This window comes from Streptomyces sp. NBC_00075 (assembly GCF_045041225.1).
Classification (GTDB): Bacteria; Actinomycetota; Actinomycetes; order Streptomycetales; family Streptomycetaceae; genus Streptomyces; species Streptomyces adonidis.
Window position 1 is genome coordinate 3,625,646 of record NZ_CP108243.1, and the last position, 57,671, is coordinate 3,683,316.

The 57,671-nt window shown below is 69.8% G+C and carries 48 protein-coding genes and 1 pseudogene (2 of these 49 running past the window's edge); 20 read left to right on the top strand and 29 right to left on the bottom strand.

The annotated features are described in order from the left end of the window. From OG787_RS15475 to OG787_RS15495, 5 genes and pseudogenes are all read right to left on the bottom strand, one after another. A protein-coding gene (locus tag OG787_RS15475; protein ID WP_369034916.1) for a hypothetical protein crosses the window boundary here: on the bottom strand, positions 1-105 show its start. 2,367 nt of this gene lie to the left of the window's left edge; only the first 105 of its 2,472 coding nucleotides appear in the window; it begins with the start codon at positions 103-105; its stop codon lies off the left edge, out of view. 156 nt (positions 106-261) lie between these two features. Beyond that, positions 262-729, bottom strand: coding sequence for a DUF6113 family protein (locus tag OG787_RS15480; protein ID WP_405535507.1), 468 nt, complete (start codon positions 727-729; stop codon positions 262-264). Continuing rightward, a complete protein-coding gene (mshB, locus tag OG787_RS15485; RefSeq protein WP_369034917.1) occupies positions 726-1,616 on the bottom strand; it encodes an N-acetyl-1-D-myo-inositol-2-amino-2-deoxy-alpha-D-glucopyranoside deacetylase in 891 nt (296 codons plus the stop codon). The genes OG787_RS15480 and mshB overlap by 4 nt, the downstream gene beginning before the upstream one ends. A gap of 44 nt (positions 1,617-1,660) precedes the next feature. Beyond that, complete coding sequence (locus tag OG787_RS15490) at positions 1,661-2,263, bottom strand: Uma2 family endonuclease (protein WP_405535508.1); 603 nt, start codon at positions 2,261-2,263, stop codon at positions 1,661-1,663. 47 nt (positions 2,264-2,310) lie between these two features. Beyond that, a pseudogene (locus tag OG787_RS15495) lies at positions 2,311-3,085 on the bottom strand (helix-turn-helix domain-containing protein). A 107-nt stretch (positions 3,086-3,192) separates the two neighbouring features. On the opposite strand from OG787_RS15495, the gene OG787_RS15500 reads away from it, so the two are divergent. Then, a complete protein-coding gene (locus tag OG787_RS15500) occupies positions 3,193-3,828 on the top strand; it encodes a hypothetical protein (protein WP_405535509.1) in 636 nt (211 codons plus the stop codon). A gap of 62 nt (positions 3,829-3,890) precedes the next feature. Here the strand turns inward: OG787_RS15500 and OG787_RS15505 are convergent, their stop codons facing one another. After that, complete coding sequence (locus OG787_RS15505; protein WP_006375723.1) at positions 3,891-4,085, bottom strand: hypothetical protein; 195 nt, start codon at positions 4,083-4,085, stop codon at positions 3,891-3,893. Between the two features lie 176 nt (positions 4,086-4,261). Here OG787_RS15505 and OG787_RS15510 point away from each other — a divergent pair, with 176 nt between their 5' ends. Beyond that, positions 4,262-6,388 carry a prolyl oligopeptidase family serine peptidase gene (locus OG787_RS15510; RefSeq protein WP_405535510.1) on the top strand — a complete coding sequence of 709 codons (2,127 nt, stop codon included), beginning with the start codon at positions 4,262-4,264 and terminating at the stop codon, positions 6,386-6,388. 161 nt (positions 6,389-6,549) lie between these two features. Here OG787_RS15510 and OG787_RS15515 read toward each other — a convergent pair whose 3' ends face one another. From OG787_RS15515 to OG787_RS15535, 5 genes are read right to left on the bottom strand one after another with little or no spacing between them, the layout of a single operon-like run. Then, positions 6,550-7,623, bottom strand: a complete 1,074-nt coding sequence (locus OG787_RS15515) for an ABC transporter ATP-binding protein (protein ID WP_369034921.1) — start codon at positions 7,621-7,623, stop codon at positions 6,550-6,552. After that, entirely contained in the window at positions 7,616-8,590 is a 975-nt protein-coding gene (locus OG787_RS15520) for an ABC transporter ATP-binding protein (protein WP_369034922.1), read from the bottom strand. Before OG787_RS15520 ends, OG787_RS15515 begins: the two co-directional genes overlap by 8 nt. Positions 8,591-8,598: 8 nt before the next feature. Continuing rightward, complete coding sequence (locus tag OG787_RS15525) at positions 8,599-9,588, bottom strand: ABC transporter permease (RefSeq protein ID WP_369034923.1); 990 nt, start codon at positions 9,586-9,588, stop codon at positions 8,599-8,601. Then, positions 9,581-10,504, bottom strand: a complete 924-nt coding sequence (locus OG787_RS15530) for an ABC transporter permease (RefSeq protein ID WP_369034924.1) — start codon at positions 10,502-10,504, stop codon at positions 9,581-9,583. The genes OG787_RS15525 and OG787_RS15530 overlap by 8 nt, the downstream gene beginning before the upstream one ends. A gap of 54 nt (positions 10,505-10,558) precedes the next feature. Next, positions 10,559-12,202 (bottom strand): ABC transporter substrate-binding protein, encoded by a 1,644-nt coding sequence (locus OG787_RS15535; RefSeq protein ID WP_369034925.1) that lies wholly within the window; start codon positions 12,200-12,202, stop codon positions 10,559-10,561. Between the two features lie 226 nt (positions 12,203-12,428). Between OG787_RS15535 and OG787_RS15540 the strand changes: the two genes are divergently transcribed. From OG787_RS15540 to OG787_RS15555, 4 genes are all read left to right on the top strand, one after another. After that, positions 12,429-13,457, top strand: coding sequence for an ABC transporter permease (locus OG787_RS15540; protein WP_405535511.1), 1,029 nt, complete (start codon positions 12,429-12,431; stop codon positions 13,455-13,457). Positions 13,458-13,531: 74 nt separating this feature from the next. Next, entirely contained in the window at positions 13,532-15,316 is a 1,785-nt protein-coding gene (locus OG787_RS15545; RefSeq protein ID WP_369034926.1) for an ABC transporter substrate-binding protein, read from the top strand. 190 nt (positions 15,317-15,506) lie between these two features. Continuing rightward, positions 15,507-16,490 carry an ABC transporter permease gene (locus OG787_RS15550; protein WP_405535512.1) on the top strand — a complete coding sequence of 328 codons (984 nt, stop codon included), beginning with the start codon at positions 15,507-15,509 and terminating at the stop codon, positions 16,488-16,490. A gap of 19 nt (positions 16,491-16,509) precedes the next feature. After that, positions 16,510-17,547, top strand: coding sequence for an ABC transporter ATP-binding protein (locus OG787_RS15555; protein WP_405535513.1), 1,038 nt, complete (start codon positions 16,510-16,512; stop codon positions 17,545-17,547). A 6-nt stretch (positions 17,548-17,553) separates the two neighbouring features. On the opposite strand, the gene OG787_RS15560 is transcribed toward OG787_RS15555, so the two are convergent. The 8 genes from OG787_RS15560 to OG787_RS15595 all read right to left on the bottom strand — a co-directional run bounded on the left by OG787_RS15560 (position 17,554) and on the right by OG787_RS15595 (position 29,468). Next, positions 17,554-17,931 (bottom strand): VOC family protein, encoded by a 378-nt coding sequence (locus OG787_RS15560; protein WP_369034928.1) that lies wholly within the window; start codon positions 17,929-17,931, stop codon positions 17,554-17,556. A 613-nt stretch (positions 17,932-18,544) separates the two neighbouring features. Beyond that, on the bottom strand, positions 18,545-19,666 hold the full coding sequence (locus tag OG787_RS15565) for an ABC transporter ATP-binding protein (protein ID WP_369034929.1): 1,122 nt from the start codon (positions 19,664-19,666) through the stop codon (positions 18,545-18,547). A gap of 13 nt (positions 19,667-19,679) precedes the next feature. Continuing rightward, the gene (locus tag OG787_RS15570) at positions 19,680-20,741 is read right to left on the bottom strand and encodes an ABC transporter ATP-binding protein (protein WP_369034930.1); all 1,062 of its coding nucleotides are present in this window, start codon (positions 20,739-20,741) and stop codon (positions 19,680-19,682) included. A 16-nt stretch (positions 20,742-20,757) separates the two neighbouring features. Further along, a complete protein-coding gene (locus OG787_RS15575) occupies positions 20,758-21,735 on the bottom strand; it encodes an ABC transporter permease (protein WP_405535514.1) in 978 nt (325 codons plus the stop codon). Positions 21,736-21,846: 111 nt separating this feature from the next. After that, positions 21,847-23,640 carry an ABC transporter substrate-binding protein gene (locus OG787_RS15580; protein WP_369034932.1) on the bottom strand — a complete coding sequence of 598 codons (1,794 nt, stop codon included), beginning with the start codon at positions 23,638-23,640 and terminating at the stop codon, positions 21,847-21,849. A gap of 100 nt (positions 23,641-23,740) precedes the next feature. Then, a complete protein-coding gene (locus tag OG787_RS15585) occupies positions 23,741-24,790 on the bottom strand; it encodes an ABC transporter permease (RefSeq protein WP_369034933.1) in 1,050 nt (349 codons plus the stop codon). 396 nt (positions 24,791-25,186) lie between these two features. Further along, on the bottom strand, positions 25,187-27,094 hold the full coding sequence (gene typA, locus OG787_RS15590) for a translational GTPase TypA (RefSeq protein WP_389348557.1): 1,908 nt from the start codon (positions 27,092-27,094) through the stop codon (positions 25,187-25,189). A gap of 148 nt (positions 27,095-27,242) precedes the next feature. Further along, positions 27,243-29,468, bottom strand: a complete 2,226-nt coding sequence (locus tag OG787_RS15595) for an ABC transporter family substrate-binding protein (protein ID WP_405535515.1) — start codon at positions 29,466-29,468, stop codon at positions 27,243-27,245. Positions 29,469-29,754: 286 nt separating this feature from the next. Here OG787_RS15595 and OG787_RS15600 point away from each other — a divergent pair, with 286 nt between their 5' ends. From OG787_RS15600 to OG787_RS15615, 4 genes are read left to right on the top strand one after another with little or no spacing between them, the layout of a single operon-like run. Further along, entirely contained in the window at positions 29,755-30,045 is a 291-nt protein-coding gene (locus OG787_RS15600) for a hypothetical protein (protein WP_369034935.1), read from the top strand. A gap of 20 nt (positions 30,046-30,065) precedes the next feature. Next, positions 30,066-30,887, top strand: coding sequence for a hypothetical protein (locus OG787_RS15605; RefSeq protein WP_405535516.1), 822 nt, complete (start codon positions 30,066-30,068; stop codon positions 30,885-30,887). Continuing rightward, a complete protein-coding gene (locus tag OG787_RS15610; RefSeq protein ID WP_405535517.1) occupies positions 30,887-32,827 on the top strand; it encodes a fumarate reductase/succinate dehydrogenase flavoprotein subunit in 1,941 nt (646 codons plus the stop codon). Before OG787_RS15605 ends, OG787_RS15610 begins: the two co-directional genes overlap by 1 nt. Next, on the top strand, positions 32,824-33,618 hold the full coding sequence (locus OG787_RS15615; protein WP_369034938.1) for a succinate dehydrogenase/fumarate reductase iron-sulfur subunit: 795 nt from the start codon (positions 32,824-32,826) through the stop codon (positions 33,616-33,618). The genes OG787_RS15610 and OG787_RS15615 overlap by 4 nt, the downstream gene beginning before the upstream one ends. Here OG787_RS15615 and OG787_RS15620 read toward each other — a convergent pair. Both OG787_RS15620 and OG787_RS15625 read right to left on the bottom strand, forming a co-directional pair. Then, a complete protein-coding gene (locus OG787_RS15620) occupies positions 33,613-34,635 on the bottom strand; it encodes a phosphotransferase family protein (RefSeq protein ID WP_369034939.1) in 1,023 nt (340 codons plus the stop codon). The genes OG787_RS15615 and OG787_RS15620 overlap by 6 nt on opposite strands. Then, the gene (locus tag OG787_RS15625) at positions 34,632-34,937 is read right to left on the bottom strand and encodes a hypothetical protein (protein ID WP_369034940.1); all 306 of its coding nucleotides are present in this window, start codon (positions 34,935-34,937) and stop codon (positions 34,632-34,634) included. Before OG787_RS15625 ends, OG787_RS15620 begins: the two co-directional genes overlap by 4 nt. 163 nt (positions 34,938-35,100) lie before the next feature. Between OG787_RS15625 and OG787_RS15630 the strand changes: the two genes are divergently transcribed. After that, on the top strand, positions 35,101-36,597 hold the full coding sequence (locus OG787_RS15630) for a hypothetical protein (RefSeq protein WP_405535518.1): 1,497 nt from the start codon (positions 35,101-35,103) through the stop codon (positions 36,595-36,597). Between the two features lie 174 nt (positions 36,598-36,771). Here OG787_RS15630 and OG787_RS15635 read toward each other — a convergent pair whose 3' ends face one another. From OG787_RS15635 to OG787_RS15660, 6 genes are all read right to left on the bottom strand, one after another. Continuing rightward, positions 36,772-39,510, bottom strand: a complete 2,739-nt coding sequence (locus tag OG787_RS15635; RefSeq protein ID WP_405535519.1) for a SpoIIE family protein phosphatase — start codon at positions 39,508-39,510, stop codon at positions 36,772-36,774. 306 nt (positions 39,511-39,816) lie between these two features. Further along, on the bottom strand, positions 39,817-40,248 hold the full coding sequence (locus OG787_RS15640) for an ATP-binding protein (protein WP_369034943.1): 432 nt from the start codon (positions 40,246-40,248) through the stop codon (positions 39,817-39,819). A 157-nt stretch (positions 40,249-40,405) separates the two neighbouring features. Continuing rightward, a complete protein-coding gene (locus tag OG787_RS15645; protein ID WP_369034944.1) occupies positions 40,406-40,822 on the bottom strand; it encodes a (deoxy)nucleoside triphosphate pyrophosphohydrolase in 417 nt (138 codons plus the stop codon). A gap of 24 nt (positions 40,823-40,846) precedes the next feature. Further along, positions 40,847-41,029 carry an SPOR domain-containing protein gene (locus tag OG787_RS15650; RefSeq protein WP_105968232.1) on the bottom strand — a complete coding sequence of 61 codons (183 nt, stop codon included), beginning with the start codon at positions 41,027-41,029 and terminating at the stop codon, positions 40,847-40,849. A gap of 422 nt (positions 41,030-41,451) precedes the next feature. Beyond that, the gene (locus tag OG787_RS15655; RefSeq protein ID WP_369034945.1) at positions 41,452-42,204 is read right to left on the bottom strand and encodes a GntR family transcriptional regulator; all 753 of its coding nucleotides are present in this window, start codon (positions 42,202-42,204) and stop codon (positions 41,452-41,454) included. Between the two features lie 183 nt (positions 42,205-42,387). Beyond that, entirely contained in the window at positions 42,388-43,560 is a 1,173-nt protein-coding gene (locus tag OG787_RS15660; RefSeq protein WP_405535520.1) for a DUF4190 domain-containing protein, read from the bottom strand. Positions 43,561-43,938: 378 nt separating this feature from the next. Here OG787_RS15660 and OG787_RS15665 point away from each other — a divergent pair, with 378 nt between their 5' ends. Further along, the gene (locus tag OG787_RS15665) at positions 43,939-45,051 is read left to right on the top strand and encodes a pyridoxal-phosphate dependent enzyme (protein ID WP_369036681.1); all 1,113 of its coding nucleotides are present in this window, start codon (positions 43,939-43,941) and stop codon (positions 45,049-45,051) included. A gap of 26 nt (positions 45,052-45,077) precedes the next feature. Here OG787_RS15665 and OG787_RS15670 read toward each other — a convergent pair whose 3' ends face one another. Further along, positions 45,078-45,914 carry an oxidoreductase gene (locus OG787_RS15670; RefSeq protein WP_369036680.1) on the bottom strand — a complete coding sequence of 279 codons (837 nt, stop codon included), beginning with the start codon at positions 45,912-45,914 and terminating at the stop codon, positions 45,078-45,080. A 151-nt stretch (positions 45,915-46,065) separates the two neighbouring features. Continuing rightward, positions 46,066-46,920, bottom strand: a complete 855-nt coding sequence (locus OG787_RS15675; RefSeq protein WP_369036679.1) for a helix-turn-helix domain-containing protein — start codon at positions 46,918-46,920, stop codon at positions 46,066-46,068. Positions 46,921-47,020: 100 nt separating this feature from the next. Here OG787_RS15675 and OG787_RS15680 point away from each other — a divergent pair, with 100 nt between their 5' ends. From OG787_RS15680 to OG787_RS15715, 8 genes are all read left to right on the top strand, one after another. Further along, entirely contained in the window at positions 47,021-47,629 is a 609-nt protein-coding gene (locus tag OG787_RS15680; protein WP_405535521.1) for a YceI family protein, read from the top strand. A gap of 86 nt (positions 47,630-47,715) precedes the next feature. Beyond that, positions 47,716-48,681 carry a hypothetical protein gene (locus OG787_RS15685; protein ID WP_369036677.1) on the top strand — a complete coding sequence of 322 codons (966 nt, stop codon included), beginning with the start codon at positions 47,716-47,718 and terminating at the stop codon, positions 48,679-48,681. Between the two features lie 5 nt (positions 48,682-48,686). Continuing rightward, positions 48,687-49,646, top strand: coding sequence for a squalene/phytoene synthase family protein (locus tag OG787_RS15690; RefSeq protein WP_405535522.1), 960 nt, complete (start codon positions 48,687-48,689; stop codon positions 49,644-49,646). A 223-nt stretch (positions 49,647-49,869) separates the two neighbouring features. Beyond that, positions 49,870-52,260, top strand: a complete 2,391-nt coding sequence (locus OG787_RS15695) for an ATP-binding protein (protein WP_405535523.1) — start codon at positions 49,870-49,872, stop codon at positions 52,258-52,260. A gap of 371 nt (positions 52,261-52,631) precedes the next feature. Continuing rightward, positions 52,632-52,772 carry a hypothetical protein gene (locus OG787_RS15700; RefSeq protein WP_369036674.1) on the top strand — a complete coding sequence of 47 codons (141 nt, stop codon included), beginning with the start codon at positions 52,632-52,634 and terminating at the stop codon, positions 52,770-52,772. Positions 52,773-52,896: 124 nt separating this feature from the next. Next, entirely contained in the window at positions 52,897-53,703 is an 807-nt protein-coding gene (locus OG787_RS15705; RefSeq protein WP_369036673.1) for an HlyD family efflux transporter periplasmic adaptor subunit, read from the top strand. Next, complete coding sequence (locus tag OG787_RS15710) at positions 53,700-55,997, top strand: NHLP family bacteriocin export ABC transporter peptidase/permease/ATPase subunit (RefSeq protein ID WP_405535524.1); 2,298 nt, start codon at positions 53,700-53,702, stop codon at positions 55,995-55,997. Before OG787_RS15705 ends, OG787_RS15710 begins: the two co-directional genes overlap by 4 nt. Position 55,998: 1 nt before the next feature. Further along, positions 55,999-57,671, top strand: the 5' portion of a protein-coding gene (locus OG787_RS15715) for an NHLP bacteriocin export ABC transporter permease/ATPase subunit (protein ID WP_405535525.1). It continues 1,477 nt past the right edge of the window; 1,673 of the gene's 3,150 nt are visible here — the first part of the coding sequence; its start codon is at positions 55,999-56,001; the stop codon falls past the right edge of the window.

Below are 57,671 nucleotides of genomic sequence, written 5' to 3' on the forward strand. Positions count from 1 at the left end.
GCCGTCGGACGCCATGGGCGTGCCGTACGGCGGTGTCCCCGAGGGGTAGGCGGCACCCCCGCGCCCGTTGGGCCCGGAGGACGGACTGTCAGTTTCACGACTCAAGGCAGGTTCTCCCGGTTGGCTCCGCCGCCCGACGCGACCTCACGCGGGCAGCTCGGCGGCGCGCACCACCATACTGGCCACTCCTGGCGCGTATCCCACGACCGCCGGGGAAACCATCACGGGACCCCCACGCGGTTGCGGCGGCGAAGTAGTACGTCACTTGCCAAGTCGGACGGCGGAGCCGTCCGGTTGCCGCCCCTGACCGAGGGTGGCGCACATCACAGCGACAGCCATCCCTCCGAGGAGGAAGAGGTACGAGCCGACTCCCGCGGCGAACAGGAAGTCCCCCTCCGGACGGCTCGCGGTGAGCAGGATGACGGAGACCATCCACCCGGCCGCCGGCGCGACCGCCCCGGCGCGACTCCCCAGGGCACGCGCCCCGCCGAGGAACAACCCGGCCGCTCCACCGAGGGCGAGCAGCAGCCCACCCGGGAACCAGGCGGCCTGCACAAGCCCGCCCGCGGCCCCTACCACGGCCCCGAGGACGAAGAGCCCCAGACAGGCCACCGAACGGCCGAGAGAGGGCCCGACAAGCGGCTGAGCCAACAGACTCCCACCGCCCGCCACCCCGGTTGCCGCCTTCCCGCGCGCTCCGCCCGCGGGTGACTTCCCGTTCGCACTCATCGCGCACCACCCTCCGCAGTCACGGCGATCCCGTCGAACAGATCGGTCTCACGCACAGAAGTACGCTCACCACCCCCACCGCGCTCACCACGCACCAACTCGTAGTACTCATCGGTGAAGAGCGGCTGGGCCTGCTGGTTGGAGAGGGCGAACCAGGGCTCGGCCACCTCGATCTGGGTGGCGTGGGCACGCATGGCGGCGGCCTTGGCGGAGGCGTAGGCGGTGCCGTCGATGAAGGTGGTGATGCGCTCGTCGCCCACGACCCCCGGTACGTCGTCGACGGCACCGGCCTTGGGGAACGGCAACCCGGGCAGCGCCTCCCGCAACCGCGCGAAGCCCTCCTCGGCGACCGGCCGGGGCACGCGGTTCCAGTAGACCTTGGGAACGCTCCAGCCGGCCTCGTCGGCCAGCTCCACGGCGCGCGTGGCGACGCGGTGGGCCTGGATGTGATCGGGGTGCCCGTACCCCCCGTCAGGGTCGTACGTCACCACAACCTGGGGCCGGACTTCGAGGATCACCTCGACGAGGTACCCGGCGGCCTCGTCGAGATCCGCCTGCCAGAAACAACCAGCATCGTCGTTGTCGGCAAGCCCCATCATCCCGGAGTCCCCGAACCGCCCGACTCCGCCGAGCAACCGGTGATCGTCAACACCGAGGGCACGCATGGCAGCGCCCAGCTCCCCGAGCCGGTACTCCCCCAGCTCGGCGCCACCAAGATGGGCAAGCTCGGGCGGAATGACCTCACCACGCTCACCGAGAGTGCAGGTGACCAGCGTCACCAGGGCGCCCTCGGCCGCATACCTGGCCATGGTCGCGCCATTGTTGATCGACTCGTCGTCCGGATGCGCATGCACCAGAAGCAGACGCCGGTCGGGCAGTTCCGTCATGGGGCCACCCTACGAGGCCCGGGGGATCGACCTGCGGCGCCCTCCTAGGAGTCCCCGTCCCGATAGCGCGGCAGGCCGGTCGTCGAGATCGTCCAGTCGGCGATGGTGACGTCCTCGCCGTAGACGAAGTCCTTGCGGGTGGCGTAGCGGGGGCCGCCGGGGGTGGGATGGATGTCGGTGAGGACGGCGCCGGTGCCGGTGCGGGGGTCGAAGATCGCGTAGACCGGGATGCCGATCAGGGGGTAGTCGCGCATCTTGGTGACCCAGTCGTTCTCGGGGTTGGACTTGGAGACCACTTCGATGGCGGCGATGACCGTACGGGGATCGATGGAGCCCTCGACGTTCAGATCGGTCCACGCGATCACCATGACGTCGGGGTGGCGCATGATGCCCTCGGGTTCGTCCTCCACATCGGGCGTGCCGCTGTGGGCCAGCAACTCGTCCGGCATGGACTTCTCCAAACGGCGGCTGACGTGCGCTGCCGTCACCTCGTGGGGCCCTCCCGGCGACATCATGTCGTGCACGATCCCTTCCTTGGTGATCTCGAACTTCCCGGGGAGGGTGTCGTCCATCGACTGAACGAAGTCCCGCATGGTCCGGTACAGGCGGGAGGCGCCCTGTCGCGCGTCGTCCGGGGCGATGGTCATGGCGCTCGCTCCTCGTCGTCTGTGCCCGGGGGCAAGGATCGTCGCTTTCATGCTAGGCGGCCTCCATGGAGATCGGATCGGCAGTCACGGCAGCGACCGGGGTCGGGCGCGCGGAAGGCGCGCTCACAGCCGTCGCAGGTCTGGAGCGGGTGCCGTACGTCCGGGGGCGTGGCCGGTGCGCGGAAGGGCGGCGGAGGCGGTAGCTGGGTGGTGGGCCAGGAGGGCGGCCGGGCGGCGCAGTCCCTCGGGTGGGAGGTCTCTGGTCAGCGCGTGCCGTACGGCGCCGGCGCTGACGTCGCGCTCCAGCCGGGCGGCGACACCGGGGCCAGTGGCGGACTGCCCCCGTTCGGGCTCGGCCCCGGTACCGCTGTCGGCGTGGCCCTCGGTGCGGCGTCCGGGCTGATCGCAGGAGACCGTGCGGGTGACGATGTGGCCGCTGGAGGTGCGTTCGCGGGGCCTGCGCAGGTAGCCGTGCGCCTCCAGTTCACGCAGGGCAGCGGCGATATGGTCCGGGCCCTCCGGAAACTTCCTGGCGAGGGTCTTGATGTCGACGCGGGCACCGGTGGGCAGCGACTGGATGTGCACGGCCAGCCCGATGGCGAGCAGCGACAGTTCGCGGCGCTGGGCGAGATGGTTGCCGATCACCGTGAAGCAAGCGGTGTGACGAGCGTTGTCGTGGACGACGCCGGAGACTCCCGAATCGGGCCGCCGGGGAGAGTCGCGCGAGTCAGTTTGCGCGGCGGGCGGGAGGGGTGGGGCTTGGTGAGGGTCCTCTCCCCCAGATGTTCCTTGGGAAAGGGCGCCGGTCGCACCGGGACCCAGGGGGCCAGGATCCGGGGCTGGACCACGTTCCGGTACGAGGCATCCGTCGTTGCCTACGGTCGTACTACGCTGACCGATTCACAAGGCGGGCTGGAAGAAACGACATGATGACATCGGACGATGGCGCTCCCCTGGTCGAGGACTTCGTGTGCCGGTTCGACTTTCGGCCCGGATGGATCGACCTGACGCTCAAGGAGGGCAAGAAGGCCGAAGCCGAGGTGCTGGCCAGGGAAGTTGTCGACACGCTCTCTCCCCTGGCGCTGGAGATCGAGAAGAGCGCGGTCTACGACGACCTGGTCGAGCGGGCCGTGGACCTGAACGACGACATCCCGGTCCTAGCGGCGGCGTACTACACCGAGAACGGCGAGGCCCTCGCCAATCTCATGGTCGACTCCTACGGCGACGAGGGTGTCGCCCGTCCCAACCGGGAAGAGGTCCAGCCGCTGCTCCTGGAGTGGGGGAACGCCAAGCCCAAGGGTGAGCCGCAGGTGACATATCTGGAGCTGCCTGCCGGGCCGGCCGTGCGTGTGCAGTCGAGGCTTGAGGTGAAGCGCATGTTCGGGTTCGGGCGGAAGTCGGCCGAATTCATCAAGTTTGCCGTCTTCCCGCCCGGAATGGAGAGTCTCATCGTCGTGACGGTGACGTGGGAGACGGTCGCCCGCGCGGAGGAGATCACGGCGCTGGTCGACGAGGCGGTCCGGACTCTGCGGATCACCCCGCTCGTCCCAGGCGAGACCGAGTGAAGACGCTCCGCCGGTAGCGGGACAGGGCTCCGGTCACACACCTTCCGGAGCCCTCCGGGACGTCAGAACTTGAGGTCGCCGATCATGCCCGCGATGCTTGTCGTCAGGTCGCTGATCGTCGGGGCGAAGGTCGACGAGGCCATGTAGAACCCCAGGAGCATGCACACGACCGCATGGCCTCCCTTGAGTCCTGACTTCTTGATCAGCAAGAAGACGATGATCGCCAGCAGCACGACCGCCGAAATCGAGAGTGCCACGGCGGCTCACCTCCAAGGGGCCCAGGGACGCGGGGGGTCGGACTATGGGGGCAGTAAATCCATACAGTGGCCAGCAGGTTCATACCCACTTGCCGCCAGTGATCATAACTATTCGTCCGCGCGCATCGGTCGGCGCACGGCCGCACAAGGGGGCGCATGGCCAATATGGTCGGGGCATGACGACCGAGCCTGTCTCCTTCCCCCGCCGGCACGCCCGCACCCAGCGATTCACCCTCGGCGCACCCCGCGCGTTCACCGTGGCGCCCGACGGTTCACGGGTCGCCTACCTGCGGTCATCCTCCGGTACGGACCGGGCCAACAAGCTGTGGGTGCTTGACCTCCCCGAGGGTACGGAGCGGGTCGCCGCCGACCCGTTCGCCCTCCTCGGCGGGGCCGACGAGGAGCTGTCCGCCGAGGAGCGGGCGCGCCGGGAGCGGAGTCGTGAGGGGGGTGCCGGGATCGTCTCCTACGCCACCGACTCCGCCGTCGAACTGGCCGCCTTCGCCTTGTCCGGGCGGCTTTTCGTGGCCGAGCTGCAAGCCGGGACCGTCCGGGAGATCCGAGACCCGGGATCCGTCATCGATCCCCGACCCTCCCCCGACGGACGGCTCGTCGCGTACGTCGTGGACGGCGCCCTGCGCCTCGCCGACCTGGCCGATGCGACGGGCGAGCAGGTCCGTACGCTCGCCGAGCCCGAGTCGGAGACCGTGACCTACGGGCTCGCCGAGTTCATCGCGGCCGAGGAAATGGCCCGTTCGCGCGGCTTCTGGTGGTCCCCGGAGTCCGACCGGCTGCTGGTCGCGCGGGCCGACGACGCGCCCGTGGACCGCTGGTGGATCTCCGATCCGGCACATCCGGAACGCGAGCCGCAGCGGGTCGCGTATCCGGCGGCGGGCACTCCGAACGCCGAGGTGCGGCTCTTCGTACTCAGCCTTGAGGGCGTGCGTACGGAGGTTGTGTGGGACCGGGTCCGCTATCCGTATTTGGCGCGTGTGCACTGGTCAGCGGCGGGTGCGCCGCTGGTTCTCGTGCAGTCGCGGGACCAGCGCGGGCAGCTCTTCCTTGCGGTGGACCCGGACACGGGGGCGACCCGGATGGTGCACGCGGAGGAAGATCCACATTGGCTTGATCTTTTCCCTGGCGTGCCGTGCTGGAGCCCCTCCGGACAGCTCGTGCGCATCGCCGACGAGGGTGGCGCGCGCGTGCTCGCCGTCGGCGAACGGCCGCTCACCGGGGCGCAGTTGCACGTACGGGCGGTGCTGGACGTCTCCGCCGACGACGTGCTCGTGTCGGCGTCGGCCGGGGAGGAGGCCGCCGGTACCGAGATCGGCGAAGTGCACGTCTATCGAGTGAACGAACTCGGACTGGAGCGCGTCTCGCAAGAGCCCGGCGTGCACTCGGCGGTTCGCGCCGGGGGCGTGACCGTGCTCGTCTCGGCGGTGCCGGACCGGCCGGGGGCCCAGGTACAGGTGCTGCGCGACGGGAAGCGTGCGGCAACCATCACCTCGTACGCCGAAGATCCCGGTTTGTCCCCGCGCATCACCCTGACCCAGGGGGGCGCACGCCGAATTCCATGCGCCCTGCTTATGCCGAACGACTACGACGGGGTCACTCCCCTCCCTGTCCTCATGGACCCCTACGGCGGTCCGCACGGCCCCCGAGTGGTGGCCGCGCACAACGCCCACCTCACCTCGCAGTGGTTCGCCGACCAGGGTTTCGCGGTGGTCGTGGCCGACGGGCGAGGGACTCCGGGGCGCTCGCCGGCCTGGGAGAAGGCCGTCCACGGGGACTTCACGGTCTCGCTGGACGATCAGATCGAGGCCCTGCACGACCTCGCCGAGCGCCACCCGCTCGACCTCTCCCGGGTGGCCGTCCGGGGCTGGTCGTACGGCGGTTGGCTCGCGGGTCTTGCCGTGCTGCGGCGGCCCGACGTCTTCCACGCGGGCATCGCGGGCGCCCCGGTGACGGACTGGCGGCTGTACGACACGCACTACACGGAGCGGTATCTCGGCGACCCGGGCGCGGCCCCGGAGGCGTACGCCAACAGCTCCCTCGTGACGGACGACGGGCTGTCCGCTCCCGCCGAGCCGCACCGGCCGCTGATGGTCGTGCACGGCACCGCCGACGACAACGTCGTATTCGCCCACGCCCTGCGGCTGTCCTCGGCCCTGCTGGCCGCCGGCCGCCCGCACGAGGTGCTCCCGCTGTCGGGCGTCACCCACATGACCCCGCAGGAACAGATCGCGGAGAACCTGCTGCTGCTTCAGGTGGACTTCCTGAAGCGGGCGTTGAGGCTTGCCTAGGCCTCGTCCAGGCACGGCAACGGGCCGGGGCTACATGGCGAGCCCCGGCCCGTTTACGGCACCCGCACGGCCGTACGTTCCTCAGAGTGGCTTGTCCATATATCGAGATCGGGTCGGCCAAGTTGCCTGCGTGTTAACGCGGTTCGTGTGTATTTATCCTGCTATTTCAGCCCGTCTCCATGATCGTCCGCAGCGCCTGCCTGCGGCGCCTCCGTCGGCACCACGTGCTTCTCCTCCGCGAAGTGGCACGCCGAGTCATGCGCCGCCGGCCCCGTCGTCAGCCGGAACTCCGCAGGAACCGCCAGCAGTGGCACCTCCAGCTCGCACCGTTCCTGGGCCTTCCAGCAGCGGGTGCGGAAGCGGCAGCCGGAGGGGATGTTCGTCGGGGAGGGCACGTCACCGGTGAGGATGATCCGCTCCCGGTGCTCGCGGGCCTCGGGGTCGGGGACGGGCACCGCGGAGAGGAGTGCCTGCGTGTAGGGGTGCGTCGGGTGGTCGTAGATCTCGGCGTCCCGGCCGGTCTCCACGATCCGCCCGAGATACATGACCCCCACCCGGTCGGAGATGTGCCGCACGATCGACAGATCGTGCGCGATGAAGATGTACGCGAGCCCGAACTCGCTCTGGAGACGGTCCATCAGGTTGATCACCTGTGCCTGCACCGACACGTCGAGCGCCGACACCGGTTCGTCGGCGACGATGATCTCGGGGCGCAGCGCCAACCCCCGTGCGATACCGATGCGCTGGCGCTGGCCGCCGGAGAACTGGTGCGGATAGCGGTTGATGTACTCGGGGTTGAGGCCGACCACGTCCAGCAGGTCCTGGACCTTCTGCCGCCGGTCCCCCTTGGGCGCGACCTCGGGGTGGATCTCGTAGGGCTCCCCGATGATGTCGCCGACCGTCATCCGGGGGTTGAGGGAGGTGTACGGGTCCTGGAAGACCATCTGGATGTTCCGGCGTACGGCCTTCAGCGCGCGGCCCGACATCTTGGTGATGTCCTCGCCCTTGTACAGAATCGTCCCGGCCGTCGGCTTCTCCAGGTTGACCAGCATCTTGGCGACCGTCGACTTGCCGCAACCCGACTCCCCCACGATGCCCAGGGTTTCGCCCGCGCCGAGCGCGAAGTCGACGCCGTCGACGGCCCGGACCGCGCCGACCTGCTTCTTGAAGAGGATGCCCTGGGTGAGCGGGTAGTGCTTGACGAGCCCGGTCACCTCGAGAATCGCGTCAGGCATCGAGCGTCTCCCTCCAGAAGAAGCAGGCGCTTCTGCGGTCCTCGTCGACCTCGGCGAGCGGCGGTACGTCCGTGCGGCAGATGTCCTGGGCCATCGGGCAGCGCGGGTTGAAGGCGCAGCCCGGCGGGATGTTCATCAGGTTCGGCGGGAGGCCCTTGATGGCGTACAGCTCGCGGCCCTTCTGGTCGAGGCGCGGGATCGACTCCAACAGGCCCTTGGTGTACGGGTGTGCGGGCGCCTTGTAGATGTCGTGGACCGGCGCGGACTCGACGATGCGGCCCGCGTACATCACGGCGATCTTGTCGGCGACGTCCGCGACGACCCCGAGGTCGTGCGTGATGAGGATCAGGCCCATGTTCAGTTCGCGCTGCAACTCCGCGAGCAGGTCCATGACTTGGGCCTGGACGGTCACGTCGAGGGCCGTCGTCGGTTCGTCGGCGATGATCAGATCCGGTTCCAGGGCCAGCGCCATGGCGATCATGATGCGCTGGCGCATGCCTCCGGAGAACTGGTGCGGATAGTCCCGTACGCGCTGGGCGGCACCCGGGATGCGGACCCGTTCCATCAGCTCGACTGCCTTGGTACGGGCGTCCTTTCGGGACATTCCGCGGTGCACGGTGAACATCTCGCCGAGCTGGTCGCCCACGCTGAGCACCGGGTTGAGGGACGACAGCGCGTCCTGGAAGATCATCGCCATCTGGGCGCCCCGGACCTTGCGGCGCTCCTCCTCCTTGAAGGTGAGCAGGTCCTGGCCCTGGAACAGGATTTCGCCGCCGGTGATCCTTCCCGGCGGGATGTCGAGGATGCCCATGACCGCCTGGGCGGTGACCGACTTGCCGGAGCCCGACTCTCCGAGCACGGCCAGCGTCTCGCCCGCGTCCACGCTGTAGGTGACGCCGTTGACGGCCTTGGCGACCCCGTCCCGGGTTCTGAACTCCACGTGCAGGTCGCGTACTTCGAGGAGCATGGCGCCGGTCACCTCAGCTTCGGGTCGAGGGCGTCGCGCACCGCGTCGCCGAGCATGATGAACGCGAGGACGGTGACCGCGAGCGCTCCGGATGGCCAGAGGAGGGCGTGCGGGGCGTTGCGGATGTACGGGGAGGCCGCGCTGATGTCGATGCCCCAGGAGACGGTGGGGGGCTTCAGGCCGACGCCCAGGTAGGACAGGGTGGCCTCCAGGGCGATGTACGTACCGAGTGCGATGGTCGCCACGACGATCACCGGGGCCACCGCGTTGGGCGTGATGTGCCGTAGCAGCATGCGGGAGTTGGAGGCGCCGAGGGCGCGGGCTGCCTGGACGTAGTCGTTCTGTTTGGCGGTGATGACCGAGCCGCGGGCGATCCGGGAGATCTGCGGCCAGCCGAGCAGCACCATGAACCCGATGACCGGCCACACCGTCGAGCTGGTCACCACGGAGAGCAGGACGAGGCCGCCGAGGACGACGGGGATCGCGAAGAAGACGTCGGTGATGCGGGACAGGACCGAGTCCCCGGCCCCGCCGAAGAACCCGGCGAGCCCGCCGAGGACGGACCCGAGGATCGCGACCCCGAGCGTGGCGCAGACGCCGACCGTGACGGACGTACGGGCGCCGTAGACCGTGCGCGTGTAGACGTCGCAGCCCTGGCCGTCGAATCCGAAGGGATGGCCCGGCTCCGAGCCCTTCTGGGCGTTGGCGAGGTCGCACTTGAGGGGGTTTCCGGAGGCGATCGACGAGGGCCAGATGGAGATGACGACCAGAAAGAGGATGACCAGCCCGGCGATGATGAAGACGGGGTTGCGGCGCAGGTCGTGCCAGGCGTCCGACCAGAGGCTGCGGGGCTTGTCGGACGGGCCGCCGCCGTTGTCCGGGCGCTTCTCCAGCGTCTCCGCCTCGCTCATCGCGAGGTCCATGGCGCCGCCCATGCCGGTCGCCGCCATGGCACCCTCGGATGCGCCGGTGGCGTCCGTGGACTGGGGTTCAGGCATAGCGGATCCTCGGGTCGAGTACGGCGTACAGGAGGTCGACGAGCAGGTTGGCGACCAGGAAGACGAGGACGAGGACGGTCACGAAGCCGACGACCGTCTGGGTGTTCTGGCGGAGGATGCCCTGGTAGAGCTGGTAGCCGACGCCGTGGATGTTGAAGATCCGCTCGGTGACGATCGCCCCGCCCATCAGCGCGCCGATGTCCGTGCCGATGAAGGTGACCACGGGGATCAGGGAGTTGCGGAGCAGGTGACGGGTGATCACCCGGTGCCTGGGCAGGCCCTTGGCGACCGCTGTACGGACGTAGTCGGAGCGTCTGTTCTCCGCGATCGAGGTGCGGGTCAGACGGGTCACGTAGGCCAGTGAGACCGAGGCCAGGACCAGGCCCGGGACGATCAGTTCGTCGAAGTTGGCGTCCGTCGACACCGACGGTTTGATCCAGCCCCACTCGACGCCCAGCAGGAGCTGGAGCAGCAGGCCGGTGACGAAGGTCGGGACCGAGATGACGACCAGGGTGCCCAGGAGGACGCCCGTGTCGACCGGCTTGCCCCGGCGCAGGCCGGTCACCACGCCCAGGGTGATGCCGATGACGATCTCGAAGAAGATCGCCACGATCGTGAGCCGGATGGTGACGGGGAACGCCGTCGACATCAGCTCGGTGACCTCCTGGCCGTTGAAGGCGGTGCCGAAGTCGCCGGTGAAGACGTTGCCCATGTAGGTCAGGTATTGCTGCCAGACGGGCTTGTCGAGGCCGAACTCCTTGCGGAGCTGGGCGGACGTGGCCGGGTCGCACTGCCGGTCGCCGCAGAGGCCCGCGATGGGGTCGCCCATCACGTTCACCATCAGGAAGATCAGCAGGGTGGCGCCGATGAAGACCGGGATCATCTGAAGCAGACGCCGGATCACGTACCGTCCCATGAGGGCTCCGGAGGTAGTGGGGGCGGGCGCTCGGGGAGACCCGCCCCACGCGGCTCAGCTGACCTTGATCTCGCTGTACACGGGCAGGCTGAACGGGTTCAGGGCCACGTTCGAGAGGCGTTCCGAGTAGCCGGCGCTGCCGTTCTGGTACCAGAGCGGGATGGCGCCCATGTCGTCCCGCAGGACCTCCTCGGCCTGCTGGAAGAGTCCGACGGCCTTGGCCTGGTCGGTCTCGGCGTTGGCCTGGTTGACGAGCTTGTCGAACTCCTTGTTGGTCCACTTGCCGTCGTTGGAGGAGGCGTTGGTGTAGTAGAGCGGCTGGAGGAAGTTCTGGATCAGCGGGTAGTCCATCTGCCAGCCCGCGCGGAACGGGCCCGACATCTTGGACTGGGTGATCTGGTTGCGGAAGTCGGCGAAGGTGCCGACGGGGTTGCCGACGCAGGCCTTGTCGTTGTCGAGCGCGTTGTTGACGCTGTTGCAGACCGCGTCGACCCACTGCTTGTGCGAGCCGGTGTCCGCGTTGTACGAGATCTTGACCTGGCCGCCGGGGAAGCCGCCGCCCTCCTCGATGAGCTTCTTGGCCTCCTCGGGGTCGTACTCGCAGGCGTCGCCGCACAGGCCTGCCTTGTAGCCGCCCTCCTCGCCGAGGACGGGTGAGGTCCAGTCGGTGGCGGGGGTGCGGGTCTTCTGGAAGATCGTGTCGGTGATCTGCTCGCGGTTGATCGCGCGGGAGAGACCGGTGCGGACCTTTTCCATGCCGGGCTTGTCCCAGTCCTTGTCGTAGAACGGGAAGGCGAGGGTCTGGATGATGCCGGCGGGCGTGTTGATGTACCGGTCGCCGAGGTCGGCCTTGACGTTCGCGAGCTGGGAGGCGGGCACGTCGTCGACGAGGTCGAGGTTGCCGGCCATCAGGTCGGTGTAGGCGGTGTTGTTGTCGGTGTAGACCTTGAGGTCGACCCCGCCGTTCTGCGCCTTGTCGGTGCCCGAGTAGGCGTCCCACTTGCGCAGGGACATCTGGGAGCCCTTGGTGTACGACTGGATCGTGTAGGGGCCGTTGCCGACGGGCTTGCTCAGCCAGGCCGAGTGGTCCGTGAAGAAGGACTGGGGCAGCGGCGAGAAGGCCGAGTAGCCGAGGGTGTCGGGGAACGTCGAGAACTTCTGGTTGAGCTTGACGGTGAACGTGTTGGTGCCGGTCACCTTGAGCCCGGAGAGGGTCTCGGCGGTCTGCTTGCTGCCGTCCTCGGGGTGGACCTTGTCGTAGCCGTCGATGTAGCCGAAGAAGTAGGCGTTCTTCTGGTTGTTCTTCAGGCTGGCGCCGTAGTTCCAGGCGTCGACGAACGACTTGGCGGTGACGGCCTCGCCGTTGCTGAACTTCCAGCCGTCCTTGATGGTGACGGTGAAGTTCTGCGAGTCGGTCGTCTCGATGCTCTCGGCCAGCATGTCGTTGGCCTTGCCGGTCTTGGCGTCGTACCGCTTCAGTCCGCGGAACACCATGTCGAGAACCTTGCCGCCCTGCACCTCGTTGGTGTTGGCGGGCTCCAGCGGGTTCTGCGGGTCGCCCCAGGAGGAGCTGAGCACTCCGGAACCGTCAGCGCTGCCACTGCCGCCGCTGTCGCTGTCGTCGCCCCCGCAGGCGGTCGCCGCGAGGGCCACCGCCACCGCGCATGCGGCCCATCGGACGTGCGTGGCTCCACGCATGGAGTGCCTCCTGTTCAGTGCGCCATACCGTTATCGGTCAATATCGGCGCACAGCACCCATAGCGCACGCCTGGGCGGCCCGTACGGGTCTCCCTCCCGCTTTGGTCATGGCCGTCCAAAGCTGAACCAAGTGGCGCCCCTCCCCCGGGTCAAAGGGCAAAAGTCCAGATCAAAGGCGTCAACAAAACATTGACGCCGACTGAACCGGCGCAGAAAAGTCCCCAATGTGACCTCGTCTACGCCTTCCGCCACCGCACCCCTGGTGGCGGCCGATTCCGGTGCCGAACCGCCGACGCCCACCGCGCCGGCCCGTGGCGGCACCGGCCGCTCGCCGGGGCGGATCGCCTGGCTGCGCTTCCGGCGCGACCGCACCGGGCTCGTCTCGGCCGTCGTGGTCGTGCTGTTCTTCGTCGCGGGCATCGCCGCCCCGCTGATCGCCAAGGTCTACGGCAAGGACCCGTACACGACGTACGGCCAGAACGGCACCGGGCTGCTCAACGAGTTCGGTTTCCCGATCCGACCCAACGGCGGCATCAGCGGCGACTTCTGGTTCGGCGTCGAGCCCCAGCTCGGCCGGGACGTCTTCACCCTGCTGCTGTACGGCATCCGCAACTCGCTGCTCATCGCCACGGTGACGACCGTGCTGGTCACCCTGCTCGGCATCGTCGTCGGCATCACGGCCGGCTACATGGGCGGGCGGATCGACGGCTTCGTCGGCCGGGTCATCGACATCCTGCTGGCGTTCCCCTCCACGCTGTTCTTCATCGCCTTCTGGCCGGTGATGATCTCGATCTTCGTGTCACCGGAGGAGAACACCCCGACCTGGCTGACCGTCGTCAGCCTGATCTCCGTGATGACCGCGTTCGGCTGGGCGCCCATCGCCCGGCTGCTGCGCGGTGAGGTGCTCGCCCTGCGCGAGCGGGAGTTCGTGGAGTCCGCCAAGGTCACCGGGGCCTCCCCGGCCCGGATCATCTTCAGGGAGCTGCTGCCCAACCTGTGGACCCCGGTCCTCATCCAGGCGACCCTCGCGCTGCCCATGTACGTCACCACCGAGGCGGCGCTCGCCTTCCTCGGGGTCGGGCTCAGCGACCCCACTCCCGACTGGGGCGTGATGATCCAGCGCGGGGCGCAGGTCTACCAGAACGACATCACCTACATGCTCTTCCCCGGCCTGTCGATGGTGATCTTCGTGATCGCCTTCAACCTCCTCGGCGACTCCGTGCGCGACGCGCTGGACCCGAAGACGAGGCGCTGACCCGAGCGCCTTCGCCACCCGCACCGGCCCCCTAGAAGACACACCCCTTCTCCTTGATTCAGGCAGGACACCCCATGTCTCTCTCCCGCAGAAACTTCGTCATCGCCACCTCGGTGGCCGCCGGCGGCTCCATGGTCCTGTCCGCGTGCAGCAGCGGCGGGGGAGGCGGTGGCGGTACGTCGGGGGGCGGCGCGGCCGGGACCAACAAGTACTCGTCGGTCACCATCGGCACCAAGGAGGACTCCACGGGGCCCGCGCCGGAGATCCCGGGCGCGAAGAAGGGCGGCACGATCCGGCCGATCGGCCCGCAGGACTTCTCGCACCTCGACCCGCAGCGCATCTACTACTCGTGGAACTCCGAGGTCGGCAACCTCTACATCCGCTGTCTGACCGGCTACCGCATCGACGGCGGCGCGATGAAGCTCGTCGGCGACCTCGCCACCGACACCGGCACGATGGCGGACGGCGGCAAGACCTGGACCTTCACCCTGAAGGACGGGCTGAAGTGGGAGGACGGCAGCGAGCTGACCGTCGAGGACGTCCGGCACGGCATCGAGCGCGGCTTCGCCAGCTTCACCACCGAGGGCGCCACCTACCTCCAGGCCGCGCTGACCGGCAGCAACGACTTCCGCTCGGTCTACAAGGGCCCGTACGACGGCAAGCACCTCGACTCGGTCGTCACGGACACCGCGAAGAAGACGATCACCTTCCACCTCAAGACGGCCCGCCCGGACCTCAACTGGACGCTGGCCATGCAGTCGTACGGAGCGGTGTCCGCGAAGCACGACACCAAGGAGAAGTACGACAAGGACCCGTTCTCCTGCGGGCCCTACCGGCTCTCCGCGCACTCCGTCGACAAGTCGCTGACGATGGTCCGCAACACGCACTGGGACCCGGCGACCGACCCGATCCGCAACGCCTACCCGGACTCGTTCGCCTTCGAGTTCGGCCCCGAGGCGCTCCAGACCACCGACCGGCTGATCGCCGACTCCGGGACCGACCAGTACGCGGTGATGGCGTACAGCGGGGTGCCCGCCGAGCGCATCCAGAAGGTGCTGACGACGCCCGCGCTGAAGAGCCGTACCGTCGACGGGCTGCTGACGGGCCTGTACTACTACGCCATCAACTGCAAGCGGATCACCGATCTGAAGGTCCGTCAGGCGCTCAACTACGCCTGGCCGTTGCAGCAGATCCGGACCATCTACGGCGGCCCGTCCGCAGGTGACTACGCGACCACGATCCTCGGCCCCGACATGGCGGGCCGGGTGAAGTTCGACATCTACGGCAAGCTGACGAAGCCGCAGGGCGACACCGCGAAGGCCAAGGCGCTGCTCAAGGAGGCCGGCAAGCTCGGCCAGAAGATCGTCTACACCTATCCGCAGGGCGGCAACGACGCCTACGAGAAGACGAAGGTCGTCATCGCCAACGCCCTCAAGGAGGCGGGCTTCGACCCGGTCGTGAAGCCGGTCGAGTCGACCAGCTACTACGACCAGGTCCAGCAGATCGACAACTCCTTCGACGTGATGTGGTTCGGCTGGTCCCCGGACTGGCCCACCGGCTACACGATGATCCAGCCGCTCTTCGACGGCCGGACGATCGCCAACGGGGCGAACAACGTCTCGCAGCTGAAGGTGAGTTGGGTCGACGCGGCGATCGACAAGGCGGCGGCGTTGACCGACCAGACGAAGGCGAACGCGGCGTGGGCCGCGCTGGACAAGGAGCTGATGGAGAAGGAGGCGCCGATCATTCCGGAGACTTATCAGCGGCGGTTCTATCTGTACGGGAGCAAGGTCGGCGGTACTGAGTACGACCCGCTGAACTCGTCGTTCGTGCTTTACAAGTTGTTCGCGAAGTCGTAGGTCGTTCGTCTGCTGCGGGCCGGTGGGGGCTGGTCGCGCCCACGCGGCGGAGCCGCAAATCAATACAGCCCCGCGCCCCTGAGGGGCGGCCCCCAGCGGGGCGCCCCGACCCGCCCACCCGACCACCCCCGGCTCCGGTCCCACCCACCAGGGACCGGTGTCGGGGGTTTCGCCAGGGAAACCGATCGCCATGTTCCGTTTTGTCCTCCGCCGGACGTTCAGTGCGCTGATGATCCTTCTCGTCATCAGTGCGATCACCTTCGTCCTCTTCTACGTCGCCCCGCGCGACCCGGCCCGCAGCGCCTGCGGCAAGCTCTGTACGCCGGAGACGCTCGCGCTCGTCCGGCGCAATCTGGGCATCGACGATCCGCTGCCGGTGCAGTACTGGCACTGGCTCGCGGGTGTGTTCGTGGGCCGTGACTACGCCGGCCTCGGGCACTGTGCGGCGCCCTGCCTCGGCTACTCCTTCACCAACCACGAGCCGGTCCTCGGCCTCATCACCAACCGCTTCCCCACCACGCTGTCCCTCGCCCTCGGCAGCTCGGTGGTGTTCGTGGTCCTCGGTGTCGGTACGGGCATGCTGGCGGCGGTGAAGCAGGGCCGGGCCCTGGACAAGATCGCGTCGTCGATCTCGCTGGTCGGCTCGTCGCTACAGATCTACATCGTCGGCGTGGTCGCCATGTACTACCTCTCCGACCAGTGGGGCATCCTCCCCCGCCCCCAGGACAGCGTCGGCTTCACCCAGGACCCGGCGGCCTGGTTCAAGGGCCTGCTGCTGCCCTGGTTCGTCCTCGCGATCATCTTCACCGCCAACTACACCCGGATGACCCGCTCCCAGCTCGTGGAGACCCTCGCCGAGGACTACGTCCGTACGGCCCGCGCCAAGGGCCTGTCCCGACGCACGGTGTTCTTCCGGTTCGCCTGGCGGGGCGCGATGGGCCCGATCGTCACGATCCTGGGCCTCGACATCGGCTATCTGCTCGGCGGGGCGATCATCACGGAGGAGACCTTCGGCCTGCACGGCATCGGCGCCCTGTCCATCAAGGCGGTACGCGACAACGACCTGCCGCTGCTGCTGGGGGTGGTCCTGGTGGCCGCCGCGGCCATCGTCGTCGCGAACATCGTGGTGGACGCGGTGTACGCGCTGATCGACCCGCGGATCAGGCTGGCGTAGAGGGGACCTGGTGACCTCGATGGCCGAGCCGACCGCTGTTCCCTTCCTGTCCGTACGGGACCTCCGCGTCCACTTCGCCACCGACGACGGTGTCGTACGGGCGGTCGACGGGCTCTCCTTCGACGTGGAGCGCGGCCGGACCCTGGGCATCGTCGGCGAGTCCGGCTCGGGCAAGTCGGTGACGAACCTGGCGATCCTGGGCCTGCACGACCGTGCGCGCACGACGCTGGCCGGGGAGATCGTGCTGGACGGCAAGGAGTTGCTGACGGCGCGGGAACGGGAGCTGGAGCGGCTCCGGGGCAGCAAGATGGCGATGATCTTCCAGGACGCGCTGGCGTCCCTGTCGCCGTACCACACGGTGGGCAGACAGATCGCGGAGACGTACGCCAAGCACACGGGCGCGTCCAGGCGGGAGTCCAGGGCGCGGGCGGTGGAGATGCTGAGGCGGGTGGGCATACCCCAGCCGGTGCGCCGCGCGGACGACTACCCCCACCAGTTCTCCGGCGGTATGCGCCAACGCGTGATGATCGCCATGGCGTTGGTGTGCGACCCGGAGCTCCTGATCGCCGACGAACCGACGACCGCCCTGGACGTCACGGTCCAGGCCCAGATCATGGACCTGCTGGGGGATCTCCAGCAGGAGTTCGGCACGTCGATCGTCTTCATCACGCACGACCTGGGCGTCATCTCCCGTATGGCGGACGACATCCTGGTGATGTACGCGGGCCGGGCGGTGGAGCGCGGCACCCGGCGCGAGGTGCTGCGGTCGCCGCAACACCCGTACACCTGGGGCCTGCTGGGCTCGATGCCCACCCTGAGCGCCCCGGTGGACGTCCCGCTGTCCCCGATCCCGGGGATGCCTCCGTCACTCCTGGACCCGCCCCCGGGCTGCCGCTTCGAGCCGCGCTGCGCGTTCCGGGAGCAGGTGCCGGCGGGGCGCTGTGCGAACCGGCGGCCCGATCTGCCCCGTACCGCCGGCCATGGCGCGGCCTGCCATCTGACGTCGGCGCAGCGCGTGGAGTACCACGCCGACTACGTCACCGCCGAGGTGTGCTGAAGCTGTTCAGCCCAACTCGCCGCGCTCCACGCAGAATTCGTTGCCCTCGGGGTCGGCCATGAGGGCCCAGCCGCCGCCGTCGGGCCTGCGGTGGTCCGCGACGAGCCGGGCCCCGAGGGAGATCGCGCGTTCGACCTCCTCGTCCCGGGTGCGGCCGTGGGGCTGTAGGTCGAGGTGGACGCGGTTCTTGGCGGTCTTGCCTTCCGGCACCCGTACGAAGAGGAGCCTGGGGCCGCCGGCCGGGTCCGCGATCAGGGCTTCCGGGTCGCCGGGTTTGTCGTCGTCGGCGAGGGGGCGGCCCAGCAGGCGGCTCCAGAACAGGCCGAGGTCGTAGGGGTCGTTGGTGCAGTCGAAGGTGATGCTGTGGACGGTGGAGAAGGACAAGCCGGCCTCCGGGCCTTGTGAGGGACGTCGCGTGCGAGCGTCCCGGACGCGGGGGCGGAAGTCGAGCGAATATGTGTCTGCGGGGAGGGGTTCGGGGTACGGCGGTTCGATGTCGGCTGCCAGCCGGTGGGGGCTTGTCGCGCAGTTCCCCGCGCCCCTAAATGCAGGCCCGCCTCGCCCTAGCTGCGGGCATGCGTGCCGCCAGGGGCGGCACGGGTGGGAGCAGGCGGCACCCCGTTGGCGCCGGGCTGCGTGAACCCCCTTGAACAGCGCGCCCTCGCGCCCCTGGAAGAGCTCCTCCCGGCGTTCCTGAGGCGCCGGCGTCGGGGGCGGGGGCGGCGGTTCGATGTCGGCTGCCGGCCGGTGGGGGCTTGTCGCGCAGTTCCCCGCGCCCCTAAATGCAGGCCCGCTTTGCCCTAGCTGCGGGCATGCGTGCCGCTAGGGGCGGCACGGGTGGGCGCAGGCGGCACCCCGTTGGCGCCGGGCTGCGCAAACCCCCTTGAACGGCGCCGCCCAAGGACACCTTTCCCGCACCCCCGTGAAAGCGTCTCCCCGCGCCCCTGAGGCGTCCTCGGCGGGGGGCGGGGCCACTGGCCCCGCGGCCCCCTTCTCGCTACTTGCCTGGCGTGTCCTCCGCCTCCAGGGCCTTCAGGGCCGGGTCCAGGACGACGTCCGCGTCGCGGGCCTCTGTTGTCGGGTCCTCCGGGAAGTGGCAGGCCGTCAGGTGGTTCTCGCGGTTGCCGGAGATCTGGACCAGCGGGGGCTCCTCGCTCGCGCACTTGTCCTGTGCCTTCCAGCAACGCGTGCGGAAGCGGCAGCCGGACGGCGGGTGGATCGGCGACGGGACGTCACCGGCGAGGCGGATGCGCTCGCGGGCCTCCGTCTCGTCGTCCATCGCCACCTCGGGCACGGCGGAGAGGAGAGCGTGCGTGTACGGGTGGCGCGGGCGGTTGTAGATCGAGTCCCGGTCGCCGACCTCGACGATCTTGCCCAGGTACATCACCGCGACGCGCTGCGAGAAGTGCCGGACGATCGCCAGGTCGTGGGCGATGAACAGGAACGCGATGCCCATCTCCTCCTGGACCTTCTTGAGGAGGTTCACCACCTGGGCCTGGATGGAGACGTCCAGCGCGGAGACCGGCTCGTCCGCCACGATCAGCTTCGGCTGGAGGGCGAGCGCGCGGGCCACCCCGATGCGCTGACGCTGACCGCCGGAGAACTCGTGCGGGAAGCGGTTGTAGTGCTCGGGGTTCAGCCCGACCAGCTCAAGCAGCTCCCGGACCTTCTTCTCCCGGCCGCCCGTCGGCTCGATCCCGTTGACCTCCATCGGCGACTTGATGATCGTACCGACGGTCTGGCGCGGGTTCAGGGAGCTGTACGGGTCCTGGAAGATCATCTGGATCTCGGAGCGGACCGGCGCCAGCTGCTTGCGCGAGGCGTGCGTGATGTCCTGGCCCGAGTACGTGATCTTGCCGCCGGTCGGCTCCAGGAGCCGGGTGATGAGCCGGCCCGCGGTCGACTTGCCGCAGCCGGACTCGCCCACCATGCCGACGCTCTCGGCGACCCCGATGGTCAGATCGATGCCGTCGACCGCCTGCACGGCGCCGACTTTTCGTTTGATCGGGAAGCCGCCGTAGATCGGAAAGTGCTTCGTGAGGCCCTCGACCTTGAGCAGTTCCTCGGTCGACGTACCGGTGGAACCCTGCTGTGCGGGGAGGGTGAGATTGTCGCTCATGTCGCGGTGCTCCCTAGCGCAGCCGGGGCTGGATCTTGTCGATGAAGATGGTCTGCTTCTGCTCCGCCGACAGATGGCACGCGGAGGCGCGCCCGTCCGCCAGCGACGGCCGTACGTCGGTGCAGAGGCTCCCCGACACCTCGCCGGTGAAGGCGCAGCGCGGGTGGAAGGGGCAGCCCGAGGGCGGGTTGAGCAGTGAGGGCGGCGAGCCGGGGATCGGCGTCAGCGCCTCGTTGATGTCACCGTCCAGGCGGGGCATGGAGCTGAGCAGGCCCCAGGCGTACGGGTGCTGCGGCGTGCGCAGGACCTCCTTGACGGTGCCGCGCTCGACGGCCCGGCCGGCGTACATCACCAGCAGATCGTCGGCCATGTTCGAGATGACGCCCAGGTCGTGCGTGATGAAGATGATCGCGGAGCCGAACTCCTGCTGGAGGTCCTTGAGCAGGTCCAGGATCTGGGCCTGCACCGTCACATCCAGCGCGGTGGTGGGCTCGTCGGCGATCAGCAGGTCGGGGTCGCACATCAGCGCCATGGCGATCATCGCGCGCTGGCGCATACCGCCGGAGAACTGGTGGGGGTAGTCGTCGAAGCGCGTCTTGGGCTGCGGGATGCCGACCTTCTCCAGCATCTGCACGGCCCGGTCCTTGGCCTCCTTCTTGGAGGCGCCGGTGTGCTTCATGAACGGCTCGGACAGCTGGCGGCCCACCGTGTAGTACGGGGAGAGCGCGGTCAGCGGGTCCTGGAAGATCATCGCCATCTTGTTGCCGCGGAGCTGCTCCAGCTCCTTCTCCGTGGCGGTGACGAGTTCCTTGCCGTCGAGGACGATCTCGCCGTCGACGGTGGTGCTCCTCGGGTTGTGCAGACCGAGGATCGTCAGGTTCGTGACGGACTTGCCCGATCCGGACTCGCCCACGATGCCCAGGGTCTTGCCGCGCTCGACGTCGAAGGAGAGCCCGTCGACCGCCTTGACGATGCCGTCCTCGGTGGAGAACTGCACCTTGAGATCGCGGACCGAGAGGAAGCTGTCCGGACCGGTCGGGGCCGGTGCGCCCTCGGGCTTGGTCAGTGTGGTCACGGTGGTTCGTTTCTTCCTAGGAGAGCCGGACGCGCGGGTCGATGTAGGCGTACACGATGTCGGTAAGAATGTTCAGGAGCAGGATGAAGAAGGCCCCGAACAGCATGACGCCCATCGTCAGCGGAAGGTCCTTGGTCACCGCGCCGTTCACGGCGAGGCGGCCGATTCCCTGGAGGGAGAAGGTCAGTTCGGTGACGACACCGCCGCCGAGCAGGGCGCTGATGTCGATGCCGAGCACGGTGACGATCGGGATGAGCGAACCGCGCCAGGCGTAGCGGAAGAAGACGTACTTCTGCGACATGCCCTTGGCTCGGGCGGTGCGGACGTGTTCCTCGGCGAGCTGCTCGATCATCGAGGCGCGTGCCATACGTGTGTACTGCGCGGTGAAGATGGTGGCCATGACGACCATCGGGATGGACAGCCCGACGAGCCAGCCGACCGGGTCCTCGGTGAACGGCACGTACTTAGGGTCTTCCATCCAGCCGGTCTGGTAGACGAGGACCGTCAGCGCGATCGGGCCGAGGAAGTAGATCTGGAACGAGCTGAGCACCATGGACGAACCGGTGGCGACCTTGTCGACCAGAGAGCCACGCTTGTAGGCGGCGATCATGCCGGCGCCGAGACCCACGATCAGGAAGACGGCCAGCGCGCCGATCGTCAGCGACAGGGTCAGCGGGAAGCGGTCCATGATCGTGTCCCAGACCATGTCGCCCGAGTAGAACGACTGTCCGAGGCAGGGGGCGGCGCAGTGGCCTGTCGGGAAGTCACGGCCCATCACGATGCCGGACATGAAGTCCCAGAACTGCTGCGCGATCGGCAGGTTGAGACCGAGGGCCGTCCGGATGTCTTCGAGTCTCGCGGGCGAGCAGTCCTTGCCACAGGCCAGTGAGGCGTAGTCGGAGGGCGCGGCGACGAACAGGAAGAACGTGGCGGCGCCGATCAGGAACAGAGTGACGACGGCACCGACCGTGCGCCGGAGGATGAACTGAAACATGGCGGGGGGCTGCTCTCTGCGGAGACGTGCGGAGTCGGGATGGGACCGGGTTCACGGAACCGCGGGGGTGCGCTCCGCCTGGTGCGCACCCCCGCGATCAGCCGTAGCGAGTTACGACTTCAGGAACAGTCGGGTGACGTCGATGTAGCTCGACTCGGTGCTGTAGCGGGCACCGCCGATGTTCGAACCGTAGAGCTGGAACTGCTTGGTGTACCAGAGCGGAGCGGCCGGGTTGACCTTCTCCAGGATGTAGTGGTGCGCTTCCGTCCAGGTCTTGGCGGCAGCGGTGGGCTCCTGGGTCAGGGCCGTGTTGATGAGCTCCTGGACCTTCGGGTCGTTGATGTGCGAGTAGTTCGGCGAACCGTCGGCGACCTGGGAACCGTCGTACACCGGGGTGACGACCGTGCCGGCGGACGGCCAGTCCTGGCCCCAGCCGGAGATGTACATGTCGTACGGGTTCTTGACCTTGCCGATCTGCTCGTAGTAGCTCGCGGAGTCGACCTCCTTGGCCACCACGTCGATGCCGATCTTGGTCAGCGCGTCCTCGATCGCGACCTTGCGCTTCTGGCCGGCCTCGCTGTTGGAGTACGCGTAGACGAGCTTCTTCTCGGCGGCCGGAACGTCCTTGAGGAGTTCCTTGGCCTTCGCGATGTTGCCCGCCGGCGTCTTCAGACGGCCGTACGGGTCGTAGCTGGCCTCGTAGCCCGGCAGGGTCGGGGCGAACAGGTTCGGGGCCGCGTCGCCACCGTAGGCACCACCCTCACCGGCGATGAGCGACTTGGAGTTGACGCCGTAGGTGATCGCGTCGCGGACGGCCTTGTTCTTCACCCGGTCCAGGTTGAACGTCAGCGTCATGACGTAGGGCTGGTAGCCCTTGATCGTGCGCTTGTTGACGGCGGGGTCGCCGATGACGTCCTGGATCTGGGTGGCCTCGACGGAGCCGGTGAGCTGGATGGCGTTCTTGGAGCCGCCCTGGTCGGCGATGAGCCGGCTGGTCTGGGTGGACTCGGTGACGCCGAAGTCGAAGTTGAAGCCGTCGACGTACTGGTGACGCACCGAGTCGGTCTTCGGGTCCCAGTTCTCGTTCTTGACGAGCTTCATGGACTTGCCGGCCTTGTACTCGGAGATCTTGTACGGGCCGGTCGAGACCGGGGCCGTGTCGTACTTCGCCTTCGTGTCGGTCTTCTCCGGAACGACGGAGTAGCCCGGCATGGCGAGCGTCTGCGGAAGGTCCGGACGCGCCTTGTCGAAGTGGAAGATGACCGTCTTGGCGTCCGGGGTCTCCAGGACGGTGTCCGGCAGGTGCTTGGAGCCGAAGCCGCCGTCCGGCAGCGCCTTGCGGTAGTCCGCGCCGCTCAGCCAGGTCTGCAGGTAGGTCGGGCCGTCGAAGATGAACTCGGCGTACTGACGCTCGACGGTGTGACGGATGTCGGCGGACGTGATCACGTTGCCGTTCTGGTCCTTCACGCCGTCCTTCAGCGTGTACGTCCAGGTCTTGCCGCCGTCCGAGGACTTGCCCGAGTCGGTCGCGAGGTCACCGACGACCGAGGTGCCCCCCTTGCCGTCCTCCTCGAAGTTGGTCAGACCGCGGTAGAGCAGGTTGGCGACCTGGCCGGCGTCCGAGACGTAGATCTGGCCCGGGTCCAGGTGCGAGAGGCCCGCCTCCTGGTAGACCTCGACGGTGCCGCCGCTCTTGGCGCCGGGCACCTCCTCGGCGGGGCCGGTCGACGCGGCAGCGTCGCCGTAGACGACCGCCTTCGACTGCTCGGAGGCCTCCGCCTGGTCCTTCTTGGAGTCCTTGCCGGAGCTGCCGCCCTTGTTCTCGGAGCAACCGGTGAGCGCGAGGGAGCCGGCCGCGATGGCGACCACGATGGCCCGCGTTCTGCGCGAGTTGAACGACTTCATGTGGCTAAAGCACCTACCTGTCGGTTGTTATCCATGAGTACTGCCTGACGCGGCTGGTAGGCCGACGCGGGGGCGGCAGTCACCCCCCACCAATGGACGATCAGCGTCCGGACTTGGGGTCGAACGCGTCCCGAACGGAGTCTCCGAGGAGGTTGAAGCACAGGACGAAGATCACCAGTGCCGTGCCCGGGAAGAACATGAACGCCGGATCCTGCTTGGCGTAGTCGGAGGCGGCGGCGAACAGCCGCCCCCAGTCCGGGGTCGGTTCGACGAACCCGACACCGGCGAACGAGAGGAACGCGATGGTCAGAATGGTGCTGGGCAGCTGGTACGTGAACTGCACCAGGATCGGCGAGACCACGTTGGGCAGGATCTCCTTGCGGACGATCCGCCACGGCGAGGCCCCGGAGACCTTCGCGGCCTCCACGAACTCGCGTTCACGCAGCGACAGCACGGTCGAACGGACCAGGCGGGCCATGCCCATCCAGCCCAGCACCCAGAGCACGATCAGGATCGCCAACGCGCGGAAGTACGTGGGGGTCTCTTCCCGCGGGTCGACGAAGAACGCCGTGACCACCGGCATGAACGCGATGAAGAACAGCTGTGAGGGGAAGGAGAGGAAGAAGTCGGTCACCCGGCCGACCCAGTAGTCGACCCGGCCGCCGAAGTAGCCGCCGATCATGCCGATGAGCACACCGGTGACCATCACCAGCACGGTCACGGCCAGCGCCATGAACAGCGAGGTGCGCATGCCGTACATGAGCATGGCGAACAGGTCACGGCCGTACTGCGGCTCCACACCGAACCAGTGGGTGCCCGAGACACCGCCGAAGTAGCCGAGCGGCAGCCCGAAGTCGTCCAGGACCGGACTGGTGTCCGTGTACGTGGGGTCCTGGCCGTACAGCGTGTAGGGGTTCGTCCCGCTGAGCTTGGTCAGCAGCGGAGCCGCCAACGCGATGACGAAGTAGAAAATCACTACCACGGCACAGATCACACCGGTACGGTCACGCTTGAAGCGCAGCCACATCAACTGCCCGGGAGAACGACCCTCAAGGCTCTTCGCGGCCTTGGCGGGCTCAGGCTTCGTATCGAGCTCGGGGTCCAAGGCGATCGAGGGCCCGGAGCCTTCAGCCTTGGCTGGACTGGTCATGTGTGTTCTTCCCCCGGGGGGTTGGAGAGTTGAGCGCAGCACAGATACCGGCGGGTTCTGTGGTTTGGGGGAACTTTCGCCAAGTAAGTCAACGCGCGTCAAGGCCGGAAGGCATAGGGATGTCCCTACCGTCGAAATTTTGAGCAAAAATTGCAAAGATTGACACCTGGGCGCGCTTGACACGTCGAACAGTAAATCCACCAAACGGACATACTAGGATCGTTTTCTGTTTACATGTCCGAAACTTGATCGTTGGTTCACCGGTATCCGAACAGCGTTCCACAGCCCACGGACAGAGATGTCGGCAGGGGGCCGAAACTGTTTCCGACCGGGTATATGCGGACACGCCGAAGGCCCGGTCCCCACCTGGGGGGACCGGGTCCTCGTGACGTCGGATCAGCCGTGCTTGGCGCGGCTCGCGGAGCGGGCGCGCTCGCGGGCGTCCAGGTTCACCTTGCGGATGCGAACCGCCTCCGGGGTGACCTCGACACACTCGTCGTCGCGGCAGAACTCCAGGGACTGCTCCAGGGAGAGCTTGCGCGGCGGGACGATCGCCTCGAACGAGTCGGCCGAGGACGACCGCATGTTCGTGAGCTTCTTCTCCTTGGTGATGTTCACGTCCATGTCGTCGGAGCGCGAGTTCTCGCCGACGATCATGCCCTCGTACACCTCGGTGCCGGGGTCGGTGAACAGCACACCGCGCTCCTGGAGGTTCGTCATCGCGAACGCGGTGACGGCGCCGGCCCGGTCGGCCACCAGCGAACCGTTGTTACGGGTCGCCAGCACACCGAACCAGGGCTCGTGGCCCTCGTGGATGGAGTGCGCGATACCGGTGCCGCGCGTACCGGTCAGGAACTCCGTACGGAAGCCGATGAGCCCGCGGGAGGGCACGACGAACTCCATGCGGACCCAACCGGAGCCGTGGTTGGACATGTTGTCCATGCGGCCCTTGCGGACGCCCATGAGCTGCGTGACCGCACCCATGTGCTCCTCGGGCACGTCGATCGTCATGCGCTCGACGGGCTCGTGGACCTTGCCGTCGATCTCCTGCGTGACGACCTGCGGCTTGCCGATGGTCAGCTCGAAGCCCTCACGGCGCATCTGCTCGACCAGGATGGCGAGCGCCAGCTCACCACGGCCCTGGACCTCCCAGGCGTCGGGACGCTCGGTGTCGAGGACCCGCAGCGAGACGTTACCGATCAGCTCGCGGTCGAGACGGTCCTTGACCTGACGGGCGGTGACCTTGCGGTCCTTGACCACGGCCTTGTTCTCGGCACCCTTGCCGGTGCCGCCGCGGCCGACCATCGGCGAGGTGTTCGTACCGATGGTCATGGAGATCGCCGGCTCGTCGACCGTGATGAGCGGCAGCGCGATCGGGTTCTCGGGGTCGGCGAGGGTCTCGCCGATCATGATGTCCGCGATACCGGCGACGGCACAGATGTCACCGGGGCCCGCCATCTCGGCCGGCTTGCGGGTGAGCGCCTCGGTCATCAGCAGCTCGGTGATGCGCACGCTGGACATGGAGCCGTCACGCTTGATCCAGGTGACGGTCTGGCCCTTGCGCAGCTCGCCCTGCTCGACGCGGAGCAGCGCGATACGGCCGAGGAAGTTGTCCGCGTCCAGGTTGGTGACGTGCGCCTGGAGCGGGGCCTCCTCGTCGTAGGACGGGGCCGGGACGTGCGACAGGATCGTGGAGAAGAACGGCTCCAGGCTGTTGCTGTCGGCCGGGACCGTGCCGTCCTCCGGCTTGGTCAGCGAGGCGACACCGTCACGCGCACACGCGTAGACGATGGGGAACTCGATCTGCTCCTCGTCCGCGTCCAGGTCCAGGAAGAGGTCGTAGGTCTCGTTGACGACCTCGTCGATCCGGGAGTCGGGGCGGTCGGTCTTGTTGATGCAGAGGATGACGGGCAGACGCTGCTGGAGCGCCTTGCGCAGGACGAAGCGGGTCTGCGGCAGCGGGCCCTCGGAGGCGTCGACGAGCAGAACGACGGCGTCCACCATCGACAGACCGCGCTCGACCTCGCCGCCGAAGTCGGCGTGGCCCGGGGTGTCGATGATGTTGATGGTGATGACGTCCCCCCCGTCCTTCGGGTGGTACTTCACCGCCGTGTTCTTGGCGAGGATCGTGATGCCCTTCTCACGTTCCAGGTCGTTCGAGTCCATCATGCGGTCGTCGAGCGACTCGGCGGCGTGCGCGGCGAAGGCACCGGCCTGCTTCAGCATGGCGTCGACCAGTGTCGTCTTCCCGTGGTCGACGTGGGCGACGATGGCGACGTTGCGGATGTCGTGGCGCGTGGCCATAGTGCGGCGTACTCCCGGAGTGGTGAGGACGGCCTGCGCGTACGTCTGCGTCACGCGGGCCCTGCCGGGCTGAACATGCCACGGCCTTACCCCATGGTACGGGCCCGGCGGAGCGGGGGCTCGCCGGGCCGTCCGGGTGAGGCGACCGTCACGGTCGGGGCGAGGCCTTGCTGCCCGGCGTGACGCCCTTCTTCAGGAAGCCCATGTCCTCGTAGAGAGGGGTCTGGAAACCGAAGGCCCCCAGGTTGGCGGCGTTCTTCCGCACGGCCAGGAGCTGGGGCCGCTGGAAGAGGGGGATCGATCCGCCGGCCGCCCAGATCCGGGCGTCGGCCTTCCGGACCAGCGAGGCGGACTTGTGCTCGTCGAGGGTGGCGATGGCCTGGTCGAAGAGCTGGTCGACCTGGTCGGTGCCGACGCGGGTGTAGTTCTGCTCGACGTTGAGCGACCCGTCGGCGGCGGGCACGGGCTTGGCGTAGATGGGCCGGGCGTCGGTGGCGGGGAAGGCGGACGCGGGCCACGAGTACAGGGCCAGGTCGTACTGCCCGGAGGCGATGTGGTCCTTGAAGTAGCTGTCGTCGGACACCTTGGTGACGGCCGTACGGATACCGACCCGGTCCAGCATCCGCGCGATCCGGTCGCCCACGGCACGCAGCGTGGCGGAGCCGGGCCCCGAGGGCAGCACGAACCGCAGGGTCAGCGCCTTGCCGTCCTTGGCGAGCGCCCCGGCGGCGGCCCCGGCGGGAGCGGGCGTGCCCTTGGGCGCGTAGGCACCGGCGGGCGCACCGCCCTGGTCCGGGTGCTTGTGGAGGGACTGCTTGCCGTCCTGGGCGAGGTTCTTCTTGCCCGACGCGTCCAGCGGGTCCTGGTGGTCCTCGCGGACGGGCTCGCCGTACGGCTTGTCGTCGTCACCGACGATGTAGTTCCCGTCCTCGCCACCGGCACTCTCGCCGGCCTTCGGGGAGGCGGTGGACGTCGCGTCGGCCTTCTTCCCCTCACCCCCGGCGACCTTCTTGGGCTTGCCGAGCGGGCCGCCCTGCACCCAGCCGGCGTCGGCGAGGAGGGCCTCGGCCTCGTCGGTGTCCTGGCCGCCGAGCGCGCCGCTGTTGTCGGCGTAGGCAATCTGTCCGGAGAGCGCGAGATGACTGCCGACCGGTACGGCGGGCAGCCCCAGCGGCTTGAGTACGAGGCCGGCCAGTTCCTCGCGGTCCAGCGCCCGGGCGACGGCGCGGCGCACCCGCTCGTCGGCGAGGGGGCCGTCGGCGCCGTTGAGGGCGAGCTGGGTGTAGGCGGGTTCGAGGGACTTGCGCACCTCGAACCCGCGCAGCGACTCCTGCTGTTCGGCGTACTTGGCGCTCGCCGCCCGCTCCTTGCTCCGCGCGACGGTCTCCTCCTCGGCGGCCTCCTCGTCGGAGCCGTGCGCGAGGGCCCAGGAACGCAGGGCGCGGGCCGGGGTGCGTGCGGCGCCGGGCCCCTGGAGGGGGGTCGACTTGCCGCGTGCGGCGAGCACGATGCGCTCGGCGTCGGCGGGGTCGATCTCGGCGACGTCGACCTTGCCGACGGCGAGCGCCCAGGCGCGCTTGTCGCGCGGTACGGCGTGCAGCACGATGCCGTCGAGCTTGGGGGTACGCCCCCACCAGCGCGGGCTGCGCACCAGGACGACGTCACCGTCCGCCTTGGCGACCTTCTTGAGGCTGAACGGCCCCGCGGTGACCTTGAGCTTCCGCCTGGCCCCGTCGTTGAAGGAGTCCGGGGTCCCCATGACCTCCTTGGGGTACAGCGGCGAGAAGAGGGACTTCCAGTCGGCGTAGGGACGGCTGAAGGTCACCTTGACCTCGAGGTCGTTCGCCCCGCGCTGCACCTTCTCGATGCGGTCGTACCCCGCGTTGCGTGCGGTCCAGTACGCCGAGTTCTTGCCGGACAGGGCACGCCACTGGGCGGCGAAGTCGGCGGCGCCGATCTCCCGGCCGTCGCTCCAGACGGCCTGCTGGTGCAGCTTGTAGAGGACGACCTGGCGGGGCTCGGTGTCGACGACCTTCGCGGACTCCAGGAAGTCGGCGTTGCGCACCGGCCGCCCGTTCGCGTCGAGCCGGAACATCGACGGCAGCACGGCCTGCGCGACCCGGGTGGTCGTGGCGTCCGCGTCCGCCTGGAAGGTGTTGAGGGTCTCCGGTACGGAGTCCACGGCCCACCGCAGCGTGCCGCCGTCGGTGAGCAGGGAGCGGGCGGCGGGGGCGATGTCCTGCCCGGCGAGCGGCTTGCTCGCCTCGTCCTCGTCACCGCCGCACGCGGTGAGCAGGGGCACGGCGAGCACGCCGGCCGTGAGAAAGGCGACCGAGCGCGTGACCGCGCGCAGTCCGACGCCGTGGTGAGACATCTCTGCTTACCTCCGAGGGCCGCGGGCGTTATGATCACTTTTGGCGGTATATGGAGCTGATCGCATGTATCCGGCCACTGAAGAGGAAAGGGTTCGGCAACGGACGGCGACACGGCGACGACAGCCGGGAAGCCCACCCGTGCGGCGCAGCGCACCCAGGGATGCACCCATACGCCTCGGCCAATCGGTGCACATCCCTTCCCACCGACAGGTGTGACGCGCAACACTCGCAGGCGCATGAACGTTGCCGTCCAAGGCCCCCGGCCTACGGAAGTGAGGTCACGTCATGTCCGTGAACGACGAACTGACGTCCATCCAGCGCTGCCTCGACGACCTGTTCCGCTCCATGGGCCGCCTGGAACAGCAGATCGGCAAGGGCGGCCTGGAACTGCGCCGCCTCCGCAGCGACGCCAACCACCTGCGCGAAAGCCTCGCGCTGCTCCGCGAGGCCGCCCCCGGGCTCGCACAGCCCCGGCGCCCCGACCTCGTGTCCATCTCCGACACCCCGTACGACAACACCCTCTGGACGGACTCGGACGACGAAGGACTCGGCGCCCACGACCGTCACGCCCCCTGAGAATCCGACCGGAGTTCTCCTTGGCCACCGATACGGAACCCCATCCTCAGAGCGGCGGTGTACGCACCCGTACACGCGCCGCCATCGACGCCCCGCACCTGCGGACCGACCGCTGGTGGCTGGCGCCCGCCGCCACGGCGGCCGGTCTGCTGGCGTTCATCGTGTACTCGACCTGGCGGGCGTTCGCGAACGCCGACTACTACGCGGCCCCGTACGTCTCGCCGTTCTACTCGCCCTGTCTGGCGGACAACTGCGCGCCCATGCGGCACGGCCCCAACGCCGACCTCTTCGGCGCCTGGTGGGGCATCTCCCCCGCGATCATCATCCTGATCTTCCCGCTGGGCTTCCGCCTGACCTGCTACTACTACCGCAAGGCCTACTACCGGGGCTTCTGGGCGAGTCCCCCGGCCTGCGCGGTCGCGGAACCGCACAAGAAGTACACGGGTGAGACCCGCTTCCCGCTGGTCTTCCAGAACATGCACCGGTACTTCTTCTACGCGGCCCTCGTGGTCGCCGGGATCCTCACCTACGACACGGTCCTGGCCTTCCGCGACGAGCACTACAACTGGGGCCATATGGGCCTCGGTTCGCTGGTCTTCCTGCTCAACATCACGCTGATCTGGGCGTACACGCTGTCCTGCCACTCGTGCCGGCACATCGTCGGCGGCAAGCTCAAGCACTTCTCCAAGCATCCCGTGCGCTACCGCGCCTGGCAGTGGGTCGGGAAGCTGAATGACCGTCACATGCTGCTCGCCTGGGCGTCGTTGGTGAGCGTGGCGCTCGCCGACTTCTATGTGTATCTGGTCGCCTCCGGCGCTTTCGATGATCCGAGGTTCTTCTGATGTCTGTCGTCGACCGGCAGGAATGGGACGTCGTCGTGGTCGGCGCGGGCGGCGCGGGACTGCGCGCCGCCATCGAGGCACGCGAGCGGGGCGCCCGTACGGCCGTGATCTGCAAGTCCCTCTTCGGCAAGGCGCACACGGTGATGGCCGAGGGCGGGATCGCCGCCGCCATGGCCAATGTGAACAGCCACGACAACTGGCAGGTCCACTTCCGCGACACCATGCGCGGCGGCAAGTTCCTCAACCAGTGGCGGATGGCGGAGCTGCACGCGCAGGAAGCGCCGGACCGGGTCTGGGAGCTGGAGACCTGGGGCGCCCTCTTCGACCGGACGAAGGACGGCCGGATCTCCCAGCGCAACTTCGGCGGCCACGAGTACCCGCGCCTCGCGCACGTCGGTGACCGCACGGGCCTGGAGCTCATCCGCACCCTCCAGCAGAAGATCGTCTCCCTCCAGCAGCAGGACAAGAAGGAGACCGGCGACTACGAGTCCCGGCTGAAGGTCTTCCAGGAGTGCACGGTCACCAGGGTGCTGAAGAACGGTGACCGCGTCTCCGGTGTCTTCGCCTACGAGCGCGAAACGGGCCGTTTCTTCGTCCTCGAAGCCCCGTCCGTCGTCATCGCGACCGGTGGCATCGGCAAGTCCTTCAAGGTGACGTCGAACTCGTGGGAGTACACGGGCGACGGCCACGCGCTGGCGCTGCTCGCCGGGGCGCCGCTGCTGAACATGGAGTTCGTGCAGTTCCACCCGACGGGCATGGTCTGGCCCCCGTCGGTCAAGGGCATCCTCGTCACGGAGTCGGTCCGTGGCGACGGCGGGGTGCTGCGCAACTCCGACGGAAAACGCTTCATGTTCGACTACATCCCGGACGTCTTCAAGGAGAAGTACGCCCAGTCGGAGGCCGAGGGCGACCGCTGGTACGAGGACCCGGACAACAACCGCCGACCCCCCGAACTGCTCCCCCGCGACGAGGTGGCCCGCGCCATCAACTCCGAGGTCAAGGCGGGCCGCGGCTCCCCGCACGGCGGTGTCTTCCTGGACGTCTCGACGCGGATGCCCGCCGACGTGATCCGGCGCCGACTGCCGTCCATGTACCACCAGTTCAAGGAGCTGGCGGACGTCGACATCACCGCCGAGGCGATGGAGGTCGGGCCCACCTGCCACTACGTGATGGGCGGGATCGCGGTCGAGTCCGACACCGCGGCGGCGCGCAACGTCCAGGGCCTCTTCGCGGCCGGTGAGGTCGCGGGCGGGATGCACGGCTCCAACCGGCTGGGCGGCAACTCCCTCTCCGACCTGCTGGTGTTCGGCCGCCGGGCCGGACTGCACGCGGCCGAGTACGCCAACACGCTCGCCGCCCGGCCGCGCGTGGACGACCCCCAGATCGACGAGGCGGCGGCCGAGGCCCTGCGCCCCTTCTCCGCGGAGAGCCCGGCCCCCGGCAAGGACGAGGGACGCCCGGCGGAGAACCCGTACACCCTCCACCAGGAACTCCAGCAGACCATGAACGACCTGGTCGGCATCATCCGCCGCGAGGGCGAGATGGCGCAGGCGCTGGAGAAGCTGGCCGAGTTGCGGGTACGGGCCCACCGGGCCGGTGTCGAGGGCCATCGCCAGTTCAACCCGGGCTGGCATCTCGCCCTCGACCTGCGGAACATGCTGCTGGTCAGCGAGTGCGTGGCCCGGGCGGCGTTGGAGCGCACCGAGTCGCGCGGCGGCCACACCCGTGAGGACCATCCGACGATGGACCGCGAGTGGCGCAACGTGAACCTGCTGTGCCGACTCGCCGATCCCGCCGCCGGGTTGGCGGCCACGGACCCGGTGAGCGGCCTGGTCGCCCTCACCCGCGAGACCACCGAACCCGTCCGCCCCGACCTGCTCGCCCTCTTCGAGAAAGAGGAGTTGGTCAAGTACCTCACCGACGAGGAGCTTTACGAGTGAGCACCAGCGCAGTGAGCAGCAGCTACGAGGCCCGCTTCAGGGTGTGGCGCGGTGATGTGAAGGGCGGTGGGCTGAAGGACTTCGCGGTCGAGGTGAACGACGGCGAGGTCGTCCTCGACATCATCCACCGGCTCCAGGCGACCCAGGCCCCCGACCTCGCCGTCCGCTGGAACTGCAAGGCGGGCAAGTGCGGTTCGTGCTCGGCGGAGATCAACGGGCGTCCGCGGCTGCTGTGCATGACCCGGATGTCGGTGTTCTCCCGCGAGGAGACGATCACGGTGACTCCCTTGCGGGCCTTCCCCGTTGTCCGGGACCTCGTCACCGACGTCGGCTTCAACTACGCGAAGGCCCGCGAGGTGCCGTCCTTCGTACCGCCCGCCGAACTCGGCCCCGGTGAGTACCGGATGATGCAGGAGGACGTGGACCGGCCGCAGGAGTTCCGCAAGTGCATCGAGTGCTTCCTGTGCCAGGACACCTGCCATGTGGTCCGCGACCACGAGGAGAACAAGCCCGCCTTCGCGGGCCCGCGTTTCCTGATGCGCGTCGCGGAACTCGACATGCACCCCCTGGACGCGGCGGCGGAGTCCGGCCTGGACCGCAAGAAGACCGCCCAGGACGAACACGGCCTCGGCTACTGCAACATCACCAAGTGCTGCACGGAGGTCTGCCCGGAGGGCATCCACATCACGGACAACGCGCTGATCCCCTTGAAGGAACGGGCCGTTGACCGCAAGTACGACCCGCTGGTGTGGCTGGGCTCGAAGATCAGGAGGCGTGGCGCGGGCTCATGAGCAGGCTGGACTCATGAGGAGGCTGATGACCTGTTCGAGGCTGTGCTCGGCGATCTCGCGCATGAAGGCGGGGTCCGGGAACGCGCCCACGTCGAGGAGTCGCAGCGGGCCCGTGGCCAGCGAGAGGTGCATGGCGAGCCGGTAGAGGCGCAGCCGGTTCGGGTCGAGGTCCGGAGCAGCCAGGCTTCGGTACAGCGTCCCGAACCGCTGGCGCAGGAACACGTGCTCCCACTCCGCGTCGAAGTACAGCAGTCCCTCGATGTCGATGAGCGCCGGTTCACCGTCGGGGGTCACCAGGACGTGGTCCGGGCCGAGTTCGCCGTGGATGAGGGGGAGCGGTCCGGTGCGGGGGCGGACCTCGGCCGCCAAGTGCCGTACCAGGGCCGCCAGTTCGCCGTGCAGGGCGGCGGCTCGTGGCTGTCGTACGACGAGGTCGTCGAGGTCGTGCAGCGCACGGTCCATGAGGATCCGCTCGCACGAACTCCCGTACGACACCCCGCCCTTGTCGACGAGGCCGACCTTGCCGAGGCGGGGTCCGGTGGTGCCGTGCAGTACGCCGAGCAGGTCCGCGAGCCGGTCCAGCACTTGGGCGCCGGTCTCCGGGTCGTGCTCCAGGAGCACCTCCAGGTCACCGCCGCCCGGGTGCCCCCGTACGTCCTCGACGACCGCCGCGTCCGCCGGGAGGTGGGTGTGCGCGGGGTCGGCGTACAGGAGGCGCGGGGTGCGGACGCCGACGGCCGCGAGGCGGTCGTGGCACGCCGTGAACAGGTCGAGGCCGGTGGCGTGGGCGAGGGGGTCGCGGTGGTCGACGGGGCCAGCGTCCCAGAGGTCCTCGTCCGGCGACCAGACGTACGCGATCGCCGTCGTGCCGTCGTCGAGGGCGAGCCGGTAGACGCCCTTCTTGCTGCCGCCGCGCAGCCGGGTGACCCCGGCCAGGCGCCGGGCCGGGCCGAGGGCGGCGCGGGTGAGGGGGGCGAGGTCGGTGGCGGTGAGTTCCCTGCGGGGCGTGCCGGTCACGCGTCGAGGCGTCGGCGGGTGGACAGCAGTTGGAGCCAGGCGCCCGCGATCATCAGCAGCAGGCCGGTGATGAAGGCGGCGGTATGGAGGGTCTCCGAGCTGCCGGGCCCGTCGAACGCCGAGTACGCCATCTGGACGAGCAGCCCCGCGCCGAAGAGCATCAGCCCGTAGCCCCACATCTCGGGGCGCACGACACGACGCCGCTGCCACGGCAGCACCCAGCCGGTCCTGACCGCCACCGCACCGCACACGACCAGTCCGCTCGCCATCAGCGCGGCCGTCCCCAACAGGTACCAGTGCATCCCCCGCCCCCTTCGAACATGCCTACGGGACCTTACCCATTCTCCCCCTCCCGCCACCCCTGCCCCGTCCCGGTCGCGGTTCCGCGATCATCCCCATACGCTCGCAAATGTGACGCCCTCCCTTACCAGGGGCCGGCCACGGCGAGCCGCGTCCCACATACCCGTGCGCCTGGCGCATACCGCCCTGGGCGGGGCGATCGGGGTGATGTGGCTGGTGCTGCCCGGAGTGACGGCGGACCACTCGGACCATGAGGTTCCCGTGTCGGCGGTCGGCAGCGCGCACGGGACCGCGGCCCAGGAGGACGAGACCTCCACGGGCGATCTGGTCCTGCCCCTCGTGGCGGCGGGCACGGCGACCGCGGTGGCCGCGTACGCCTACGCCCGCCGCAGACGCCGGGCCCGGACCCACACGCCCGCGACCGCCGGCGCCGGGCCCGCCCAGGTCCCGCCCCCGGCCCCGGAACTCGACCGGCAGGCCCGCAGGTCGCTGGTCACGGCCGACGACTGCGTACGCACCAGCCGTGAGGAACTCGGCTTCGTGGAGGGGCTGTTCGGGGCCGAGGCGGTCGCGCCCTTCACGGAGGCCGTGCGCTATGCCGAGGCCGAGCTGTCGGCCGCCTTCCAGCTGCGCCAGACGTACGACGACAACCCTACGGACGCCTCCCGGGACATCCTCGACGAGATCGTCGCGCGGTGCGTCGACGCGGGCCGGCGACTGGACGCGGAGGCCGCCGGCTTCGACCAACTGCGCGCCCTGGAACAGGACATGAGCGGCGCCCTGAGACACGCCGAGGTGCGCTTCCGGGAGCTGAACGGCCGTACGGGAGCCGCCGGGTCGACCCTGGCGGACCTCGGTGAGCGGTACGCGCCCACCGCGTCCTTCTCCGTCTCCGGCCAGGTCGAACAGGCCAAGGACCGGCTGGTGTTCGCCACGACCGGGCTCAACAGGGCCCGCCAGTCCGCCGACTTGGGCGAGACGGACCGGGCAGTGCTGCATCTGCGCGCCGCCGAGGGCGCGATCGCCCAGGCCGAGGTGTTCGTCGACGGCGTCGACCGCCTCGCGTCCGCGCTGGCCGCCGCCGCACAGGCGCTGCCGGAGGCCCTGGACGAGGCGGAGGCGGCGGTCGTGGAGGCACGGGAGCGGCCGACGGCGGAGGAGCCCGTCGGCGCGCTGGAGGGACATGTCCGCCGCGCCGAGGCCACGCTGGCCGCCGTACGGGAAGAGGCCGCCGCCGGGCCCTACGACCCCCTGGAGGCCCTGCGACGGGTCGCGGAGGTGTGCGCACCCCTCGGGGCGGTCCCCGGCGCCGTCCGGCTCGTCGCACGCGGGTCCACCGCCGACGCGGACGGCCTGATCGGCACACACCGGGGCGCGGTGGCCGCCGAGGCCCGAACCCGCCTGGCGGAGGCCCGCCGACTGCTGGACCGCGACCCGGCGGAGGCCGACACCTTCGCCCGCCAGGCCCGAGAACTGGCCGAACGGGACATCCGCGCCCACGGAAACCCGTACGGCGGCCGCCCCGAACACACGAACGGCGTCGCCGGAGCAGTCCTGGGCGGAATCCTCCTCGGCGACCTACCGGACGCCCGCCCGGACACCCTGACAGGCGGCGCACCGGTTTCGTTCGGCGGCCCGGCAACACGGGCACGACGGGGGTAGCCCCCCAAGGGGGCGCGCCCCAAAAGGGGCGCGGGGAACTGCGCGACCAGCCACGACGGACCAGCAGCCGCAAGACGACACACCGAGGCAGGACAGTGGGCGCTCACCTGACGAGCACCCCGCCCAGCGCCCCGTAAGAACTCTCCGTGAACTCCGTAAGAGCGAGTCTGTCCGTCAGAACAGACTCAGCAGCGCCTCCGCCGGGTCCGCGAGGACCGTTCCCCCGTCGGGAAGCGGCAGCTCGAACCACACCGTCTTCCCCCGGGGGGTCCTGCGGGAGCCCCACGCCGCGCTGAGCAGGCCGACCAGCTGGAGGCCACGGCCACCCTCGTCCGTGTCGCGGGCGCGGCGGCGCCGAGGCTGGACCAGGCCCGCGTCCCAGACCTCGCACACCAGCATCCGGTCGAGGAGCAGACGGAGCCTGATCTCGCCCTCGCCGTAGCGCAGCGCGTTGGTGACCAGCTCGCTGACCAGCAACTCCGTGGTGTCGATGAGGGGTTCGAGGCCCCACGCGGTGAGCTGCGTGCGGGTGTACTCACGGGCGCGGCCCACGCTGCGCGGTTCGCGCGGCAGGGTCCAGTCGCCGACGGAATCGGCGGGCAGCCCCTGGACACGTGCCATCAGCAGGGCGATGTCGTCCTCGCCGTGGTGGGTGTCGAGGGTGTTGAGGACGTGGTCGCAGACGTCCTCCAGCGGCTGGGAGGGGTCGCTGAGGGCGCCGACGAAGGCTTGCAGTCCCTCGTCGAGGGGGTGGTCGCGGGATTCGACCAGTCCATCCGTGTAGAGCGCCAAAAGCGAACCTTCGGGGAGTTCGACCTCGACCTCCTCGAACGGCTCGCCGCCGACGCCGAGCGGCATGCCCGGCGGCACGTCGAGCATCAGCGCGTCCTCGCCCGGCTCCAGGAGGACGGGCGGCAGATGGCCGGCGTTGGCGAAGGTGCACCGGCGGGTCACCGAGTCGTAGACCGCGTAGATGCAGGTCGCGAGGTACACCTCGGAGAGGTCGGCGTCGCGGGGCTGGCGGGCGGCACGGGTGGCCTGCTGGACGCCGCCGGGGGTGCCGAGGCCGCGCGCGATCTCGTCCAACGCCGACAACACCTCCGCCGGTTCGAGGTCCAGGAGGGCCAAGGTGCGGACCGCCGTGCGGAGTTCACCCATCGCCACGGCGGCGCGCAGCCCCCGTCCCATCACGTCGCCGACCACCAACGCGGTGCGGTTGCCGGGGAGTTCGATGACGTCGAACCAGTCGCCGCCGACCTCGGTGGCCGCGTTGCCGGGGAGATACCGGCAGGCGATGTCCAGGCCGGAGGCCTCCGGATCGCCGGGCGGAAGCAGCGACCGCTGGAGGATCAGGGCCCGTTCGTGCTCGCGGCGGTACAGGCGGGCGTTGTCGATACAGACAGCCGCTCGTGCGGCCAATTCCCAGGCCAGCGCCCGGTCCCGCTCACCGAACGGCTCGCTGCCCTTCGTACGGGAGAACTGGGCGAGGCCCACGACGGTGTCGTGGGCGACCATCGGGACGGCCAGGGTGGACTGGATGGCGCCGTTGTCCTCGGCGGGGACGAGTTGGGGGCGGGCGGTGCGCAGGGCGTCCGCGCAGGGCGAGTTGAACGGGAAGTGGTGCACGGCGCCGACGGCGACGGGTGCCTTGCCGCCCGCGAAGGGCGCGTCGGAGACGGCGCTGGCGTAGGCGACTCGGCGGAGTTCCGCGCTGCCGTCGGCGAGCCCGGGCGGGGTCTCGTCGCCCGCCAGCAGACCCTGGTAGAGGTCGACGGTCGCGAGGTCGCAGAAGCCGGGGACGACGACGTCGAGGAGTTCGCGCGCGGTCGTTTCCAGGTCCAGGGAGTTCCCGATGCGGGAGCCGGCCTCGTTCAGAAGGGCGAGATTGCGCCGCGCGGCGGCGGCCTCGCGGGCGGCGGCGCGGCGGGCGGTGATGTCGAGGGCGAGCCAGGCGACACCGATGGGGCGGCCGGAGCCGCTGTGCACGCGGTACAGGTTGACCGACCAGTGCCGGCGCTCGTCGGAGCCGGGCACGAAGCCGGTGATGTGCATGTCCGTGATCGAGTCGCCGGTCTCCAGGACCCGGCGCAGCGTCGCGGAGACCCGCTCGGCCTCGGGAGAGCGCAGGTAGTCGTAGACACCACGGCCCCGGTGGTCGTCGACCGTGCCGCCGTAGATCGAGGCGAAGCGCTGGTTGGCGCGCCGGATGCGGAGATCGGTGTCGATGAGCAGGAAGCCGAACGGAGATTGTCCGAATATCGCCTGCGAAGCGGCGAGGTCGGTCTCGATCTGACGCAGCGTCCGGACATCGACGACGATGCAGACGGCGGCCTTCTCGCCCTCCTCCGTCCGCGTCGGCATCACATAGACCTCGGCGAGGCCCTCCCGCGGACCGTCCTCACCCGGCCCGGACTCGCGGACACGGAACGGCACGACGCCGGTCCACTCCCGGCCGTCGAGGATCTCCGCCATCTTCCGCTGGCCGCGCTCGCGCAGATCGGGGTCGATGAACGCCTCGATGGGGTCCATGCCCACGGCGCGCCCGGCGGGGATGCCGAAGATCTTCTCGGCGCGCAGGCTCCACTGGTCGACGAGGCCGTCGGGGCCGATGGAGAACGACGCCACCTTGATGTAGTCGTAGATCGAGCCGGGCGGGCTGCTCTGCCACATGGGGTCACCTGTCACGTCACGCGCGTAGTCCTGCGCGGTGTCACGTGTCGTATCGCGCACCGGCCCGCCCATGGTGCCACGCGTGGTTTCACGTGTCGCATCGCGTATCGCGTCACCGTCCGCGGAACTCCTGACACCCGTCGCACGACGTGGCGCACCGGCCGCGGCATCACCCGCGGCCCCCGCACTCGCGCCGCCCGACGGGTCCTTGGACTCCGTGGCCTTCGCTGGTATCTCGCTCACGCGAACCGTCCCCTCCAGCTCACCGCGTCCGGCACCGGTCACCGGGGGCGGCTGCCCGCAGTATCCAGCACTACGGCGCCCCACAACACGGTGTTCACGATCACGGGACAATCCCGATGCTTTTCGGACCGGCCCGCGACAACACTCCCAGTCTTCTAACCAGGGGAGTACCCGTCGAACCCCGATCGACGACAACTGCCAGTGGCCTGAACCACAAGGTCGACAGCTCAGGGGCGGGCGTACAGCCGATGTTCACACCGGCGCACGGTTCGTCGCTCTCCGTGCACGGGTCCGCTCCGCCCTCGCTCAGCCCGGTACCGACAGCTCGAACCACACCGTCTTGCCCGCGTCGGCGGGGCGGGTGCCCCAGCGGCTGGAGGAGCGGGCGACCAGCTGGAGTCCCCGGCCGCCCTCCTCGTCGGGCCGGGCGGCACGCTCGCAGGGCAGGTCGGGCAGCGGGTCGGAGACCTCGACCAGGAGCGTGGCGGAGATCCCGGCGGGCCGTACCAGCCGTACGCCGATGGGGCCCGTGGCATGCCTGAGGGAGTTGGTCACCAGCTCGCTGACCAGCAGGGCGGCGATGTCACCGAGGGCGTCGAGCCCCCAGCTGCGCAACTGTCCGCGCACGACCGCACGGGCTGCGCGCACGGCGCCGGGCTCCGCGGGAAAGCTCCACTCGGCGCAGTCGCCTTCGGTGTCGATCACGCCGATCACTTCCCAGGCCAGCGACCCACCCATGTCCGGTTTCGTGGGGTTAATGGGCACATACCCGATATTCACGGCCCAGTACCGCCTCCGAGGGCGCACTGTGGCACGAACGGCGTACGGGGCGTGCACACCGGGAGCCTTCGACACCGCCCACTCCTCCCATGCCCTCGGCGGCGCCCCCGTCGGCTCAGCCGAGCCGGGCGACCGCTTCCCGGACCGCCGGTACGTCCTGATCCAGCCAGTCCACGTCCCAGATCTCGGCCGGGGCCAGCCAGCGCAGTTCGTCGTGGTCCTGGAGGGGCTTCGGCTCGGCCGAGCCGGCCGGGAGCCGCGCGGTCCAGACCCACAGGACGTACGGCGGTTTCAGGGGCCACTCCCCCGGGATGCGCTCGACGGGTTCCGCGTCGACGCCCAGTTCCTCACGCAGTTCGCGTACGAGGGCGCCCTCGGGCGTCTCACCGGGTTCGACCTTGCCGCCGGGCAGTTCCCAGCGGCCGGCCAAGTCGGGGGGCGCGCTGCGGCGGGCGGCGAGGAGGTGTCCGTCGCGCAGCAGGGCGGCGCCGACCACGACGATCCGCGCGGTCGGAGGTGTCCGTTCCGTCATGGGCCGGAGCCTACGGGAGCGGGGTCACCTGGTTCCGTTCTGCCCGATCCGTTCGACCCAGTAGAGCTGCTTGTGGCCGCGGTCGTCGAGGCTGTCGGCGATCTTCTGGGCTTCCGCACGGGTCGCGTACCGGCCCACGCGGTAGCGATTGCCGTTGTCGTCCTGCCGTATGACGAGCCAGGGAAGAGTGATCGTCCCGTCGCTCATGGAGCCCCTCCACTTCCCGCCCCCGGCTTGCGCCGCGCCCCGCCCGCTAAGGAAACCGCAATCCGCATATGCCCGACCCTACGCCTAACCTTTACGCAGCGAATACGGAATTTCACAAAGAGGTACGCAACCGGCCAGGGCCCAGGGGGCGCACGACATCGAACGCGCCGTCGAAAGGGCACGGTGTGTCCGGTCAGCGGCACACCGTGCCCCACGGGGCGACCTGCGAGAACGGCCAGAATCCAACGGCCCGGTGGGCGGCGGTGGTTGGCGGGGCAGCGGTGAAGAGGGGAGCGTTCGAGAAGTCAACCGCCCCTGCGTGTGGGCTACTTCACGGGATCGGGGGCGGGCGGGCGGTTTCCCGGAACGGGGGACCGGAATCGGAGACCGGAATCAGCGAGCGGATTCGGCGAGCGGCGGAGCTACTTCACCGGCAGGTGGTACGCGACCTGGTAGCGGTCCGCGGGGATCACGACGTCGGCCGTCTCGACCGGGCGCCCCGAGGCGTAGTAGGTGCGGTGCACGACGAGCACCACATGCCCGGGGACACCGCCCAGGGCCTGTAGTTCCTCGGCGAGGCCGGGGCGGGCGCCGACCTCCTCCGTGACGTTGTCCACGATCACGTCGATGGCCGCCATGCGCTCGACGACGCCCATCCCGCCGAGCGGGCCCTCCTCGGGCAGCATCACCGGCGTACGACCGGTGACCGCGAGGGGCTCCCAGGAGGTGGAGAGCATCATCACCTCGCCGGCGTCCCGGAAGACGTACTTCGTGCACATCACGCGGTCGCCGGGCAGCAGACAGAGCCGCTCGGCGATGGCACCGCTCGCCTCGGTCTGCGCACTGCTGGACTCCCAGGTGCCGCGCGCCTCCGCGTCGGACTGCTCCTGCCGGAACGGTGTCGCTCCGCCGTCGGGCCGGAAGCCGGAGCGGGCGATCCGGCGCGGCACGGGACGCTCGCGCACATACGTCCCCGACCCGGAGCGGCCCTCGACGAGCCCCTCGGCCATCAGCACCTTGCGCGCCTCCAGCGCGACCGTGTCCGAGACGCCGTACTCCTCCCGGATCCTGGCCTGGGAGGGGAGGCGGGTGTGCGGTGGCAGCGAACCGTCGACGATCTTCTGTCGTAGATCACCCGCGACACGCAGGTAGGCCGGCTGCTCACCGAATGTCACGGGCCGCTCCCATCAGGTTGTACAGACAGCAACAGCCTGGCAACCATGGGTTGCGACATGCAAGCAAAGGCCAGGGAATCACTCGATGTGATGACTTGCGTCGCCGGGAGGCATGGCGGGGGCATGGGACGAGTGCCTGCGCGGGCGCGCCGCGCAGGCACGTTCTCCCCGCTCCGGCCGCCGTCACACATCGATGCCGGTGTCCCCGCCGGTGTCCTCGCCGGTGCCCTCCGGGTCGTAATCGGGCGGGGTCGTCGCGAGGCCCAGCGCCTTGCGCGCGGTGACCGTACGGTCGGAGTCGAGCAGCGAGTAGCCGGTGTCGTAGTGGCCGTAGAAGGTGTCCACGTCGGTGGCGACGGCCGCCTTCGCCCACTCCAGGCGCGCGCTGCGCAGGTCCTTCACGAGTGCGGCGACGCCGGGCGAGGCCGTGGCGGCGAACCGGTGTTCGGTGAGCAGGCCGATCTGCTGGTCGAGCGCGTCCGCCATCTGCGCCGCCCACTCCTTGTGCCCCGGCAGGTCGTCCTCGACGTACTCCTCCACGGGCTCCGCGTCCATCGCCGTGTTGAGGATCTGGGCCGCCTTCAGATACGTCAGCTGGTCGGCGTCGAGCGTCGTCGCGTCCTTGCGCAGGGAGCCGGTGAGGGTGCCGTCCGTCTCGACGCTGCCGAAGACGCAGGTGACCTCGTGGTCGCCGAGGCGCCAGCTCTGGCGGGTCGGAGTGAGGTAGTAGACGTCGACGTCGTCGGGCACGGCCCAGGCGTCCATCGCGTAACTGTCCTCAAGGGCATAGCACTTGTCGTCGGCGATCTCGGTGACGCGGTCGTCGCCCGGGTAGGAGCCGGACGGGAGCTGGAAACTGGCGAAGACCTCGCCGTCGTGGGCGGTGGAGCAGGGCACGGTGTCGACGTCGTACGCGTAGCCCTCCAGGGAGCCGTCCAGGGAGTTGAAGCAGTCGCCCTTGGCGAGGGAGAAGGTGCTGTTGCTGTCCTCGGCGGCGTCCTTGAACCCGTCCCAGGCATCGGAGAGGCCTCCGGTGCCGAGGAGCAGCGCCCAGAGGGCGAGCCCGACGGTCGACAGCACGGAGCCGGCGATCGCCATGCCCTTGCCGCGCTCGCCCTTCTTGCGGATCTGTACGAGGGCGACGATGCCGAGGACGAGGCCGAGGGCGGGCAGGAAGCAGAGGATGCCGAGTACGAGGGAGGCGATGGCTACGCCGTTGACGGGGGTGGGCCGGTTGTACGGGGAGTAGCCCTGGGCCCAGGGGGCGTAAGGGGCTTGGGGGTAGCCCTGGTACGGGGAGTAGGGCCCCTGGGGTTGCTGCGGCTGGCCGGGTCCAGGGGGCGGGGGTATGGCCACGAGCGGGAGGCTCCTCGTCGGGGTGGTGGGAACTGACGTACGACTTGGCGCATGTTAGGGGAGTTTCGCCCCCGCCGCCCCTACCCGTTCCCATCCCTGGGGGCTGCCGCCCCCAGACCCCCGCTGTCGGCCTGAACGGCCTCGTCCTCAAACGCCGGACGGGCTGGGGTGCCGGGGCTCGCCTTGCAGCATCCGCGCCGGTCACCTCGGCCAACCCGCTTTTCTGCTGGGGGTCCGGGGGTTATCCCCCGGGAGATGCAGTCAGCCCGTCCGGCGTTTGAGGACAAGGGGGTTCGGGGGCAGCGCCCCCGAGAATGGGACGGGTAGGGGCGGCGGGGGCGAGGAGAAACCGGGCGCGCTCGCAACTACTCTGCGTGCATGACCCCACTGCCGGACTGTTACTGCCCCACGGACGGCACCCGCGTCCCCGCGGGCACCCTCACCTGGCGCTGCCCCCTCTGCCAAGGCCCCCTGGACCTCGACTTCGCCCCCACCCCCGCCTCTCTCAAGTCCCTCACCGGCAGAGTGAACTCCCTCTGGCGGTACGCCGAAACCCTCCCCCTCCCCACCCCCACCACAACCCTCGGCGAGGGCCGCACCCCCCTCGTCGAACTCCGCCCCGGCATCTCCGCGAAGCTCGACTTCCTGATGCCGACCCTCTCCTTCAAGGACCGCGGCGCCGTACTCCTCGCCGAACTCGCCCTCCGGCTGAGCCCGCATCAGGTCGTCGCCGACAGCAGCGGCAACGCGGGCACCGCGATCGCCGCCTACTGCGCCCGCGCCCGCCTCCCCTGCACGGTGTACGTCCCCGACGGCACCTCCGCGAAGAAACTGGAACAGATCGAGGCACACGGGGCCAGGGTCCAGGTCGTCGACGGCAACCGGGACGCCGCCGCGGCAGCGGCCCGTACGGCGGCCGACGCCCCGGGCACCTTCTACGCCTCCCACGTCTACAACCCGTACTTCCTGCACGGCACGAAGACGTACGTCCACGAGCTGTGGGAGGACATGGGCGGCCGGCTCCCCGAGGTGATCGTCGTCCCGGTCGGCAACGGCACCCTGCTGCTGGGCGCGGCCCTCGCCGTCGCCGAGCTGCACGGGGCGGGCCTCATCGACCGACGCCCCGCCCTGTACGCCGTACAGGCCGCCGCGGTCGCCCCACTGGCGCACGCCTGGGCCGAGGGCGCCACCGACCTGACCGGCAGCGCCCCGCCCCCGCCCTCCCCCACGCTCGCGGAGGGCATCGCGATCCCCGACCCGCCCCGCGCCCGCCAGATCCTGCGCGCGGTACGCGACTCGGGCGGCACGTTCCTCACGGTGACGGAGGATCAGATCCGGCACGCGCAAAGGGACTTGGCGTCACAGGGCCTGTACGTGGAGTCGACCGGCGTGGCCTGCTGGGCGGCGGTACGGGAGGGGGCGCTCGGGGCGCGCACGGCGGTGGTGCCGTTGTGCGGGGCGGGGCTCAAGACCGGCCTGGCGCCCGCCTGATATCCGCATATCCACCGCTCCCAGCCTCAGGCATCCCCGAACGCCGTCGCCCGCGTCCGCTTCTCCCAGCCGGCGACATCACCCCGTACGCCGTCCAGATGGTCGAGCACGGCGGTGACCGCGTCGTCGCCGAGGGGCAGGCGCAGCGGGGGGTGTTCGGCGTCGACGGCGGCGAGGATCAGGGCCGCCGCCTTCGCCGGGTCGCCCTGCTGGGCGCCGTCGTTCTCGGCGACCATGCGCCGGACCGCGCCGACCGTGGCGGTGTAGGCGCCGAGGTCCCGGCTGGTGCCCGCCCGGCCGCTGTCGAACAACTCGGTCCTGAAGACGCCCGGTTCGACGATCAGCACCTTGATCCCGAAGCCGCGGACCTCCGCCGCGAGCGCCTCGGACATGCCCTCCAGCGCGAACTTCGTTCCGCTGTACGCCGCGAAGCCCGGCGTGGACACCTGCCCGCCCGCGCTGCTCATCTGCACGATCGTGCCCGAGCCCCGTTGCCGCATGTGCGGCAGTACAGCCCGTACGAGCGCGGCGGGTCCGAACACATGCAGGTCGAACAGGGCACGGAGTTCGGCGTCGGTGGTCTCCTCGAAGGCACCGACGTGTGTACGCCCCGCGTTGTTGACGAGCACGTCGATCCGCCCGTGCCAGGCGACCGTGTCCTCCACGGCGGTCCGGATCGCGGCCAGGTCGGTGACGTCCAGGCGCAGTGCCTGGACCTGTTTGGGATGGGCGGCCACAAAGCCGTCCAAGGCGCCCGTACGCCGTGCGGCACCGACGACCACATCGCCCGCGGCGACCGCCGCCTCGGCGACGGCCCGCCCGAAGCCACTGCTCGCACCGGTGATGAACCAGACCCTGCTCATGAGGTCAGCCCCCTTTTGACCGCTGTCCGCTCACTGCCCCGACTGTTGACAAGCTCGGGGAGCAGCCTAGAGGGAGCACGGCTTCCGTAGGGTGGCGTACGCCTTCACAGGGCCGAATAAAGTCCCTGGTCGGCGAGGCGTCGACCGGGGTTCAGCCGCTCACCGCCCGCAGCGCGCCCGGCCTGCGGCCGTTGAGGCGGTCGAGGGCGGTCGCCGTGGCCTCGTCGGCCGGGATGTGCACCACCAGTCGCCGGCCCTCGTCGCGGAGTACGAGCGTCTCGTACGACAGCCGCAGTCGTCCCGCCTCCGGGTGGTCCACCAGCTCGGTCCCGAACCGGGCGGGTGTGACCGGAACGGCGGTGAGCCGGTCCCTGAACGGCGCCCCGGCCGCCGCGAGTTCCTCGGCCAGGGCGGTCACATGGGGGTCGTTCAGGGAGGTCTCGTCGCGCATGTGGGCGATCTGTTCGTCGGCCTGCCGCTCCCATCCCGGGTAGACCGCGCGGGCCCGGTCGTCGGTGAACAGGTACCGCAGGACGTTGGGCGGATCCCCGTCGAGCAGGCCCAGCGGGCGGGCGTACCGCTCGTAGCCCTCGGTGTACGCCACGATGTCGCCCATCCAGTTGAGCAGAACGGCCGGCGCGGGCTCCAACCCGTCGAGGAGCGCCCGGAGGGTGGGGCGGACCGTGCGCACCAGCGGTGCGGTGACCGTCCGGCACACCGACTGGCCCTCTCCGTGTTCCTTGGCCAGGCGGTGCAGCAGCAGACGGTCCGCCGTCGGCAGCCGCAGGACCTCGCCGATCGAGGCGAGGACCTGGGGCGACGGGTTGCGGTCGCGGCCCTGTTCGAGCCGGGTGAGGTACTCGACGCTGATACCGGCGAGAGTGGCCAGCTCGGCCCGGCGCAGCCCTGGTGTACGACGGCGGGCGCCCGGGGGCAGCCCCACCTCGGCGGGGGTGACGGCCTCGCGGCGGGTGCGCAGGAAGGTGCCCAACTCGTTGGCGCTCACGTGTCGAACGTACAGCGGGCGCCACCGCGGAGGATGGCCCTGCCACTACCACCCTTGGCCCGGCCTCCCTCTCCCGCCGCGGGGCCCACACGCTGAGGCCATGAGCAACGACAACGCCACGAACACCACCGCCGCCACTTCCGTCAGCGATCTGCCCCTCTCCCCCGGCGACTGGGAACTCGACACCCTCCACTCGGCCGCCAACTTCACCATCCGCCATCTCGGGATCACCAAGGTGCGCGGCCGGTTCACCGACCTGAAGGCGGTCCTGTACGTCGGCGAGACGGCCGCCGACGTGCGGGTGAGCGCCGAGATCGCCCTCGCCTCCATCGACACCGGCAACCCCGACCGCGACGCGCACACCCGCTCGGCCGACCTGCTCGACGTGGAGAAGCGCCCGACGATGACGTTCCGCTCGACCCGTGTGTCCGGGGCGGACGAGGACTGGACGATGGAGGGCGACCTGACCATCGGGGACGTGACCCGCCCGATCACGTTCGCCGTCGAGCTGGGCGGCGTGGCGGTCTTCCCCGTGGACCGGCGAAACCACGCCGGCTTCGAGGCGACGGGCGAGATCCGCCGCAGCGACTACGGCCTGGACTTCGGCACCGGTCTCCTCAGCGACGCGGTCAAGATCCATCTGGACATGCAGTTCATCGGACCGGAGGGCGCGGAGGGCACGGAGAGTACGGAGGGTACGGACGACTGACGGTCACGGGTGCGGGGGCACTCGGAGGCGTGGCATAGCATCAACTTCCCTTTTGCACCTGGCCACTTACCCTCAAGGCTGCTCGCATGCCAGACAGAACCACGGCGGACGCCAACCCCACGGATGCCGACGCGTCCTCGTCGTTCGTGGACGAGGTGATCGAGAGTGTCCTCCCCGACGCGGCGGACACGGACCGGCACAGACGGAACCGGAAGGTCCGCATCAGCGTGGGCTGGGTGGTCGTCAGCTCGCTCGTGCTGTTCCTGCTGACGAAGGGCGTCGACTGGCTGACCTCGGAGCACGACGCGAAGGTGGCGAGCGAGGCCGACGACAAGGTCGACAGGACGGGGCCCGCGTTCTCCGCCAGTGTCCGGCAGGACACCGAGAACGGCGAGGCCTCGCTCTACAACGCCCCGTTCTCCGGTCAGGAGAAGCAGCAGATCCTGGGCGCGTCCCGGGACCTGCGTCCGATCAGCCAGGCCCATCACGGACGTGGCGTCTTCTACACCGACGTCTGGCGCCTCTCGACGGACGCGCAGTGGTGGGGCTACTCCGAGGCATGGCTGGCGGACCTCATCAGCGACCGGAAGGCCGCCCTCGTCGTCAACGGTATGCGGATGAAGGACGTCCGGTGCACCCCCGCCAAGGCCAACACCGTGATCATCACGCACGGTGAGGGCGGGGGCAGCTACGACGGAATGCTCTTCGACGTGACGCGCTCCACCAGCGTCCCCGTACTGACCGGGGAGGACGAAGAGGCGTACGGCGAGCCGTACTTCGCGCACAAGAAGATCGACCTCGGCAACGGCGCCACCCCTGGAGGCCTGCGTATCCAGGTCACGTCCGGGACGAAGGACTGCACCTGGAAGGCCTTCGAGGTCACCTACGTGGACTCGGACGGAACCCACACGCAGGACATCACGAACAACGGCAAGGGCTTCACGGTGCACGGCATCGCGGCACACCCCGAGCAGGTGTACGAGTTCAACGTCACCGGCATGCTGGAGTGCACCCCGCTGGAGCTGGGGCGCTACGACTGCCCGGGATGGTGACGGGGATGCGCACATGGCAGCGGAGCCTGACCGCGGCCGGGGTCCGGACACCGCAGCTGCGGAACGACTACGGCGAAGCGCGCCGGCTGGTGGCACGGTTCCGCCGCAGTTCCTACCTGGCGGCCCGTCTGCTGCTGCCGCCGTCGGTGCTGCCGCACGTGGTGGCGGCGACGGCCGTGATGCACCACGCGGACAACCTGCTGGACACCGGCCCGAAGCCGCAGCGGATCGCGGCGTGGGCGTCCTGGGAGCAGCGGGTGCGCAAGGCGCTGGAGACGGGGGTGGCCGACGATCCGCTGATCCGCACGTTGCTGCACACCGTCGCCGCGTATCCACGGCTTCGGGGTGCGGTCGAGGAGTATCTGGCCACCGCCGGCGCCGAGCTGGAGTTCACCGGCTTCGACTCCGAGGCCGACTACCAGGCCTACGTGGACGCCTACTCGCTGCCCGCCTTCATGCTGGTGGCCGTGCTGCTGGGTCCTGAGGACGACGACGGCCCGTACCGGGCGATGTGCCGGACACTCATCGACGGCAGCCAACGGCTGGACTTCGTCAACGATCTCGCCGAGGACATCGCGGAAGGGCGGCCGGGCATCCCGGCCCGGACGCTGGCGCGTTTCTCGGTCACACCGGAAGACCTCGCGGCGGGCCATGAGCCGCCGGGCCTGCGCGAGTTGGTGGAACACGAGGTCGGGGCGGCCCTGATCGCCCTGGAGGCGGCCCGTGAACTGCCCGCCCAGGTCCCGGCCCCCGGCCGGGCACTCCTGAACGCGTTCGTCGAGATCGAACTCCTGACCGCCGACGCGGCACTGGCACGCGGAGCGGCGCTGCTCCACGGTTCAGCGAGCCCTCCGCTGCTGGGCACGCTGCGGGTCCTACGGGATGCCCGCCGCACCGCGAGAAGCGCCGGACGCATCACGGGAGACAGGAAGGGGTCGGCTCCCGGAGGAGTCGACCCCATTTGACCTGCATATTCGTCAAGAACCCGGGGGGCGGTTCATCAGCACGCGAACCCGCCGACGACCACGTCCGCTCCGTCCAGGCCGTGTGACGCGGCTCACGTGAGCCGTTCGGGTCTGCGCTCCGTTTAGAGCGTGACGCAGCTCAACGCGCGCCGTAACGCGGAGCATTCGGTTCACGGAAGAGTGGAGTGAGCGCATCGTCGTGTCGCACTTATCCCATTGCGTGGTGTGTTCCGCTGGAATACCGGCGGCGAGTGAATCACGGAGAACGCGGCTCTACTGCTCGAACGCTTGTCGGCAGCGGGCGTACCGGCACCGCTCAGGGACGGGGGGCGGTGGCCGAACGGAGTCGGGAGGCGCGGGTGCCGGGCCCCGGGCGGGGCTGGACAGCTTCGTCGGGCGGCAGCAGGAGTCGGCGGCGCTCGCCCGGCTGGCCAGGCACCACCGGCTGATCACTCTGTTCGGTCCCGGCGGGGTCGGCAAGACCAGGATGGCGACGCAGTACGCGGCGTCCGTGGCCGTGCGCCAGGCGTTCTCCGACGGGGTGCACCTGGTCGAGCTGGGCGGGATCAGCCGCTCCGACCTCGTCGCGCAGGCCGTGGCCGAGGCCGTGGGTGCGACGCAGCAGCCCGGCGGGGCTCTGGAGGACTCGCTGGCCGAGGCACTGGGCGGCAAGAACGCACTGCTGGTCCTGGACAACTGCGAACACCTCGTCGAGGCGTGCAGCGCGCTGATCGCCTCGCTCCTGCCGCGCTGTCCGAAAGTGCGCGTCATCGCCACGAGCCGGGAGACACTGCGGCTGCCCGGCGAGAAGGTGTTCCCGGTGGCCGAGCTGGCCGTGGACGACGCGATGCAGCTGTTCGCGGACCGCGCGATCGATGTGGCGGCGGCCTTCGCCGTCACTCCCGACAACCGCGACGCCGTGCGGTCGATCTGCGAGCGGCTGGACAATCTGCCGCTCGCCGTCGAGCTGGCGGCGCGGCTGGTACGGCTGCTGCCGCTGCACGAGATCCTCAACCGGTTGCAGGACCGTTTCTCCCTGCTGACCTCCGACACGAGAAACGCCGACAGCAGACATCGCAGTCTGTACGCCGCGATCGACTGGAGCTACGGACTGCTCAGCCCCGCCGAACAGGCGCTGCTGCGGCGGTTGTCGGTGCTGCCGGGCGGATTCGGCCTAGATCTGGCGGGCACGGTCTCGGCGGACCTCGGGGAGCCGGTCATCAAGCTGATCGCCGGACTGGAGTCCAAGTCGCTGTTGACGCCGGTGACGGCAGGGGCCGGGGCGGGCACAGAGGGCCACGCGCGGTTCCGGCAGCTGGAATCCGTACGGGCCTATGCCCGGGAACAGCTCCTCGCCCACGGTGAGTGGGATCTCGCCGCCGAGCAGTTGGTGGCCGCGCTCACCACCCTGGCGTCCGCGCAGGCCGAGCAGTTCACCATGGACCGCCGGACCGCCGACCGTCTCTTCGCGGAGCAGGCCAATCTGCTCTTCGCCATCGAGTACGTACGCGGCCGGGCCGACCCTCGTGAGGTGCTGCTGGCCGCCACGCTGATCCGGTGCCGCACCGCGCGGGGCATCATCTCCGACAGCCGTGAACAGCTGACCAGGGCTCTGCGGGTCGCGGGCGCGCCCGTGACGTACCGGGCTCTGGCCCTGGAGGAGTCGGCGTGGCAGGCCGCCTGGCTCGGTGACCACGAAGCCGCCCTGGTGTCCGCGCGGGAGGCTGTCGAACTGGCTCGGGACGCGCACCGGCCGTTGCGCTGCCGGGCCCTCACCGCATTGGCCTTCGCCCATCAGGTGTGCGAGAACTACGCGGAAGCGACCGCGAACTTCGCGGAGTGTCTGGAACTCCTGCGGGATTTCGGCGACCCGGCGAGCATCGCGGTCTGCCGGCACAATCTGGCCTGGGCGACGATGCTGAGCGGCGACCTGGACAGGGCGGCGGCGCTGCTCGAGGAAATCCTGCCGATCTACCGCGGCCGCGGCAGTGGCGAACCGACCCGGCTGGCGAACGTCCTGCACACGGCGGGCACCCTGGAGCTGCGCAGGGGCGACCTGGTCACGGCGGCCACGCACTTCGCAGCCGGGCTCCAGGCCCTGGGCGATCACCATGCACGGCCCACCCCCTACTTGCTGGAAGGGCTGGCGATCGTCGCGCTGCGCAGCGGTCGCGCGGAGCGCGGACTGCGGCTGGCCGGCGGGGCCGAGAGTCTGCGGCAGGCCCTGGGTTCGCAGGATGACGAACCGTGGTGGCAGCAGTTGTTGACCGACGCGGTGGAGGCCGTACGCGCCCGGCAGCGCGGTGGCGACGTGGACCGCGCTCTCGCCCAGGGGCGGCGGCTGTCGCCGACCGGCGTCGTCGGCTACGCGTTGCGCCAGGGAGCCGTGCGGCCGGCCCCGGAGCCCGCGCCGTCGCCCATGGTCAGCGCCCGGGAACGGGAAGTGGCCGCGCTCGTCGCGCAAGGCAGCAGCAATGTCGAGATCGCGACCCGGTTACGGATCTCGGAACGCACCGTCGAATCCCATCTGTCCAGCGTGAGAACGAAGTTGGACCTGCGGTCGCGGGCTCATCTGGCGGCCTGGGCCGCACGCAACCTGCCACAGACCGGTTGAGCCACTCCCTCCTGCCCACAGACCGGTCGCCGATCTTCATGGCCTTCCAGGCTCGATGTCCCGATGTCCCGATGTCCCGATGTCCCGATGTCCCGATGTCCCGATGTCCCGATGTGTCGATGTGTCGATGTGTCGATGCCTCATGTCTCACTCGCACTCCGCGTCCTCGGTCGCGCCCCAGCGGTCATACCCGTCTCACAGGGCGCTGAGCTGCGCAGACCGGCGGATCGCCCCGACGTTACGTAACGCCTGAGGGCAGCCCCGATGGCACGCACCCCGTCAACTGCGAATCTCTGGTCATCAGCCGATCGCGAAAGCGGTCAGCGCCGGGAAATCCGAGTACCGGCAAAACCGAGAAAGAGGAGCACGCCATGGTCCAGCTCAAGAAGAACGCCAAGGCCGCCAAGCCCGCCGAGAAGCCGAACGCCGACACGCGGATCGCCACCCGCGAGCTGAGCGAGGCGGACCTCAAGCGCATCGCCGGCGGCCATCGCGGCGGCGCCCTCCAGTAACCAGCAGCCCCACCGACACGCGGGTCGCCACCCGCGAACCGAGCGACCCGGCCGGGCACCGCATCGTGCGGTGTCCGGCCCCCCTCGGGGCCACACCACCCAGGAAGGACAGGAGGAGAGTCCCGTGCAGTTCCGCCGTACCGCGCTGGCCAGGTTGGACGCCCCGGAGGCCCTGGACATCCCCGTACGCCTGACTCGGCCCGGCGGGTGGCTCGTGCTGGCCGGGCTCGCTGCCGTCGTGGCGTCCGGCTGTCTCTGGGCCTTCGCCGGAACCGTGCCGCGTGATGTCACCGCCACGGGGGTCCTGGCCGTCTCCCAGCCGGCCTTTCCGGTGCAGAGCACCGCGGCCGGTCAGCTCACCGAGCTGCTCGTCCAACCGGGTACGGGCTTCGCCGCCGGGGCTCCGGTGGCCACCGTCACCACCGGCGACGGCACACGGACGACCGTGCGCGCCGCCGTCGCCGGCCGGGCGACCGCCGTACTGGCGAAGCCGGGGCAGTTCGTCACCAACGGGACGACGCTCGCCAACGCCTTCACCGTCGAGACGACGGACGACCCGCTGATGGCCGTGGCCTATGTGCCGGCCGAGCGCAGCACCGAGGTCGGTGTCGGAACCGAGGTGAACCTGACCGTGCGCTCCGTACCGGCCTCGGCCTTCGGCGTACTGCGCGGAACGGTGCTGTTCGTGCAGCACACCCCCGACACGAGCACGCAGATCGCCCCGCTCCTCGGCAAGGAGCTGGCAGCGGAGGTCACCCGCGACGGACCGGTGGCGAAGGTGGCGGTGGCCCTGCGCGCGTCGGACCGGACGGTCAGCGGGTACGCCTGGTCGACCTGGGCCGGTCCGCCCGACCGGCTGGTCTCCGGAAGTCTCGTCACCGCGACGATCTCCCTGCCGCCTGCCCGCCCGATCGAAATGATGTCGCCTTGAGTGCCCGTCGCCCCGACCCGCCCGCAGCGCCTCCCCGCCCCCTCGCTCCTGCCCGCACCCCCTTCCCCCTCGGCATCGGCGCGGCCACCGGCCGCCACCGGAAACGGACCGCGTGGACGCTGCCCGCGCTTCCGGCCCGTCCGTGGCCACACCCGGTACGGACCAGACCCGTCCTCCAGATGGAGGCCACCGAGTGTGGAGCGGCGGCACTCGCGATCGTCCTGGCGCACCACCGTCGCCATGTCCCGCTGGCGGAACTCCGGCTGGTGTGCGGAGTGTCGCGGGACGGGTCCAACGCCGCGAACATCCTCAAAGCCGCCCGCCACTACGGCCTGGACGCCAAGGGCATACAGACCGAGGCCGACGCCCTCACCCACGCGGAGGCGCCGGCCATCCTCTTCTGGAAATTCGACCACTTCGTCGTCTGGGAGGGCACCGGACGCCGCTTCGGCCGCCCGGTGGCCTTCATCAACGACCCGGCCTGCGGACGGTACGTGGTGTCGCCGGAGGAGTTCGACGCCGACTTCACCGGCGTGGCGCTCACCTTCGCCCCGGGGCCGGGCTTTTGCCCGGGAGGCCGGCCGCCGAGGCTCCTCGCCGACGTGCGCACCCGCCTGCACGGCACCTCCGGGGCCCTGCTGATCGGTCTGGTCGCGAGCCTGCTGCTGGTCCTCATCGGCATCGCCACCCCGACGTTCACCATCGCCGTCGTCAACGCGATTCTGCTCGGCTCCGACACCTCGTCGCTGCGGCCGTTCTTCGGGTGGATGGCGGTCGTGGTCGTCGTCACGCTCGGCCTGACCCTGCTCCAGCAGGGCTATCTGCTGCGCATACAACTGGCCTCGTCGGCCCTCGGCCACGCCCGGTTCCTGCGCCATCTGCTGCGCCTCCCGGTCTCCTTCTTCGGCCAGCGCGGCCCGGCGGAGGTCACCAAACGGCTGGAGACCAACGGCGAGGTCGCCCAGACCGTGGCCAGGGATCTGGTCAGCGTGCTGGTCAACGGTGTGGTCATCGTGGTGTACGCCGCGCTGATGTGGGCCTACGACGTACGGCTCGCGCTGATCGGAGTGGGCCTGGCGCTGCTCAACGCCGTGGCCCTGGGGGCCGTGGTGCGCAGCCGGGAGAGCGCGGTCGCGAAACTCGTCGCGGACCGGGGGAAGTTCTACGAGGTGTCGTTCGACGGACTGCACCTGATCGAGACCATGAAGGCCACCGGTGGCGAGAGCGCGTACTTCCAGCGGTGGGCAGGCCATCAGGCGGCCACGGTGAACGCCCGGCAACGGCTGTTCACGCCGAGCGCGGTGTTCGCCACCGCGGCACCTGCGCTCGCCGTCGTCGCGAGTGCGCTGGTACTGCTCGTCGGTGGCCTGCGCGCGGTGGAGGGGGCGGTCTCCATCGGCGTACTGGTCGCCTTCCAGACCCTGATCACCAGCTTTGCCCGGCCGGTCGACGAACTGACCGCGGTGGCCGCCCGGGTGCAGGACATGAACGCCGACGTCGCGCGGCTCAAGGACGTCGAGGACTTCCCGGCCGACGAGGTCTTCGCCCGACCGGAACCCGAACGGATCCGCCGGCTGGGCGGCCGGCTGGAGTTCGACGCGGTCACCTTCGGCTACGCGCCCCTGGCCGAGCCGCTGCTCCGCGACTTCTCCTTCGCCGTCGGCCCGGGACAGCAGGTGGCGCTCGTCGGCGGCTCCGGCAGCGGCAAGTCGACGACGATCCGTCTGATCTCCGGTCTCCACACCCCCTGGTCGGGCGAGATCCGGCTGGACGGGCAGCCCCACACTACCGTCTCACGCGGCACGCTCGCCGCCTCGGTCGCCTTCGTGGACCAGGAGATCTGTCTCTTCGAGGGAACGGTGCGCGACAACGTCACGCTGTGGGATCCGTCGATCCCCGACGACGCGGTCGTCGCCGCCCTCAGGGACGCCGCCGTGTGGGACGTGGTGGCCGGCCGGCCCGGCGGCATCCACTCCCCGGTCGATGAGCACGGCCGCAATTTCTCGGGCGGCCAGCGCCAGCGCCTGGAGATCGCGCGTGCGCTGGTGCGTTCGCCCAGCGTGCTCGTCCTCGACGAGGCGACCAGCGCCCTGGACGCCGAGACCGAGCAGGTGATCGAGGGCAATCTGCGCCGACGCGGCTGCGCGTGCGTGGTCATCGCGCACCGGCTGAGCACCGTACGGAACAGCGACGAGATCATCGTCCTCGACCGGGGCCGGGTGGTCGAGCGCGGACGCCACGAGGATCTGATACGCGCCGCCGGTCCCTACGCGGACCTGGTGAAGGGCCATTGACATGACCGAGTTGCTCTCCGGCCCCGATCCCGACACCGGACACGGCTACGGACACCCCGGCGGCACCGGCACCGACGCGGTTGCCCACCGTCCCGACCCGCTGGATTCCGTGCAACCCGCTCACTACGGCCGGATGTGGGAACTCGCGTCGACGGACCAGTCGACGCTCGCCGGTGACGACACCCTCTGGCTGGTGACCGGCGGAGCGCTGGACCTGTTCGCGGCGGACGCCGGCGGACGGGGCCACTGGCGCTTCCTCGGCCGCGCCGAGCCGGGCGCGCTGCTGCCCTCCCTGCCGCACGGCGACCGGCATGTGCTGACGGGCAGGGCGACGCCGGGATGCGCGCTGTACCGGGTCCGCACCGCCGAACTGATTCCGGCGCCGAACGAACCGCACGACCAACGGCACGACGAGCCGCACAGCACTTCGCAGTCCGACGCGTTCATCACGTCCACCGCGTCCTCCAGGTCTGCCCTTGCCGCCGCCCTGGACGCCGGTCTGAGCGCCCTGCTCGACGCCGTACGACAGCCACCGCCACCACTCCCACCCGAGCGGACCGTCCGGATCACGCCCGACGCGCACACCGAACTCGGCGCCCACCAGTCCGGAGCGGCCGCTCCGTCCGCCGGAGCGGTCACCTGGATCCGGGTGGTGAGCGGACAGGCGGGCACCGACGACGGCACGCTGCCGCCGCCCGAGGCAGGCCGGTTCACGCCCATGGGCGCACACGACCGGGTGCGCGGCGAGCCCACCGCCGTGGTGGCCGCTTGTACGACCTCGCGCCTGCTGTCGGACGGCTCGCTCCGGCGGCACCTGGACGACTTCCGGCCACACCTGATGTCCGCGCTCAGCCGACGCGTCATCGAAGAGGACCGGCAGGACGAGGCCCGGCTGACCGCCGGCCGGCGGGCGAGGGAGGCCGCTCTCGACCAGGCGGTGCACGCGCTCCGTGAGCACGTCCGGCCCTCGTCCGCCCCCGAACCGGACACGAGAAGGAACCCCGGCCCCCGCACAACAACCGCCGCCTCCGCCTCCGCTCCTTCTTCCTCCGCCCGCTCCCCCACCGCCGCGCAGGCCGAACACGCGGCGGCGGTCGTCGTCGAGATGGTCGCCGAGGCGGCCGGAATCACCGCCTCACCGACCCACCGCGCCGTGGACCACGCCCCGCACCCCGACCCCGTACACCGAATCGTCCGGATCGCACGGACCGCCCGTCTGCCCAACCGTCCCGTAGACCTCACCGGCACCTGGTGGCGCACGGACATCGGGCCCCTCGTCGGCTTCCTCCGCGAAGGCGACACGCCGGTCGCGCTCCTCCGCCGGCGCGGGCACTACGAAATGGCCGACCCGTCCGGCGGACCCCGCGTTCGCGTCACCGCGCGGACCGCCGGCCGACTGCGTACCCGTGCCGTCACGTTCTACCGGCCGCTCCCCGACGACACGGGGAACGTCACCCGCCTGCTGTTCTCGTACGGCCTGCACGGCTGCCGTGCCGACCTGCTGCGGCTGACCGCGGCCGGCCTCGCGGCCGTCGCGCTCGGACTCCTGGTACCCATCGCGACCGGCCAGGTCCTCGGCCGGTTCGTGCCCGACGGACAGCGCCCGCTCATCATCCAGACGTGCCTCGCCGTGATCGTCGCGGGCCTCGTGGCCATGGGGTTCGGCATCGTGCG

Excerpts from the sequence above, each read along its gene's own strand:
- OG787_RS15530 (WP_369034924.1), bottom strand. The coding sequence starts at position 10,504 with ATGGGACGGTACGTGATCCGGCGTCTGCTTCAGATGATCCCGGTCTTC.
- OG787_RS15690 (WP_405535522.1), top strand. The coding sequence starts at position 48,687 with ATGCGCACATGGCAGCGGAGCCTGACCGCGGCCGGGGTCCGGACACCG.
- OG787_RS15670 (WP_369036680.1), bottom strand. The coding sequence starts at position 45,914 with ATGAGCAGGGTCTGGTTCATCACCGGTGCGAGCAGTGGCTTCGGGCGG.
- OG787_RS15510 (WP_405535510.1), top strand. The coding sequence starts at position 4,262 with ATGACGACCGAGCCTGTCTCCTTCCCCCGCCGGCACGCCCGCACCCAG.
- OG787_RS15535 (WP_369034925.1), bottom strand. The coding sequence starts at position 12,202 with ATGCGTGGAGCCACGCACGTCCGATGGGCCGCATGCGCGGTGGCGGTG.
- OG787_RS15685 (WP_369036677.1), top strand. The coding sequence starts at position 47,716 with ATGCCAGACAGAACCACGGCGGACGCCAACCCCACGGATGCCGACGCG.
- OG787_RS15550 (WP_405535512.1), top strand. The coding sequence starts at position 15,507 with ATGTTCCGTTTTGTCCTCCGCCGGACGTTCAGTGCGCTGATGATCCTT.
- OG787_RS15515 (WP_369034921.1), bottom strand. The coding sequence starts at position 7,623 with ATGCCTGACGCGATTCTCGAGGTGACCGGGCTCGTCAAGCACTACCCG.
- OG787_RS15525 (WP_369034923.1), bottom strand. The coding sequence starts at position 9,588 with ATGCCTGAACCCCAGTCCACGGACGCCACCGGCGCATCCGAGGGTGCC.
- OG787_RS15500 (WP_405535509.1), top strand. The coding sequence starts at position 3,193 with ATGACATCGGACGATGGCGCTCCCCTGGTCGAGGACTTCGTGTGCCGG.
- OG787_RS15650 (WP_105968232.1), bottom strand. The coding sequence starts at position 41,029 with ATGAGCGACGGGACGATCACTCTTCCCTGGCTCGTCATACGGCAGGAC.
- OG787_RS15645 (WP_369034944.1), bottom strand. The coding sequence starts at position 40,822 with ATGACGGAACGGACACCTCCGACCGCGCGGATCGTCGTGGTCGGCGCC.
- OG787_RS15610 (WP_405535517.1), top strand. The coding sequence starts at position 30,887 with ATGTCTGTCGTCGACCGGCAGGAATGGGACGTCGTCGTGGTCGGCGCG.
- OG787_RS15480 (WP_405535507.1), bottom strand. The coding sequence starts at position 729 with ATGAGTGCGAACGGGAAGTCACCCGCGGGCGGAGCGCGCGGGAAGGCG.
- OG787_RS15520 (WP_369034922.1), bottom strand. The coding sequence starts at position 8,590 with ATGCTCCTCGAAGTACGCGACCTGCACGTGGAGTTCAGAACCCGGGAC.
- typA (WP_389348557.1), bottom strand. The coding sequence starts at position 27,094 with ATGGCCACGCGCCACGACATCCGCAACGTCGCCATCGTCGCCCACGTC.
- OG787_RS15545 (WP_369034926.1), top strand. The coding sequence starts at position 13,532 with ATGTCTCTCTCCCGCAGAAACTTCGTCATCGCCACCTCGGTGGCCGCC.
- OG787_RS15640 (WP_369034943.1), bottom strand. The coding sequence starts at position 40,248 with ATGGGTGGGTCGCTGGCCTGGGAAGTGATCGGCGTGATCGACACCGAA.
- OG787_RS15555 (WP_405535513.1), top strand. The coding sequence starts at position 16,510 with ATGGCCGAGCCGACCGCTGTTCCCTTCCTGTCCGTACGGGACCTCCGC.
- OG787_RS15700 (WP_369036674.1), top strand. The coding sequence starts at position 52,632 with ATGGTCCAGCTCAAGAAGAACGCCAAGGCCGCCAAGCCCGCCGAGAAG.
- OG787_RS15625 (WP_369034940.1), bottom strand. The coding sequence starts at position 34,937 with ATGCACTGGTACCTGTTGGGGACGGCCGCGCTGATGGCGAGCGGACTG.
- OG787_RS15580 (WP_369034932.1), bottom strand. The coding sequence starts at position 23,640 with ATGAAGTCGTTCAACTCGCGCAGAACGCGGGCCATCGTGGTCGCCATC.
- OG787_RS15575 (WP_405535514.1), bottom strand. The coding sequence starts at position 21,735 with ATGTTTCAGTTCATCCTCCGGCGCACGGTCGGTGCCGTCGTCACTCTG.
- OG787_RS15600 (WP_369034935.1), top strand. The coding sequence starts at position 29,755 with ATGTCCGTGAACGACGAACTGACGTCCATCCAGCGCTGCCTCGACGAC.
- OG787_RS15585 (WP_369034933.1), bottom strand. The coding sequence starts at position 24,790 with ATGACCAGTCCAGCCAAGGCTGAAGGCTCCGGGCCCTCGATCGCCTTG.
- OG787_RS15565 (WP_369034929.1), bottom strand. The coding sequence starts at position 19,666 with ATGAGCGACAATCTCACCCTCCCCGCACAGCAGGGTTCCACCGGTACG.
- OG787_RS15595 (WP_405535515.1), bottom strand. The coding sequence starts at position 29,468 with ATGTCTCACCACGGCGTCGGACTGCGCGCGGTCACGCGCTCGGTCGCC.
- OG787_RS15490 (WP_405535508.1), bottom strand. The coding sequence starts at position 2,263 with ATGACCATCGCCCCGGACGACGCGCGACAGGGCGCCTCCCGCCTGTAC.
- mshB (WP_369034917.1), bottom strand. The coding sequence starts at position 1,616 with ATGACGGAACTGCCCGACCGGCGTCTGCTTCTGGTGCATGCGCATCCG.
- OG787_RS15680 (WP_405535521.1), top strand. The coding sequence starts at position 47,021 with ATGAGCAACGACAACGCCACGAACACCACCGCCGCCACTTCCGTCAGC.
- OG787_RS15665 (WP_369036681.1), top strand. The coding sequence starts at position 43,939 with ATGACCCCACTGCCGGACTGTTACTGCCCCACGGACGGCACCCGCGTC.